Below are 57,436 nucleotides of genomic sequence, written 5' to 3'. Positions count from 1 at the left end.
TCACGTTGCGGCGCACTTCCGTCTCGGTGAGCGTTTTTCGCTCTTTTAAATCAGCGCCAGCGCTAAATGCTTTCTCCCCTGCGCCGGTAAAAATGACGACGCGAACATCGCGGTCGAGATGAAGCTGTTCGACCACTTCACCGAGCTCGACAAGCGTCGCATAATTGAAGCAGTTCATCGCTTCTGGGCGATGAAGCGTTACATACGCGATATGGTCGCGCTTCTCCAACAAAATATTGCTCATCATCCTTCTCCCCTTCGTTACGCATCAATATTTTCGACGATGGTAGCAATGCCTTGGCCGACACCGATGCACATCGTCGCAAGGCCGTATTGGACGCCTCTTCGTCTCATTTCATAAATCAATGTCGTTAAAATGCGGGCACCGCTCGCACCAAGCGGATGGCCGAATGCAATCGCTCCGCCGTTGACATTGACTTTTTCTTTATCAAGCTCAAGCTGTTTGATGCACTCTAACGATTGGGATGCGAACGCTTCGTTTAGCTCGACTAAGCCGATATCATTAATCGTTAAGCCCGCGCGCTGCAACGCTTTTCTCGTCGCATAAATCGGACCGAGCCCCATCACGGCTGGTTCTAAGCCGGCCACCGCGGACGCTTTGTATTTCGCAAGCGGCTTCATGCCAAGCTCCTTCGCTTTTTCCGCGCTCATCAACAATAAAGCGGATGCTCCGTCGTTGACGCCAGAAGCGTTTCCAGCTGTCACCGTTCCGTTCTCAAACAGCGGGCGCAATTTGGCAAGCTTCTCAAGCGTCGTATCCGGACGCGGATGCTCGTCTTTATCAACGATAATTTCTGTTCCTTTCTTGTCGCGGTAAATCACCGGAACAAGCTCGTCAGCAAAGCGGTTCTCTTCGATCGCCCGTTTCGCCTTCATTTGGCTTTCATAAGCAAACTCATCTTGCGCTTCGCGGGAAATGCCGTACCGTTTTGCAACGTTTTCCGCCGTTTGCGGCATGCTGTCCGTTCCGTACATTTCGTGAAGCTTCGGATTAATAAAGCGCCAACCGATGGTTGTGTCAAACATTTCTAAATTGCCGCGCGGAAAATCTTGATCTGGCTTTGCCATGACAAACGGCGCGCGCGTCATGCTTTCCGTTCCGCCTGCGATGATGATATCGGCTTCTCCAACCATAATCGCCCGCGCTGCGTAATTCACCGCATCCAAACCAGAACCGCACAAACGATTCACCGTCGTACCTGCTACTTCAATTGGCAAGCCAGCTAATAGCGCTGACATGCGCGCAACGTTGCGGTTATCCTCACCCGCTTGATTGGCATTGCCAAGAACCACTTCTTCAATTTGGTCGACCGGAAGCGCTGGATTGCGCTCCACAAGGGCGCGAATGACAACTGCGCCCAAATCGTCTGGACGGACGTCTTTTAACGCACCTTTATATCTTCCAATCGGCGTCCGCACCGCATCAACAATGACGACTTCTCTCATCATTTTGGACTCCTTCCTATTGTTTGTTCGTGTAGTCGTACACGCCTTTTCCTGTTTTTCTTCCGAGACGTCCTGCTTTCACATACTGCTCTAACAATGGCGCAGGCCGATATTTTTCGCCAAGCTTCTCATGTAAGTATTTTAAATTGTTCAAGCGCGCATCCAGTCCGACTAAGTCAGCCAATTCAAACGGTCCCATCGGAAAGTTGAGACCAAGCTTGATCGCTTTATCAATTTGTTCTGGTGTGCCAACGCCCTCTTGCAACATATAGAACGCTTCGTTGCCGATTAACGCGCTGATACGGCTTGTTACAAACCCAGGAAACTCGTTGACCGTTACCGTTTCTTTCCCCATTTGTTCCGCTACTTGCTCAATTACTTCCGCCGTTTCATCGCTCGTTTCCAATCCGCGAATAATCTCAACAAGCTTCATTTTATGAACCGGGTTGAAAAAGTGCATCGCAATCACTTTTTCCGGACGTTTCGTAAACGAGGCGATTTCCGTTGGGCTCATAGTCGATGTATTCGTCGCAAAATAGCATGTCTCGGGCGCATGCGCATCGATCGTTTCAAAAATTTGCTTTTTAATCTCTAATTTTTCTGGTACCGCTTCAATGACTAAATCCGCGCCTTTGGCCGCGTCCACTAAATCCGTCGAATAGGAAAGGCGAGCCTGCCCCTCGAGTTTAGCTGATTCCGTCATTTTATTTAATGCAACGGCCTTTTCAAAAATCGAATCAATTTCTTTTTTCGCGCTTTCGAGCTGCTCTTCCTTGATATCAACAAGCGTCGTAGTAAACCCTCCAGCCGCGCTTACATAAGCGATGCCTCTTCCCATCACTCCTGAACCGACGACGACGATGTGGCGAATCATAAAAAACCTCTCCTTTTACATGATAGATAGAAGTGAAAACGAGCACCCATCCGCGGATGGAAGTGCTCGAAATCATGCATTACAAGCCGAAAGGATTAAGCGGACGGCTTCCGTAGTATGATAAAATGCTCTTTGTTTCTGTGTATAGATCAAGCGTTTCAATGCAAAGCTCGCGTCCGAAACCAGATTGTTTGTAACCGCCAAACGGTGTGCCTGGGAACGCCGAGAACGGGCTGTTCACCATGACGATACCCGCTTGGATTTGCTTCGCAACGCGGATCGCGCGAGCGTGATCTTTCGTCCAGATGGCCGAACCTAATCCGTATTCGCTGTCGTTCGCTAGCTTCACCACTTCTTTTTCATCGCTGAATTTCATGACGACAACGACCGGTCCGAAAATTTCTTCCTTCACTACTTTCATGTTATGGTTCACATTTGTGATGATCGTTGGCTCATACCAATAACCGTTTTCAAATCCTTCGATTTTTGCTTCTTTACCGCCTGCTACAACTGTTGCGCCTTCTTCGATCGCGGAACGGACATAGCCATCGATGACTTCTAATTGTTCGCGGCTGATGATGGCACCAACATGCGTGCCTTGGTCAAACGGATTGCCAAGTTTTAATTTTTTCGCTTTTTCTACGAATTTCTCCATGAATTGGTCATACACGCTTTCATGTACGTACAAGCGAGAACGCGCTTCGCATGATTGCCCTGTGTTGTAGAAAATACCGAATAACGATCCATCGACTGCTGCATCAATGTCTGCATCCTCGAACACGATATTTGGCGATTTTCCGCCAAGCTCTAATGTAACGCGTTTTAATGTTTTTGATGCTTTTTCCATAATATCTTTACCGACAGGAGTTGAGCCGGTAAACGCAACCTTGTCAACAAGCGGATGCTCAACTAAATAATTGCCGACTTCGGAGCCTGAACCTGTTACAACGTTGACGACGCCTTCTGGCACGCCTGCCTCGTGGCAAATTTCCGCCAACACAATGCATGTTAATGGTGTTAAAGAAGCTGGTTTCACAACGACCGAGCAGCCAACAGCAATCGCCGGAGCGATTTTCCACGCCGCCATCATTAACGGATAGTTCCAAGGAATGATTTGCGCACATACGCCGACAGGCTCTTTTTCCGTGAAGTTATGGAATGCGCCTGGCATATTGTTCACAACCCCGCGATGGCCAACGATCGCGCTTGCATAAAATTCAAAGTCTTCGATCGCTTGCATTACTTGGCCTTGTGCCGCAGAAAGCGATTTTCCAGTATCTAAAATCTCTAATTCCACTAACTCATTAAAACGAGAGCGCATGATTGAAGCGATTTTATTAAGCACGCGCGCCCGTTTGTTAACCGGAAAATGACGCCACTTGCCATGATCAAATGCTTGACGAGCTGCCTGAACAGCGCGCTCTGCATCTTCTCTTGTTCCTTTTGCGACTTGCGCCACTGGCTCGCCTGTCGCTGGGTTGTATGTTGTAAACGTTTCGCCCGTAGAACCTTCCACACGTTCACCGTTAATAATGAGGTGATACATTTCACGCTTCATTTCAAGCTTTTCCATTTTTTGCTCTTTTACTGTTGACATTCGTCACACACTCCTTTTTCGTGATTACTTCCCTTTAAATACTGCCGGGCGTTTTTCGAAAAATGCGCGAACTCCTTCACGATGGTCTTCCGTTAGTCCGGCAATCCGCTGGCTGTATGCCTCTTTTTCGAGATAGTCTTCAAACGAGCGATGGTCGCTTTCGCGCAAAAGGCGCTTGATAAGACCGATCGCTTTCGTCGGCATACCTGCGAGCCTTGCTGCAAAGCTTTGCACTTCCTCTTCCCACGTATCTTGCGGGATGACAGCTGTGACAAGGCCTAGTTCGTACGCTTTTTGCGCCGTCACTTTTTCGCCCAATACCGCCAGCTCGAGCGCTTTCGCATGGCCAATTAACCGCGGCAGATAGTAAAGGTTGCCGGCATCCGGAACGAGGCCAACATGGATAAACGCTTCGATAAAGCTTGCTTTTTCCAATGCGAGGCGGAAATCGCACGCGAGCGCCAGACTCATTCCCGCTCCCGCTGCAACGCCATTGACAGCGGCAATGACCGGTTTTTCAAAGCGATGAAGCGCTTTCATCATCGGCGCATAGCGCGTTCTTAGCACCTCTCCATGGTCCATTTCTTCCGTGACGCCCGCAAGGTCTTCACCGGAGCAAAACGCTCTGCCTTCCCCTGTGATGATGAGGCTGCGGACATTTTCATCGGAAGCGGCTTGCTTCAGTGCGGCGACGATTTCTTTGTTCATTTGCTCTGTAAACGCATTCAACTTGTCCGGCCGATTCAGGATCAACCAAGCAACGTTGTCGCGAATTTCATAACGAATCGTTTCGTACAACGAGCAACCCTCCTTATTTTCCTTTAAAGTGCGGCTTGCGTTTTTCTACGAACGCTTGCATGCCTTCTTTTTGATCTTCGGACGCGAAAAGGAGGTAAAAGTTTTTCCGCTCAAACTGCATTCCTTCATATAGAGGATAATCGACCGCTTTATGAACCGCCTCTTTAATGAGACGAATGGATAGCGGAGGCTGTTTGGCAATTTTTTGTGCAAACTTCATCGTTTCCTCAAGCAAAAGCTCTGGCACGACAACGCGGTTGACGATGCCGAGCTCATAAGCGGTCGCAGCCGACATTCTCTCACCCGTCCAAAGCCACTCAAGCGCTTTTGTTTTGCCAATTAACTTTGTCAGCCGCTGCGTTCCTCCCGCTCCCGGCATGACGCCGATATTGACTTCCGGAAAGCCGAACTCGGCTGTTTCCGCAGCGAACAATAAGTCGCAACTGAGCGCCAGTTCAAAGCCTCCTCCTAACGCAAACCCGTGCACTGCGGCGATCGTCGGCTTTTTAATGAGCGCCATGCGATCCCACTCGGCAAATTGGTTCAGCAATTCAAGCGTAATCGGGTCATCGTTCGCCATTTCATCAATGTCAGCACCTGCCGCAAACGCCCGTCCTTTTCCCGCAAGCACGATGACTCGCACGTCATCGTTGCGGTCATACGCCTCCATCGCTGTGACAATTTCTGTGACCATCTGGCGGTTTAGCGCATTAAATACGTGCGGACGGTTTAATTCGATAACGGCAACGGCCCCCTCCGTACGCGTATCAATATGCGCAAACTCACTCATTTCCAACTTCCTCGCCAATCATCAATGTTACAAGATCGCCGGCAAATGACATTAAATCTTTTCCAGACGCTTTCGCTTCGCTTGTTTTCATCGCTTCTTTAAGCGCTTCATGGCTGTCGTAGTACATTTCGCACAATAGGTAATATTCGCTTTCTCCGCCCATTGGCGTTCCTACAATCTTTGTCACTTCCATTTTGCGCAATCCAGGAATTTTTGCCGTGATTGGTGCATGCGTTCCAAAGTAATGCTCATCGAACGCTTGCTTATCCTTCGGTTGTTTGTAAAGAGCGATCATTTTTACCATAATCTCTTCCCCTTTTCTTTACTTTTTTACATCCATGTCGAAATCGGCTTTAACGCTTCGAATGGATTTTTGCATTGCTTGCAATAGAAAATGCTGCGGCAAGCGGTCGGACCAAAGATGTTTTCCATTAGCGTGTAAGCGGAAGCGCAATACGGACACTCCACTTGCCATTCGCCATTAGGACCCATTTGCTTTGGAGGCGGGGCGATGCCGAACTCTTTCAATTTTTCGCGCCCTTCATCCGTGATTCGATCAGACGTCCATGGCGGGCTATTAATAAATTCAACAGTGACACGCTCAATTCCTTCTAACGAGGATAGAACTTGCTCAACCCGCTTTTGGATAATGTCAAGCGCCGGGCAGCCGATAAACGTCGGCAGCAATTTAACAACGGCCTCTCCGTTTTCAAACTGCACCTCTTCCACCATTCCTAAGTCGAGAACGCTGACCGAATCAATTTCTGGATCTTTTACCGCATCGAGCGCTTGTTTGATTTGTTCAATCATGGACTGCCCCTCCTTCTTTGCCAAAAATACGTTCATCACCATGCCGCAAGAGGGTCGATACGGTACACTTCAGATAATGTCGCAATTGCATCATCTAGATCTGGTGTATGTTCGCCGTTGCGTCCGTTGCCGCGCTTCATGCCGAGTGCGCTCGGCAACTCGAGATTCGTTTGCTCAAACACCGGTTTCATCGCTTGAATCCAGCGCTCTGTTAACACTTCCTCGCTTTCGATCAAGGCGAATTCGACCATCTTGCTTCCTTTATGTCCAAGCGACAATACGCCGCCGAAATCATCCAACACTTTTTCAACCGCTTTGATCATTCGCTCGCGCGCTTCCCCTTGCGCGTTGACAAGCTGAACAAACCACGTTTTCCAGTGCATGAGATGGTAATACAGCTCCATATTGACTTTAATCGCGACTTGTGCAAGCGGTTCGTATGATGAGTTTTTCAACGAATCGATGCGCACTTTTTTCGCTTGTGCGTAAAAGTAATTTCTCACGACTGTAAATGCCCAGTCGTAGCGAGGCTCATGCAAATAATGGCCCGGCCCGTTCACTTCCTCTAACAAAATCGCATTGCGTCTTTCTGATGCTTGACGTCCGTGCGCTAAATCGTCAGCGCTGCCAACCCCGATTTCTTCAAGAAGTTGATAGTACATGGCCGCATGCCCCATTGTGTCTTGGCTGATCGAAGAAAACGCCACGTCTTCTTCGATGTGCGGCGCAAGCCCCAACCATTCAGACCCGCGAAACGCCAAAATGAAATCATCATCAGCTAATTGGAATAATAATTCAACAAGCGCCTCTTGATATTCAGGGTATTGCTTCAGTTCTTCTGCCTTTGTGATTTTCATCGCTGAATCTCGCCCTTCCATGACAAAATTTCCTTTTCATCCAACATTTCTTGTTCGTATTGCCGCCATTTCTTTTTCAAATATCCATACCCTTTTGTCGTACGGTAATCTTTATTGTCAAGGCGCTTTAACGTTTCTTTTTCCTCTTCCGTCATTTGGCGAATGTCGGAGCGTTTGACAACCCAAATATCCGACACCGGTTCGCGCCGCATGAAATTTTCTTGCGCCATGACTAACGCAATTTCATGATTTGGTGCAAGCAAGCTGAATTGATGCTGCAGCGGCGCCGTATCGTTTTTTCTGCTGAATACTTCAAATACTTGATAAAAGTCTTTTCCGTTGTTGCTCATATTGCTCCCCCCATTATACAGCCGATGAACGGCTTAGCGCTTCGCGAACCCATGCGTTATTTTCATATGATAATTTGCGGAGACGAAGGCGCTCTTGCGATTTCGGACCGTTGTTGCGAACGATTTGTTTAAACTCGTTCCAATCCGGTTGGCGATAGATCCATTTTTCTTGCTTCTCGTCATAGTACATTGTTTCATCCGGAAGCTTGAGGCCAAGCGACAAAATGCGCGGAATGTATTTTGTAAAGAAATCTTGACGAAGCTGTTCGTTCGTTTTTGTACGGATGCGATATTTAATCGTGATGTCCTGCTTCGATGTACCTGTCGTTGAAGCATTGTCAGGACCAAAGAACATTAGAAGCGCATCCCACCAACGATTCAATGCGTCTTGGATCATGTCTTTTTGTTCTTTTGTTCCTTCAGCAAGCGCCAAAATAATCGCTTCTCCGTGCTGAGCATGGAACACTTCTTCAGCGCAAATTCGCTTTAACGCGCGCGCATATGGACCGTAAGATGCATCAAGCATGTTCGTTTGGGTAATAATCGCCGCTCCGTCGACGAGCCAGCCGATTAAGCCAGCGTCGCCCCATGTTGGCGCAGGCATATGGAACACGTTATGAAACTTCAAATCTCCTGAAAATAAATCTTGCATAATTTCTTCACGCGTTTTTCCAAGCGGTGCCATTAAATCTTCAGCAACGCGAAGCAAAAGCTGACCATGGCCCATTTCGTCTTGTACTTTCGCCATAATACCAAGCTTTCTCCGCAGTGACGGCGCCTTTGGAACCCATTCTTTTTCTGGAAGCGCTCCCATGATTTCGCTAATGCCATGCATGGCGATAAGCTTGATGAGCGTCATCCGGTATTCTTCCGGCATCCAGTCATCCGCTTCGATTTTCTCACCCGCTTCGATTCTTTCCATGAATCGTTGATATTTTTCTTCTTCAGATAGACGTTCAAACGATGTGACGACAGCCATCTATATAGCCCTCCTGTTGTATAACGTTCTTTTAACGTAATTATAAAATAACGTTATAAATATTTCAATGATGAAAAATGTAATATTTTCGTATTTTTATATTTTCGCTTTTTCTTTGCGGCGATCAACGATGCGAATCGCTTTTCCTTCAGACCGCGGAAGCGCTTTCGGGCCGTGGACGACGACATCCATCGACACGAGACAGTAGCTTTTTAACAAATGCTGAATTTGCTTTTTCAATAACACTACACGTTCGCCTTCTACATCCCCTCCGATTTCTTGAGCGAACGTTTCATTGATTTCGACATGCAGTTCAATTATGTCAAGCGTTCCTTTTCGGTCAAGGTGGATTTGATAATATGGAGCCAACTCAGGAACCGTTAATAAGTAATGTTCGATTTCGGATGGGAACACGTTGACCCCGCGAATGATAAGCATATCATCGACGCGTCCTTTAACGCGCGACATTCTTGTCGTTGTTCGGCCGCACTTGCAACGCTCTCTTGTAATAGACGCGATATCGCCCGTGCGGTAGCGAATGACTGGAAACGCTTCTTTTGTAAGGCTTGTAAATACCAATTCGCCCTCTTCTCCATCCGCAACCGGCTCAAGCGTCTGCGGATTGATGACTTCTACGTAGAAATGATCATCTGCGATATGAAGACCGTCTTGCGCTTCATGGCATTCCATCGCGACACCAGGTCCGATTACTTCGCTTAACCCGTAAATATCGCACGCTTTAATATCAAATGCTTCTTCAAGCGTTCTTCGCATTTCTTCCGACCAAGGCTCCGCACCGAAAATGCCGTATTTGAGCGAGGTTTGCCGCGGATCTTTTCCGAGTTCGCGCATGCGTTCGGCGATATTTAACACATATGAAGGGGTTCCACAAATGACTTCCGGACGGAAATCTTCAATTAGCATCACTTGACGGTCTGTGTTGCCGCCCGATATCGGCACTGTTACCATTCCTAACCGTTCACTTCCGTAATGCAAGCCAAGCCCGCCGGTAAATAGCCCGTAGCCGTAAGCGTTATGCAGCACTTTGCCCGGCTCTCCTCCCGCAATGGCGATCGCGCGCGCAACAATATCCGCCCAGTTTTCAATATCGTTTTTGGTGTAAGCAACAACCGTTGGCTTCCCGCTCGTGCCGCTTGATGCGTGAACGCGCACCGCTTCACTTAAATTGACCGCAAGCAAACCGAACGGATAATGTTCACGCAAATCTTTTTTAGTCGTAAATGGAAGCTTGCGAATGTCCTCAAGCGAACGAATGTCTTCTGGTTTGACGTTCCGTTCATTCAGTTTGTTTTGATAAAATGGAACTTTCTCATACACCCTTTTGACCGTTTGCTGCAGTCTTTCAAGCTGCAACGTTTCCATTTCTTGTCTTGAAAACACTTCAACATCATGTAAAATCATAATCCCATCCCCTTCTTAAAACGCTTTCATTTTAAATTAAAAATTAAACACTTATTACGTTTATATAACGTTATAAGTGTTTTGTATCATATTTAAGTTTAAAATATCTCTAATATTGTTAATTGTCAATTACTTTTTACTAATAACTTTTTGACTATTTAGACTATTTTGAGAGGGGATTTTGTTTTAGCACCCCACTAAAAAAAAGGAGGATGGTCTCCTCCTTCATTGAATTCATACCATTTCTTTTCTTTTAGGTGACAACGGCTTCGGTTCAATTAGTTCTCCCGTTAAAATATCCTGAACAGGTGCGGCTTCTGTCTTCCAGCTCACAGGAGGCTCCGTCCCCCAAAAGGTAGCGCGCTGCGGATCGTCTAAATGCCATTTCACCGGCTCCCAATCCGGATCATTGGTAAAGTAATCGCCAGTGTAAAGCTCAATTCGATTGCCATCCGGGTCGCGCACATATACAAAAAATGCGTTCGATGTGCCGTGCCGTCCTGGTGAACGTTCAATGTTGCGCGCATACCCCATGGCTGCCAAATGGTCGCATGCATCTAAAATCGTTTTCGCATCGTCCATCCAAAAGCCCGTATGGTGATAGCGCGGCCCCTTTTCACTAATGAGCGCCAAATCGTGGACGCTCGGCTTGCGGTGCATCCACGCTGCCCACATCCGCTCATCATCGCCGTAGCCTTGGACCGTATATTCGCTTGTCATAAATCCTAAATGTTCGCTATACCAGCGATACACTTCGTCAATATTGGTCACAAGGCAGTTCGCATGGTCGATGCGCTTAATTTTCGTATTGCGATGCAAATGGTATTTTTGCAGCATTCTCTCCGCTTTTTCCATCGCGAAGAAAAATTCGACAGGCAGCCCGCCCGGATCTTGAATGCGAAGCGCTCTCCCTTGCCCCCGTTCTTCATCTGGCTGCACCCATCTTTTTTTAACGCCTAATTGAGTAAATAATCGATCCAATTCATCCAAATCTTCATCGGCGCTCACGCGATACGAAATATGGTTTAAGCTTGCTTGTTCTCCTTTCGTCAAAACAAGGCAATGGTGGTTCGCATCTTCGAGGGCGCGAAGGTATAAATGATGTTCGTCGCGCTCGGTTTCAATCAATCCAAGCCCGTTGACGTAAAAATCACGCGCCCGCTCCAAATCGGTAACTGTCACCTCAACATGATGCAACCGGACAATATCGAAAGGTCTTTTCATCTGCCCTTCCCCCCGTTATGATAATGTGACTGAAGCAATGCCGGCACGCTTTTTCGCTCGGTCTAAAAACTCTTTGACTTGCTGTTTGTACGGCGCTTTATCATAATGGTCATAAAACACATTGGACATGCGGATTGGGTCGCCAAAGAAGTAGTATTCATACAGCGCTTGGCGGTTTCCGAACGCGCTGATTGCAATATCCCACGCAAGGCGATACAGCTGAACCCGTTCATAGCCGTCAATATTCGCTCCTTGCATGTAGCGGTGCATTAACGGACCAATTTCCGCATCTTCAAAATCTTGATGCGTCGGAATCGCCATTAAGCCGGACGCGCCTAAGATGCGAATGATTTCGACCATGCGCTGATACACTTTCGGAAACCAATTGCGCGCAGCATCAAGCGGCAAAAAGTCCGGCGTCATATTGCCGTATTGATCAAGTTTCGCGTCTTGTTCAGCGCGGTATAAATGGGAACGCATCGTTTCCAAAATGACCATCACTTCCGCCGCCTTTTCCTTGACATGCTGAAACGCCTCAAGGCCGGCCGCTTCAATAATGCTTAAAATAACGCCAAGCACAAATTCCGTTTTGGCGATATTTTTCGCAATCACTTGATGTGACATATGAACGACAGCGTTCGTTTCGCGGTAGGTTCGGTTGCATAAATCGGCGTTATGGATGATAAACACGCGCTCCCAAGGGATGAAGGCGTTTTCAAAGATGACGATCGCATCGCTTTCATCGAACTGCGCTCCCATCGGGTGATCCCATTGGTTTTTGCCGTAATCAAATGATTCGCGGCATACAAATTTGACCCCTGGCGTGTTGTTGGAAAAAGCGAAGGCCATGCAGTAAGGATCATCGTTGCTTGTTGCTTTGTTTAGCGTAGAAGGGTACAAGATGCATTCATCGGTAATGCCGCCGAGCGTCGCTAGCAGGCGGCAGCCGGACACGTAAATGCCGTCTGCATCTTTTTTGACAATTCTGGCTGATACGTGAGGATCTTTTTGCTCATGTTGGGCTTTGGCACGGTTCACTTGAGGATGGATGAGTGTGTGAGTTAGAGCTAAGTCGTTTTCGCGGACATATTCGTAATACTTCATGATGTTTTCGCCAAAATCGATGCCATCGTGGTTGCCTTGACGGAAAAACGATGCGGCAGATGCGAACGCCATGAGGCTTGTGTTGATATAATCAGGAGAACGTCCCATCATGCCGCCAGAATAGCGGGCCCACTCCGTAAACATTTCGCGCCGCGCGATTAAATCTTCTTTTGTTTTTGGAGCGATGAAGGAAAGCCCGACCAGTTCCCCTGTCGTTGGCGATGTGTACAACATTTTCTCGCGTTTTTCATATTGCAGATCGTACAAATCCGCGACTGAGCGAGCCACATTTTTAAACGCCGGATGCTCCGTCGGATCTTCTACGCGCTGTCCGTCAATGTAAATATTGTTTTTCGCTTCTTTCAACGCTTTTAAATATTGCTCCCCTGTTCTTGCAGGCATCAACATCTCCCCCTTTATTGATCGAATTTTGCGCTTGGCAAAAAAGTTCACGCAAGCAGCGCCGCATATACTTCTTCATCAAGTTTTTTCGCTTTTTCAACATTATACGTTTTTTCATACGCGGGTTCTGTCGTAATTTTGGAGCCCCAAAACATGCTGTCCAAAATCATTTCGACAACCGCTTCGATTTTCGCCAGCTTCAACGGCACGCCCGGCATCACGTCTTCGATGACCGATGCTGTCGCATGGATCGAGTAGACGGAGCCCATTCCGATCACCGTCAACACGACGCGCGGATTAGCTCGAATGTTCGACACGATGCGCGAATTTGTCGAAACAGCGAAGCGAAGCGTTTGTTCGTTGACGCTTTTCACCCATGAGATCGCCGCCACGTTCGGAACATTCCCTCCCGGCTCGACCGTTGTAAGAAGCACAAGCTTTTCTCCTGATAAAAATTTCATCCATTCTTTCGATAAGGACGTAATGAGTTCCTCTTTTGCCATTTTGTTTCCCCCTTGTTTGACGACCAAGGTTTATACTCAGAAATGTTGTCTTTTTTAAGGGGAAGCTGCATGAAAGCGGAACTTCCCCGTTTCTTTGTAAAAACTACTTCCCAAACTGCGGAATATGGTGATCGCCGATCGCGACGTGAATCACTTTCGGCTCGGTATAAAACTCAAACGCGTAATGTCCGCCTTCACGGCCGATGCCGCTCGCTTTCATGCCGCCGAACGGAATACGCAAATCGCGAACGTTTTGTGCGTTGACCCACACCATGCCCGATTCCATCGCTTGAGCGACGCGATGCGCTTTTTTAACATCGTTCGTCCAAATGTAAGCGGCAAGCCCGTATTTGACGTCGTTCGCCATGCGGATGACTTCTTCCTCGGAGTCAAAAGCGATAACCGCCATCACGGGACCGAAAATTTCTTCCTGGCATACGCGCATCTCGTTTTTCGCTCCCAACAGCAGCGTCGGGGCGACGAAATTGCCGCGATTTAACTCATCCGGCACTCGTCCGCTGTACACCTCGCACCCTTCTTCTGCCGCAAGCGAGATATATCCGGTCACTTTTTTCCAATGGTCTTGATGGATAAGCGGGCCGACTTGCGTGCGCGCATCGAGCGGATCGCCGATGCGGATGTTGGCCACCCGCTCTTTCAATGCCTTTTCAAATCGCTGTTGAATGGAACGGTGAACAAATACGCGGGAATTGGCCGTGCAGCGCTCGCCGTTGAACGAGAAGATGCCCCATACGGCCGCATCTAAAGCGCGATCAAAATCGGCGTCGTCAAAGACGATCAGCGGCGACTTTCCGCCTAGTTCCATCGACGTCCGCTTCATCGTATCGGCGGCATTTTTCATGATGATAGATCCGGTCGTTGTTTCACCTGTGAACGAAATGGCAGCCACATCCGGATGAGCGACGAGAGCGGCGCCTGCGGTTTCGCCAAATCCATGTACGACATTAAACACACCTTTTGGCAATCCAGCTTCATCGATGAGTTGTGCGAGTTTATGGGCGGTCAGAGGGGATAGTTCGGCAGGTTTTAGTACGACGGTGTTTCCTGTGGCTAAGGCAGGTGCGACTTTCCACGTCTCAAGCATAAATGGCGCATTCCAAGGGGTAATGAGTCCGACCACCCCTAAAGGCTGGTATACGGTATAGTTGATAAATTCATCATCTTGTTGGTACGCTTCACCGACCAAGCGAGCGCGCACCATCGCGGCGTAAAAGCGGAAATTTTCTGCGGACCGCGCGATCATTTTCCGCGTCTGGCTGATCGGAAGTCCCGTGTCGACTGATTCTAAATAGGCGATTTCTTCGACATTCGCATCAATGAGCGCGGCGATCCGTTCAATGTAGCGCAGCCGCTCCGCGGTTTTCATCGTCCCCCAGGGACCGTTATGAAACGCTTCCTTGGCGGCTTGCACAGCGCGGTCGATATCCGCGCTATTCCCAGATGCGACGCTGTTGATCACCTCGTTCGTGAACGGATTGATGTTTTCAAACATTTCGCCTGAAGCGCTGGCAACAAACTCCCCGCCAATGTATAAAGGAATGTCGTTAATCTTGTTGAACGACATATGCCTCACCTCGATTCGCTTCTTTTGTTCGGCCATCAAGCACATAGTTTTCCAACGCGCCGAGCCCGTCGATTTCCAGACGGACCACATCGCCCGGATAAATGTGCGACAATCCTTTTGGCGTTCCTGTCAATAAAATGTCGTTCGGCTCAAGCGTCATGAACGAGCTGATAAATTCGATCAATTCCGGAATCGAGTACATCAAATCTTTCGTATTGCCCCGCTGGCGCAACTCGCCGTTGACATACGTGCGCAACTCTAAATTGTTCACATCGGCGACATCGTCTTTGTCGACAAAAAACGGTCCCAACGGCCCGAACGTATCGTGGCCTTTCGCGCGAACCGGCGGACGGTAAAAGTTGTTGACAAAATCGCGCACGGTCACGTCATTGGCAATCGTGTAGCCGCTAATATAGTCGAACGCTTCCTCCTTTTTGACGTTTCGCGCATACTTTCCGATGACGACAGCGAGTTCATTTTCGTAATGCATATATGTAGCGCCGTTTGGGTAATAAATCGGGGCTTTATGGCCGATGACAGAACTATTCGGCTTGATAAACAGCACCGGCTCGGACGGCTTCTCCAATCCAAGCTCCTCTGCGTGATCAGCAAAATTTAGCGCAAGGCCGATGATTTTATTCGGCTTTACAGGCGGCAGCCATACTTGAATGTCAGAAAGCGCATACTGCTTTCCGCCTGCTGAAACAATATGTGTTCCCTCTTGATTCAACGTGCCGGTCTGTTCCCTTCCGTCCGCGATAAAACGAGCATGTTTCATTTATCGATTCCCCGCTTTCTCTAAAAGTCCATAGCTTGCAAGCACCTCACGGATTTCTTGCTGCAGTTCTTCAGATGGCAAATCCATCGGCAAGCGCAATTTCGGATAAATTTTTCCCATCATGCCGAGCGCTGCCTTTAACGGCGCCGGATTCGTATCTTTAAAAAGCACATCGTTGAGCGGCATCAATTCATAATGCAGCTTTTGGGCTCGCTTCACATCACCACTAACCCATGCGTTATACACATCCGCCACTTTTTCCGGAGCGACGTTGGCCGTGGCGCTGATATACCCTGCCCCGCCAATTGCGAGCATCGGATAACATAAAAGTTCAATGCCGGAGTACAAAAGGAAATCGCGGCCGCAATAAAGCAATACGCGATTGACGTGTTCAAAATCTTTGTTCGATTCTTTCACGCCGATAATATTTGGGCAATCCTCTTTTAAGCGCGCCAATGTTTTCACTTCCAAGTTGACAGCTGTCCGGCCTGGAATGTTGTAGACGATGATCGGAATGTCGACCGCATCGGCGATCGCTTTAAAATGTTTGTAGAGCGCGTGCTGCGACGGGCGGTTATAATATGGCACGATGACCATCGCGGCATCCGCCCCCATCTCTTGGGCGAGCTTTGTCAAATGAAGCGTTTCTGCATGATTCGTAGAACCGGTGCCTGGCACAACCGGAACGCGCCCTTTTGCCGCTTTTATCGCCGTTTCCATGACGCGCTCCCGCTCCTGCAACGTAAGCGAACTCGGCTCCCCTGTCGTTCCGGTGACGGAAATACCGTGGCTGCCGCTTTCAATATGCCAGTCGATTAGCTGCTCCAACGTTTTATAATCGACCTCATCATTCTCGAGAAACGGTGTCACAATCGGCGCGATCGAACCGCGAAGGCGCTCTTTCGCTTCAGCAACAGACATCAAAACAACCCACTCCTTTTAAAAATTTAAAATTTTCAGACTTGTATTTTTAAAAAATTTTTCCCGTTGCGGGATGATTAGCGCAGCAGCGGCCACCGCAAACTGGAAGCGGCGGTCGGCTGTGTCCACCTCCTTTCATCATTCAAAAAAGGCGATGCGCTCTTGCTTTTCCTGTTCACGCACATGTTGACGATAGGCTTCGAGCGTGTTTAATTTGTGGTTTCTCGCCAATTGATCGATGGCCGCAAAATCGGCGCCCTGTTCGATCAGCGCGATGATTTGTTCATGCTCTTGAATCGATTCGCGCGCCCGCATCGGAATAAATGCCGTTCCCATGCGGCGGATCGAATCGATGCGCGCATGCACCGCTTCAATCGTTTCAAGCAAAAACGGATTGCCGCAATAATCATAAATGAACCGGTGAAACTTTCGATTCAATTGGCCAAAGTGGCGGAAATCAAACGCATCGAGCGCCTCCCGCATTTCTTCATTCATGCGGCGCAGTTCAGCGAGCTGTTCGCGCGGAAATCGCGGCGCGCTTAACGCCGTCGCATAGCCGGATAGCACGGCTAAAACCGATAGCGCTTCTAAGTAGCGCTCATGGTCGATCGGTGTGACGATCGCCCCGATATTTGGCTTGTTTTGAATCAGCCCCTCTTCCTCTAATTTTTTGAGCGCTTCGCGAACCGGAATGATGCTAACCGACAGTTCGGCGGCAAGTTGGCTTGTGACCACCCGCTGCCCCGGTGCATAAACGCCGGTCATAATGCGCTCGCGGATGATTTCATACGCATGTTGTTGTTTGTTGAGTTTTTTAGATTCCTTTTTCATAGTTTTATCATAGTGGAAATTTTATAAATTTTCAATAAAAATGTTATAAAAAAATATAAGATTTTTAATAAAAAAGCTAAGGCGCCACGTTCAGCCGCGCACGCCAAATGTTCTCCGGCCACATGAAGTGCCACGCACTTCGAGGACGGAGGTTATTTGGCGTAAAGCGGCTTGGCGCCGATGCTAGATTCCACCAAAAAGCGATGGCGGGGCGATTAGTCGCCGATGCATTCCAATAAAAAAGCATTCGCCTTTTTGACGAATGCCTTTGAATTAAGAGGGCAAGACAATTTTTTTCAACCGCCGCACGCCTTCGCGGATGTCGCTTTCGCTCATGCCGCCAAAACCTAACAAAATATAAGGCGGGGCGACCCGAGCGGGATCAAACCAATATTTGGACGCGGAGTAAATGTGGATGCCTTCGCTTTTGGCGCCGACCACCAATTCCTCGACATCCTCGATGTGCCTAAAGCGAACAAGCAAATGCAGCCCGGCTTTATCGCCGATAATGTCGGCTTTCTCACCAAATTGCTCGCGGATGACCTCGATTAGCGCCTGCCGCTTTTTCGCATATACGTTGCGCATTTTGCGGATATGCCGCTCCAAATGGCCTTTTTGCATAAACAAGGCAAGCGCCTTTTGCACAACCGTCGCCACCGGCTGGTTGTAGTTGTGAAACGTCTGTTGAAACGTCGGAAGCAAACGCACTGGTAACACCATGTAACAGACGCGAAGCGCCGGCGTGAGCATTTTCGAAAACGTGCCGATATAGATGACCCGATCTTGCGTATCAAGCGCTTTTAAAGCGGGAATCGGTTTCCCTTCGTAGCGGAACTCGCTGTCGTAATCGTCTTCAATAATGAAGGCATTTTTCGCCTCGGCCCACTTTAATAGTTTTTGCCGCTTGCCAATCGGCAGCACCATCCCAAGCGGCAACTGATGCGATGGCGTGACGTAGGCGATGTTGGCATCGCTTTCTTCTAATGCGGCGATGTTTAAACCGTCTTTATCGAGCGAAATCGGAATCAACCGATAACGATGGTTCGCAAACACCGTACGAATGCCGTCATAGGACGGATTCTCCATAGCGACCACATTCGTCTTTGGCGAAAACAATTGACAAAGAAGCCCTGTCATTTGGTGAATACCGGCGCCAATGACGATTTGCTCATAAGAACAATGAATGCCGCGCGCTTGAAACAAATAGCGGGCAATTTGCTGGCGCAGCCCGATTTCTCCTTGCCGCTCGCCGTACCAAAGCAACTCTTCCGGCGGCGCATCCAGCGCTTCGTTCATACAGGCACGCCACGCTCGCAGCGGAAACTGCGACACGTCGATATGCCCGTAGCGAAAATCATAGCGCGGTTTGACGCTAGGAAGCGGCGCCGGTGTCACCGTTGGCTTTAATGCAACTATCGGCACCACATCATCATCTAATTCTTTTACCACAAATCCTTTGCGTGGCTGGCTTTCGATGTACCCTTCCGCTACAAGCTGCGCATAAGCGGCTTCAACGGTGTTGCGGCTAATGCGCAAATGTTTAGAAAGAGCACGCACAGAAGGAAGCGCCGTGCCAGCGCTAAGATGACCTTGCATCATTTCCCGTTTCATATATTCATATAGCTGCTCATACAGCGGCGTCCGTTGTCTGCTGTCTAAATGCGGGGTTAATTCAATCATTCCGCTCCTCCTGACCCTATTAAAATCTTGCAAACTGCCACTATCTATCATGCCAGAAACTTTTTACAATGATTATACCAAACAAAGGAAACAGGAGGAACCAACATGTATGAGTTCAGAAGACCGATGCTCGAATGCAAAGATGAAGCAAAAATTGCCGCGTTTTTATCGACCGCTGCCACCGGCTATTTAGGGCTCTCAGACGGGCAGGATCCTTACGTCGTTCCGCTCAATTTCGTTTGGTGGAACGGCGCCATCTACTTTCACGGCGCGATGGAAGGAAGAAAAATGGAAGTGCTGAAACGAAACGACCGCGCCTGCTTTACGGTGAGCGAACATTTCGGCACGATGGTGCATCCCGTCCCAGCGAACACGGATACGGGCTATATGAGCGTGATGCTGTTTGGCAAAGCGGAAATCGTCACTGATTTAAACGAAGCGACCGCCGCCATGCAGCAGCTTCTTGATAAATACGTGCCCGGCTACTTTTCCGCTCCGCTTGCAAAGCACCACGTCGATTCGTACCGCTCCTCAATGGGAAGCCGCACCGCCGTTGTGAAAATCGTGCCAACAGCGATGACCGCAAAAGAAAAACCGCTAAAAGAAGAGCGGTTATTTTATGAAGGAAGAAAAGTGGCGGATGATGCGGGAATGATGACCTGAATTGAAGCAAGAAAAAACCGCTTGCGGCCAAGATGGCTGGAAGCGGTTTTTTATAGACAGGTCGCATCGCCCGTTAATAGACACCTTTGTACGAGGGCTATCCTGCAAAAAGACTCCTTAACCTCCTCTGTTGTTAACACTGGCGTTTTATCACGCTTGGCATTGATCGAGAGCCTGCTCCAAATCGCTCCAAATGTCTTCCCACGCTTCTAAGCCAACCGACAAGCGAATGAGCGAGTCGCTGATGCCCATTTGTTTTCGCGCCTCTTCCGGAACGACCGCATGCGTCATCGTGGCCGGATGCTGGATCAGCGTTTCCGTATCGCCTAAGCTGACGGCGATATGAATGAGCTGCAGGCAATTTAAGAAACGCTGCGCATCTTCTTTTGTTCCTTTGATTTCAAAAGAAATCAAACCGCCGCCGCGCTTCATTTGCTTTCGGTAAATCGAAAAATCGCGATGGTCCGGGTCGCCTGGGTAGTAGACGTTTTCAACAAGCGGGTGTTTCTTGAGCTTCTCTACAATTTTTTCCGCGTTGTCGCAATGGCGATCCATGCGCACCGCGAGCGTCTTTATTCCGCGCAATAAAAGCCAGGCGTCAAACGGCGATAACACGCCGCCGATGTCTTTTTGCGTCGTTTTCGCAATTTCCGCCATTCGCTCTTTTGTTCCAACTGCGATGCCGGCAATGACATCACCGTGTCCGCCGATGTACTTTGTCGCGCTATGGATGACAATATCGCAGCCGATCGATAGCGGCCGCTGCAAATACGGTGAACAGAACGTGTTGTCGACAACGACCGCGATCCCATGTTCTTTTGCCACTTTGACGACCATTTCTAAATCGATCAATTTCATCGTCGGATTGATCGGCGTTTCCACATAAATGCACACCGTTTCCGGACGGATCAGCGCGCGGATTTGCTCTTCCGATTCCATCGCGCAAAAATCGTGGTCGATCCGATATTTTTCTTTCATCAACTGCAACAGGCCAAACGTACAGCCGTATACCCCTTGCGAACAAATGATGTGATCATTCGCTTTGGTGAGCGAAAGCAGCACAGCCGATACCGCCGCCATGCCGGAGCTGAACGCCAATGCCGCTTCCCCTTCTTCCAAACAAGCGATTTTTTCCTCTAGCGCCCGCACCGTCGGATTGGCAAGCCGCGAATAAATATACCCTTCCTCTTGGCCGGCAAAACGCGCCTCTCCTTGCTCCGCTGTATCGAAGGTAAATGTGGACGTTTGAAAAATCGGAACGGCTAAGCTGCCGAGATGTTCTTTCGTGTCATATCCGTGATGAATGGCTGTTGTTTCAAACCGTTTCCCCGTATGATTCATGAATAATCCCCCTATGTTAGAATCCTCTTTCAATTTTAGTATACGCTATGTGTTGATTTTTTGTAAGCGCTTTCTATCCGCTAGATCTTTCGTCCTATCAACCTCGACCAATCCATTTTTTTATTGACGAAACAACGTATAAAAGTTGTCCCATCTTTGTAAGCGTTATCACAAATTTTTCCATAAAAAATGCGCAAAACACCTTGACAAAGTTGGTTTTCCGTTAGATAATTCTGAGAAAAATGATCATGAAAACGGTACGGGACTAGTAAATCGATGGAACGTGCAAGAGAGTGGAATCCGCTGGCTGGAAGGTTCCTCACGGAAAGTCGGTTGAACCTGCCCTATTCGGCCGCTTATGCAAACATAAGCCGTCATCCCCACGTTACGGGGCAAAAGTGGGCGCTTGCTGCGCCAAAAAAGGTGGTACCGCGGAACGCTTTTTCCGTCCTTTTTAGAGGATGGGAGAAGCGTTTTTTATTTTGAAGAGGAGGTGGAATTATGAAAAAGCAGCGAGTGGTTGTAAAAATCGGAAGCAGTTCCTTGACAGACGAAAACGGACAGCTCTCACAAGAAAAATTACATGACCACGTCGAAGCGCTCGCCTATTTAAAACAGCTCGGTCATGAAGTGATTCTCATTTCTTCCGGGGCGGTGGCAGCCGGATTCGGAGCGCTTGGTTACCGCTTGCGGCCTAAAACGATTGCCGGCAAACAAGCGGCCGCCGCCGTCGGGCAAGGGTTACTTATGCAAAGTTATACATCTGCCTTTCGCTCCTTCGGCATTGTGACCGCGCAATTGTTGCTCACACGCGGCGATTTTTACGACCGCGAACGATTTCGCAATTTGTTTTCGGCCATGTCCGAGCTTCTTGCACGCGGCGCGCTGCCGATCATTAATGAAAACGACTCCGTTTCTGTCGAGGAATTGACGTTTGGCGACAACGATTTATTGTCAGCGCTAGTCAGCGGCTTTTTGCACGCCGATGCTTTAATTATTTTAACGGATATTAACGGTCTGTACGACGGAAATCCAAAAACAAATAAAGCGGTCAAAAAATATCACTTTCTCGCTGAAGTGACGGAGGAGATCATCGCTCAAGCGGGCGAAAGCGGCTCGGCGGTGGGAACCGGCGGCATGAAATCGAAGCTCTTGGCGGCGCAAAGAGCCTTGTCATTTGGCGTCAGCGTTTTTGTCGGAACCGGCAAAGGGAAAGAAAAGCTCCTCGATATTCTAGAAGGAAAAGGAGACGGAACATATATCGGCGCGCCGCAAGGGCATATGCAGCGACGAAAACAATGGATTGCCTACCATTCGCAGCCCGCCGGAACGATCGAAATCGACGAAGGAGCGGAAATGGCTCTGCTGCGCCGGGGAAAAAGCTTGCTGCCGGCAGGAGTAACCCGCGTGTTCGGATCGTTCCAGCCGCTTGATGTCGTCGAAGTCGTCAATCGAAAAGGCGATGTGATCGGCCGAGGACAAGTGTACTACTCCGCGGCGGACTTGCAAAAAGTGAAAGGGTTAGCGAGCGATGATGCGAAGCGCTATTCGCTTCATCAGCGCCCAGAGGTTATTCACCGCGACAACTGGGTCTGCTTAAAACAAGGTTCCGTCTCCTCACATTAAGCGCGTGAATGATATACTAAAAGTTTAAAAGAAAGGGGAATGTGAATAAATGAACGAACTGTTCGAAAAAGGGAAGCTGCTCAAACAAGCAGCGAAGCGATTGGCTGTATTGTCAACAGAAGAAAAAAATGAGGCGCTCTCTTTGATCGCTCAAGCTCTTGAGGGGCATAAACAAAAGATTCTTGCAGAAAACGAGAAGGATATGGCCGTCGGCCGGGAACAAGGCCTCTCCCCTTCCTTGCTTGACCGCTTGCGCTTGACTGAAGAGCGGATGATGCAAATCGTTGCCGGCGTCCGACAAGTCATCGATTTGCCAGATCCGATCGGCGAAACAATCGAAGAATGGACGCGGCCCAACGGATTGCGTCTAAAACACATTCGCGTGCCGCTCGGCGTTGTCGGCATGGTATATGAAGCGAGACCGAACGTGACGGTCGATGCCGCGATTCTTTGTTTAAAGACCGGAAACGCGGTCCTATTGCGCGGCAGCTCATCGGCCATTCACTCAAATCGGGCGCTTGTAGCCGTCATGCAAGAAGCGCTCGAGCAATCGAGCATCCCGAAAGAGGCGGTGCAACTATTGGAAGACACGAGCCGCGAGACAGCCCAGCACATGTTCCGTTTAAAGGAATATTTAGACGTGCTCATTCCGCGGGGGGGAGCCGGACTGATTCAATCGGTTGTTGAGAATGCCACCGTTCCTGTGTTGGAAACGGGCGTTGGCAACTGCCATATTTTCATTGACGAATCGGCGGAACAACAAATGGCGAGCGACATTGTCCTGAACGCCAAACTGCAGCGTCCGTCTGTATGCAACGCGGTCGAGACCGTATTGATTCACGAAAACTGGCCTTATATCGATGAACTCATGCACACGCTCTCAAACAAGGGAATTGAACTGCGCGGCGACGAGCGCCTTGCTGCGTTATACGCGTTTATTAATGAAGCAACGGAAGCCGACTGGAGTACGGAATTTTTAGCGCCGGTTTTGGCGGTAAAGCTTGTTAGCCATGTCGATGAAGCGATCGCCCATATCGACCGCTACGGCACGAAACATTCGGAAGCGATTATTTCCGAAAGCAAGCCAAATGTCGAGCGCTTTTTTGCCCATGTCGATGCCGCTGTGCTGTATCATAACGCTTCGACCCGCTTCACTGACGGCGAGCAGTTCGGCTACGGCGCGGAAATCGGCATTAGCACGCAAAAACTGCATGCCCGCGGTCCGATGGGCTTGCGCGCCATTACAACAACGAAAACGCTTGTATATGGAGAGGGGCATGTGCGAACATGAAACACGCCGCTTCCGTTTGAGGCGGAGCGGCGCATCTACACGATTATTTCCATCTTTACGTTTTCTGCTTCAATCGTCCATTCCATCAATGGCATGTCAAATAAGACGTGCAGCGCAAAGCCATTTTCTGTCGCATACACTTCCTCATAAAGCCATCATGCCCCTTCCAATGGCTCATGCATCATCACGATTTCATTTCCTTCATAGTCCCCTTGATTGTCTAAGATTGCCTGTATTGGGCGATTGTGATGATACCCTTGACGAGCAGCTGCCCGAGCACATATACAATCCAAATCCATACAACTGCCCCATTGCGTCCAACGACGGTGAACCAGTACGGATCAAGAGGAAGAAACATCGACGCGAGTATGAGCGAGAATATAAGATTTAGGCCGTTCAACAACAGCGTCACCACCATATTGACTTGTGTCGCAGCGATACCCGCCAGCACGATCACCAAGACAAATCCAACGGCTAAAAAAGACGCTTCTTTTCCCACAACGTGTTGATGATATTCATACCAATGAAAAAGAAACGGAATGGGAATAAGAAAGCTGCTCAACAAAGCTATCGTTATTTTATTCAGTCGTTTTCCCATCATCTACCCTCGAATAAACCCACCTTCCGAATGGATAATTTGTCCGGTAATCCATTCAGCTTCGTCGCTTGCTAAAAAGCGGATAAGCCGCGCCGCATCGTATGGTGTGCCGATCCGTCCGAACGGAAACTTCGGGAGAAGCTGCTTTTTGAGTTCCTCATCCATCCAACCGGAATCGGTTGGCCCTGGATTGACCGCGTTTACAGTAATCCCTTTTTCCGCTACTTCGGCCGCGAATGTTTTGACAAATGCATCGATCGCCCCTTTTGTGGCGGCATAAGCGGTCTCCCCCGGCATCGGCCCGAGAGACTGGCCCGATGTCATCGCGATAATCCGTCCGCCCCTTCCTTTTTGAAACTGTTTCGCAAATTCGACACTCAACATAATGGGCGCTCTTACATTCAAAAAATAATGGCGGTCGAGCCGTTCGCTTGTCAGCGCTGAGTAAGGCATCGCTTCGGAATAACAGGCGTTGTTGACTAAAATGTCCGGCTCGCCAAACGCATCGCGTGCCGCGGCCAATAACGCTTGCGGCCCCTCCTCCTTCGACAAATCCAATTCAAGACAATGGCATGAGACACCGAGCGCTTCTATTTTTCTTTGAATCTGAAACGGTTCGTCTTGTTCGATTCCCCATGGCATCGACCGGTCATACGCGCTCCAATACGTAAAAAAAATGTCAGCCCCTCCTTCGGCCAACGCCTCACAAATCGCCGCGCCGATTCCTTTCATGCGGCTTACTCCGGTTACAATCGCCCGTTTTCCTCGCAAGGGTTTATGTACCAACCTTCTCACCTCTTTTTCATTTTTCGCATATCAATCGCCATAGCGACGACCATGCCGATCAGAATTATGTTCCCAATCATTGTGCCAATGATTTCTCTCCACTCCATCGCTACCCCCTCCTCCATTTTTTGAAGCCATCATACGATTCTATCATTTTAATGATTTTACCATTTATCATTTTAGGCGAGAAGACTCCCACCTCAAGGAACGAATGTGAGTAGGTGGGAGAGGAATCGCCCTCGGACAAGGCTCTAAAATGATATAAAGATAGATTCAGTTATGGTATAATATGTATATGACCACATCAAGGCAGGGGAATGTCATGAGGATTCACAAATCCTACAAATTCCGCCTCTATCCCAACCTAAAACAAGAAGAGCTCATTAAAAAGACGTTTGGTTGCTGTCGTTTTGTGTATAACTATTTTCTAGAAAAATGGGATCGCACCTATAAGGAAACTGGCAAAGGATGGTCGTACCACACTTGTTCCTCCCAACTCACTCAACTAAAAAAAGAATTCGTCTGGTTAAAAGAGGTGGACAGCACGGCCCTTCAATCTTCCCTGAAACACCTCGCGGATGCTTATTCTCGCTTTTTTAAGAAGCAAAACGATCCACCGCGCTTCAAGAGTAAGAAAAACAAGGTTCAATCCTATACCACGAAACAGACAAACGGGAATATTGCGATCGAAGGAAACTACATCAAACTCCCCAAACTAGGGTTCGTTCGTTTTGCCAAATCAAGGGAAGTGGAAGGTCGGATTTTAAGTGCAACCGTTCGCCGGAATCCAAGTGGAACATACTTCGTCTCTCTTTTAGTAGAAACGGACGTACATCCTCTTCCCAAAACGGGTTCAGCGGTTGGAATCGACTTAGGATTGAAAGAGTTGGCGATTCTTTCAACGGGCGAACGATTTGAAAACCCAAAATGGCTGCGCAACATGGAACAAAAACTCATTCGGGCCCAGCGTACCTTGTCCAGACGGGTCAAAGGTTCCTCGAATTGGTATAAGCAACGAATCAAAGTGGCTCGCATTCACGAAAAAATCACCAACACAAGAATCGATTACTTGCAAAAAATTTCAACGCAGATCGTCAAAAACCACGACATCATCGCGTTGGAAGATTTGCAAGTAAGCAATATGATGAAAAATCATAAGTTAGCCAAAGCGATTCATGAAGTGTCTTGGTCACAGTTTCGCACCATGTTGGAGTACAAAGCGAAATGGTACGGGAAACAAGTGGTGACCATATCGAGAACATTTGCCTCTTCCCAACTCTGTTCGTGCTGTGGCTACCAACACCAAGAGGTGAAGCATCTGCACCTTCGTGAATGGGAATGTCCATCTTGTGGAACCCATCACGATCGGGATCAGAACGCGAGTATCAATATTCTAAAAGAAGGACTGCGCTTGTTGTCGTGTTAGACAACGGAACCGTTGGGACGACGGGGATCGCCTACTAAGAGAACCGAAGGAGGCTTCGGTGTTCGTAGGAATCTCCCACTTTGAAACGAAGTGAAAGTGGGAGTAGTTCAAAACTTTTAGAAACAAGAAAATTTGGGAAACAGTACATGAAAGTTGTTTCTACACTGTTTTCTCAAGACAAAAAAATGATTGCATGCAAACTACGGCTACCTACCACTATGAACTTCTTTTAAGGAAAACAGACCATCTTCTAGCACTCTTCGCCTAATAAAAGATCCACCCCTGCGTAATTGGTGCACATATTGTCGGATGAACATATTGAATTCCTGTTATTCTATAAATGCGGGAGGTGGTATAGTGAATGTTCTAAAAAACTTGAACGAAGCAATTAACTACATCGAGGAAAATCTTGCAAACGATATTGACTTCAAAACAGTCGCAAAGCTCGCTTGTTGTTCCGAGTATTATTTTAAAAGAATGTTTTCCTTCCTTGCGGGTATTACAGTAACAGAATACATTCGTCGCCGCCGCCTTACTCTTGCGGCATTTGAGCTTCAAAATCCAAGTGTAAAGGTCATCGACATTGCCGTCAAATACGGTTATAACTCGGCGGATTCTTTTGCGCGGGCGTTTCAAAACTTGCATGGCATAACGCCGTCTGAAGCTAAAATGAATGGCCGCTTGCTGAAAGCATATCCGCGGATGAGTTTTCAGCTATCGATTAAAGGGGGAAATGAAATGAATTATCGAATTGAAGAAAAAGAGGCATTCTGCATTGTTGGAATTAAAAAACGAGTCCCGATTATTTTCAATGGGGTCAATCCAGAGATTGCGGCCATGTGGAAAAGTTTAGATGGTGAAACGATCAACCAACTGAAAATACTGTCTAATGTCGAGCCAATCGGGCTTTTAAGTGCCTCCACGAACTTTTCTGAAGGGAGAATGGAAGAAAGAGGAGAGTTGGATCACTATATTGGCGTAGCCACAACGAAGGAATGTCCAAAACACTTCGTACAACTTGAAGTTCCTGCCTCCACATGGGCCGTCTTCGAAGCGGTCGGACCGTTTCCGAACACATTGCAAGAAGTATGGGGACGCATTTATGCGGAATGGTTTCCATCCGCCAATTACGAACCGATCGAGGGGCCGGAAATTTTATGGAACGAGCATAAAGACGTGACTTCACCGACTTTTCGAAGCGAAATATGGATACCGGTGTCTAAAAAGAAATAACATGTTAAGAATACAAGGAGCTGTTTCGGCAGCTCCTTATTTCCTGACTAAATCAAATAATCGATTTGTTGGCTCAGATGATAGTCTAAAATAACGAAAGATGGTTTTGGGAAATTTTTATGCAACTATGATATCTTTTTGCAAATCTCTCTTATTTTTCTTTAAACCATCATACCTTATGAGCACAAGAAGCGACCACCCTTTTCGAACGATCGCCTTAATCAGCTACACTACCTCTATTTTTTCAAATAATCCATATCCTTAGATAAATCACTTTTATACAACTTATTATCTTCTAGGTCGTTTCTATTAATTGGATATTTAGTCTTCGTATCAAGGTAATACTTTAATTGCAAAAATGTACTTAATGGAAACTCATGTTCAATCCAATTCTCTTTGTACCCTACAATGCCATATTCCTTAAATATTGACTCTGCCTCTCTCATCACTTCTTTTAAAAATTCATCATACGAGCACTCAGCATCTAATTCTTCTCGCTCTCCCGTATATAAACTAGTATCTTCATAATACGTTATCTTGATCGAAATTTTTTCTTTATCGACCCTACGAAGATGCCACTGTACTCCATCCGGTTCTGCCTCCCACATAAAATAACGGCCATGCTTCAAATAAACAGCTTGCGTATATAAAGGATTCAGGTTTAACAATGCTTCTAGAAGGTCTCCTAATGCGTCCGTAAGATAACCTGCCGTTAAAGAGCGTTTCTGGTCATCGATTTCTATATAACCACGTGCCCAACCTGCACCGGTCAGTTGGTATTCAAACTTCAATCGATTCACGCTCCAAGTAAAGCTAGTATTTTAGTGAACTTATCCTATAAGAAATGATAAAAAGTTGGACTAAGAAATTTTGAATCAAAAATACCATACCGTCCTTTCGCGGTTGCTCTTTGCCTTCATTCTTGAACGGTATAAGAAGAAAACAAAGCACCACACTACACCAAAACCCGTTTCGCCTTTTCTAAAAACGCGGGATCGCGTTCCCATTTTGCTTCATCAAGGCGCAAGTCAAGCGGAATGTCGCAGTGGATGGCGGCGAGTTTGCGCGATAAATACAGCATGTCCAAATGCTCGCGAATTTTTTGCTGCTGCGCTTTCGTTAAGAGATGAAGATTTTCTACCAGACCTTCGATCGAGCCGTATTGCTGAATCAACTTAAACGCCGTTTTTTCGCCGATGCCGCGCACACCCGGGTAGTTGTCGCTCGGATCGCCCATGAGCGCTTTCACATCGACGAGCTGATGCGGCCAGATGCCTTTCTCTTCATAAAAGCGTGCAAGCGTATAGGCGTCGTAATTGCCGATGCCTTTGGCAAGCAAATAGACCGTCACGTTGTCCGCTAAAAGCTGAAACAAATCACGATCGCCCGTCAAAATGGAAATACGCGCACTCTCTCGATATTGCTTCGCGATCGTACCGATACAGTCATCCGCTTCTGCCCCGAGCACACCGATATTCGGAATGCCAAGCGCAGCAACCGCTTCTTTCGCCAAATCGAACTGCGGCACTAGCTCGAGCGGCGGCTCTCCTCTGTTCGCTTTATAGTCGGGAAACCATTCCGTACGGAACGTCGTGCTCCCCATATCCCAACAACATATCACATGCGTCGGCTCGATGACGCTAAGCGCCGCAGATAAATGGCGCATCAGCCCGTGAACCGCGTTCGTCGGCACGCCGCGGCTGTTGATCATCCATTGGCCGCTAGGGGCGGTCGCATAAAAGGACCGAAACAACAGCGCCATGCCGTCGACTAATAATAAATGTGTCTCCTCTGTTTTCATACTTTATATTCCTCTCTGCTATTGTATTTATGTAATGAACCTAGAGGGATTATAATACGAGTCCAATAAAAAAACCATCCCCTTATAAAGGATGGTGCAGGTTCGAACGACCAACAATGCGCTGCGCTTTTGTCAGCTCGGCATCGACCGTGAGCCATTCTTTTTTCTCCCAACTCACCACGTAATCTTCCCACATCACTTGGCAGCGGTCATCAGAAACAGCCAATACGACGCCCCTTGCCCCGTCAAGCGCAAAGATGACGCAATCCCCTACGCAAAGCATGGCGTTCATCCTAGCCTAAAGACGATGCCGTGGCCGCCCCGCGGATATTCCCACCGGATGTTTTCATATGGACAGCCGATGCGGCAGCTGCCGCATTCATGGCAGCCTTCATAGCCGACGTGCATGCGGATTTCTTCCCATTTGTAGACGGAGGCCGGACAAAAAATCGTGCAAATTTTATCGGGGCATTTTGTCAAACAAATATCAGGGTCGAGCACGTGAAGATGTGATTTCGTATCCGCGTTAAAACGGACTAAATATTGCTTTTCTTCAATCGTTTGCGCCTTGTTCATTATTTCATCACCCTCCACGCTTTCATGACGTCGCGCGCCAATTTGAATTTTTCGCCCACAGAACCGATGTCGCGCCAAATCTTTTTCTGTTTTTCCCATTTCGATGTGCCGTCCACCGTAAACATTTGGCTCGCCGCGCGATTGAGCATCGGAATGTACTTCTCGAAATATTGCGGGAACTTATCAAAATGGTGGGTCGCATCTTTGTATTTTTTCAAATCCTGACCGATAAAGCTTTCCATCAGCTTCATCCGATATTGATCGAGCATGCCTTCGGAAAAATCGTTGTACTCTTTCGCCATCACGATCGTTTCTGCGGCGAGCCGTCCGGATGTCATCGCCATATTCGAACCTTCGCGGTGAATGGCATTAACTAATTGCGCCGCATCGCCAACGACGAGCACGCCGTTTCCGGCCACTTTCGGAATCGAATGATAGCCGCCTTCCGGGATCAAATGCGCCAAATATTCGATTGGTTCGCTTCCTTGCAAATACGGACGGATCATCGGATGGTTTTTGACGTATTCAAGCAGTTCGTACGGACGGATTTTATGTTTAATCAATCCGGACAAAAGCGTGCCGACGCCGATGCTGAGGCTGTCTTTGTTCGTGTATAAAAAGCCGGTCCCTAAAATCCCTTTCGTCGCATCGCCAAACAGCTCGATCGTACAGCCTTGGCCCGGTTCCAGATTAAAGCGGTCTTCGATCACGCCTTTGTCGAGCTTCAAAATTTCCATCGTTGCCAATGCGACTTCATCCGGACGCCATTCGCGATGGAAGCCGAGCTGCTTCGCCAACAGCGAGTTGACCCCGTCGGCAAGTACGACGACATCGGCATACACATCGCCGTCCGGGCGGTCGGTGCGCACGCCGACAACGCGGCCGTTTTCGACGATGCACTCAAGCGCGACCGTTTCGCACACAAGAAGCGCCCCTTGCTCGACCGCCTTTTCGGCAAACCATTGGTCGAATTTCGCACGCAGCACGGTAAAGTTGTTGTAAGGTTCGCGCGCCCATTCTAAGCCTTTGTAGCTGAACGTGAGCGCTGATTCTTTATCCATCATCATGAACCGCTGTTCGACAATCGGCCGCTCAATCGGTGCTTCTTTATAAAATTCCGGGATGATGTCTTCCATCATTTGGCGGTACAAAACGCCGCCCATCACGTTTTTCGACCCCGGGTATTCGCCGCGCTCTAAAAGCAGCACATTGACGCCCGCTTTGGCCAGCTCATACGCGCAAGCCGTTCCCGCCGGGCCCGCCCCGACAACAATACAATCAAATTTTTCAGACATGACGCATTTCCTCCTTCGACGTAGACGATGCTTTGATGTTCGGAAGTTCTCGCTTAATTTGTTCAATCAACAGCGGCACAATTTCGAACGCATCGCCGACGATGCCATAATGGCACGACTGAAAAATCGGGGCGTTCGGGTCTTTGTTAATGGCGATGATCAATTCTGAGTTTTGCATGCCGACGATATGCTGAATCGCTCCGGAGATGCCGATCGCAAAATAAATTTTTGGCGTGACCGTCACGCCGGTTTGTCCGACTTGATGATGATGGTCGATCCATCCGGCTTCTACGACATCGCGGCTCGCTCCAACCGCGGCACCGAGCGCATCAGCTAGCTGGTGAATGAGTTGAAATCCTTCTTTGCTTCCCATGCCTTTTCCGCCGGCAACGATGATATCGGCTTCGTCGATGCGCACTTTTTTCGTTGTTTCTCTTACAATCTCTAACACTTTTGTTCTTACATCTTCTTCGCGCAATGTGATCTGTTCTTCAATGATTTTTCCTGTTCGAGTTGGATCTGGCGGCAGCGCTTTCATCACTTTCGGCCGAACGGTCGCCATTTGCGGCCGGTATTTTTTGCATAAAATCGTCGCCATAATATTCCCGCCAAATGCCGGACGGCTTGCCAACAGCAATCCTGTGTCTTCTTCGATATCGAGCACCGTCGTGTCGGCTGTCAATCCCGTCGGCAAATCAGTGGCGATGGCGCTCGCTAAATCTTTTCCGGTCGGCGTGGCGCCGTACAGCAGCACTTCCGGCTTATGCTTTCGACAGCAATCAAGCAGCGCATGCATGTAAGGCTCGGTGCGGTAATGGGCAAAAATCGGAGCGTCATAGACGTACACAACATCCGCCCCGTAGGCAAACGCGGTGGAGGCAAGCTGTTTGATACCGCTTCCAATTAGCACCCCGGCCAATTCTGTCTTTCTTTTATCAGCAAGTTTTCTTCCTGCCCCTAACAGTTCAAGTGAAACCGGAGCAATGTGCCCGTCTTTCACTTCTAAGTACACCCATATTCCCCGGTAGTCGGCGAAATTCATTCGGCTCCCCTCCTATTGGAACAGCTCTTTTTTTGTAAAAATAATAGAAAGCAGTTGCTTCACTTGCTCGGGCGCGCCCCCTTCGAGCAGCTGACCTCCTTGCGGTTTTGGCGGGGCCCATACTTTTGACACGATCGTCGGAGATCCTTTCAATCCGAGCTGTTTGCGATCGACACCCTCCAAATCGTCTACAGCCCAAATGGTAGGTTGATAGCGTGCGGCTTTAATCATATTTGGCAAAGGGGCGAAAGAGATGTCGTTAATGTCCTTTTCAACAGCAAACAAACAAGGCAGCGTCGATTGCAAGACTTCATAGCCGTCTTCTAACTTTCGGTGAACGATGGCATAACCTTTTTCTTTATTAATTTCCACCACTTTTTTCACGCCGGTGAGGGGAGGAATGTTCAAACGGCGGGCGATGCCGGGACCGACTTGGCCTGTGTCGCCGTCGATTGTCATTTTGCCGCAAATGACGAGATCAATCGGGCGGTGCTTCGCAATTTTTTCAAGCGCTTTCGTTAATGCATAACTTGTTGCTAGCGTGTCTGCCCCGGCGAAGGCGCGGTCGGAAATCATATACCCTTCGTCGGCGCCCAGCTCAATGCATTTTTTAATCGCTTTCACCGCAGGTGGCGGGCCCATTGTCAGCACCGACACGATGCCGCCATACCTTTTTTTCAAGCGAACCGCTTCCTCAACGGCGTGGGCATCATACGGGTTTAAAATTGCCGGTGCGCTCGCTCGGTCCATCGTATTTGTTTTCGGGTTCATTTTAATGATTTTTGTGTCTGGAACTTGTTTGATGCAAGCTACAATATGTAGCATGCCTTCACCTCCAATGCCGAAACGGCTTTGTTCGTTCGTTCACATGCTGGTATTGCATGAGATTTCCTTTACTTTAATGTTATTTAACAAGCTAGGCAGATATTCTAATAGAGATCATAAATTCGCTACAGTCGGAGAAAACAAAAAAGACGGTGTGAAGCGATTGTCCGAAACAAGACAACGCTTTACACCAGCCACCAAGCACATCGTTATGATTTTTTGAGACATTTACGAACAAGTTCTTCTATGAAGAGGGCCACTCCATCTTCATCGTTTCTAGCGGTAATGTAATCACTCTCACGCTTCACTTCGTCGGAAGCATTTCCCATTGCCACGCGCTGGCCCGCTACCGCGAACATGGAAAGATCGTTATGACTGTCACCGATGACAACGGTATCCATGAGATCGATTCCATAATGAGCCGCAAGTGTCTTGATCGCTTGCCCTTTTGTCGCCAATTTATTATTTACTTCGATATTGTTTGGGTGTGAAGATGTCACTGTCACTTCAGGAAGCACTGCAAATTTCTGCTTGGCTTCTTTTAATAACTCGCGGTTTAACGAAAAAATAAGAACTTTATAAATAACGAGCGCTTCGTTGTTCCATACTTCACGAATATCTTGTACATATGTCACACGCGCTTGCTGAAATTGTTTGCGAACTATGCGGACGAGCTCCGAATCGTCTACGGTGCGATTGGCCAATTCTTCTAAATGTTCGCGGTTATGAAGTCCAACGTAAACCGCCTCGCTTGTATAAATTTCGCAGTACAAGTCTGACTGCATGCGCACCCACTCTAGCGCTGGGATGAGTGTTGTTTTGTCCACTGGAATATCGCTGACGACCGTTCCATCGGCAAGCGTAATGGTCGCTCCATTTAATCCGATCACTGGACAGACAAGATCCGCTTCCGAAAGCGGCGCCCGTGCATCTTTATACGCTCTTCCCGTGGCGATCGTTACGATATGACCAGCCGCTTGTGCTTCCAAAATCGCTTCCTTATTTCGCTCGCTAATGCGTCCATTCGAATCAAGCAGCGTGCCATCCATATCCAATGCGATTAACATGCATGTATTCCCCCGTTTCTTTTTCGGATTCCGCGGCGCCTTACCGCTCGAAAAACTCTTTCCTATTATAATACAAAAACTAAAAAAACACGGAGCGATATGCTAAAAAAATAACCCGCCAAATAGCGGATTAGCAGGTTGTTATGTTCGATATTGTACGTCTTTCTGTCATGTTGATAACGTTTTGATCCGTTCGATAGCTTTTGAAACATTCCACATACTGCCTATCACTTGCCCGATCAAACAGCTTCCAACTCATTCGCACATACCCATTTAGTAATGTTTTCCCACATCATTAACTAACGAACAGCAACTTCCATTTATGGTAACGGTAAATGATATGTCCGCATCGTTGGCGCCGTTTTTATCCGTCAGTAGTTGTCGAATCGAATGGCAGCGGCCTCCTCATCCCATCTCGCACAAACGTTTCTTTTTGGTTCGATAAATTTATAAACTTTTGTGCCGATATGAAGAACTGTTCCTTCCCAGACGCGATCAATGTGAATCGTTTCACCTTGAGGAACGGCAAGCACCGTCTTCACGGCGGAGGAAGAACCGGCTTCTTTGACGCGGATGCCTTTTTGCGCATATACTTCGCCGCCCCTTAGCACACCATGAACCGTTAATATTCCTCCTGCATAAATGTTGCAGTTGTAACACCCTTTTCCTGACACAATGACGTCTCCGCTACTATGGATGGTGCTATGAAGCGCGTACGATAGCTGAATCACATTCGGCTGCATCTGTTCTGGCGGCTGCATCAGCTCATCCATCCCACAAAGCAAATCAACTAAGCTGTTCGGAAATCGAACATCTGCTGTATCCAGCAACAAACTAGAATGCAGCTTTTTGCCCATTTGCAGCCACGATTCGTCCAATCGCTCTTTCTTCTCTTCGCAAATTGCCTCATACTGTTTTACAGCGTCTATAAGCGGACGAAATTTCGTTTCTAGCAATCTTCTTTTGATGAGTGTAATGTCATGTTCTTGCAGTTTTGATTGCCATGTCAATTGCCGGATGGCGGCCATCATTTTTGTTAGTCCCTCGCGAATGTTGCCCAACAGTGCAGTCAATTCGGCTATAATAACTTTTGGTTCTCCAGACACAACCTCTCCGTTAATCAGGTTGCGGTAAATGTAAACCGACTGTTGCGCTTGAATTTTTGCCCGGTTAACATTTTCGGAAACGACAACGCTCCCTATAGCTTCCACTTCCATCCCATCTTGGATGTTACCGATAATTTCAACGTCTCCTTTAAAACGAATATTACCGGTAGACAGGTCGACGTCGCCCCGGTGAACGAGCTTCGGAATCATCGATACGACCACGCTTCGTCCCCGTTTGACGACTTGCGGGCGTCCGGGTTGCGTAGCGATTAGGCACGATTCATCATCGGACATTGTCACTCCGTTCCCAAGCTGAACGTGCACCGGGAACGTATCGCGCGCAGGGATCGGGTCACCTGTGATTCTCTTTCCAGGAATGCCCGGTTCGGGAGGATGAATGACGGCAACAATATCGCCCGCTTGCGCGCTTGAAATGACTTCTGTTTCCCGATAGTCGACCGTTCCGTCCTGTCGCATTTTCGGCTTTTTTGATTGGTCCGCTCCAATTTTGAGCTCGATCCAACCGTTTTTTCCTTCTTGTGGAGGTGTACCTTCCGCGATGATAACGCTTACCTTTTCCTTTGCTTGAAGCGCCTCTTTAATATTTTCTTCCTTGACCCCATATACGATGTGCAGCTGCTGAAGCTTGTCCTTCACATCTTCATATGCAATCGTCTGGTCGACCTGCACATCTACTTCTGCCTGCAATCGTATATGCTTGGCCGGAGGGTAATCAGGCAACGCATAGCGTCTACGAACAGCTGGCTCAATTGTTAAAATGGCCTGCATTTTTTGTGCGTCTAACGCAACGTCCCATACCGCATTCGTTCGTTCCTCGTCCTCGGCGCACACTTCCCACTCGTCTCCTTCTTCAATCGTCACCGTGCCTTCTACTTCCTCTCCGTTGCGAAAAAGTTTCAAGCCGAGCCCTTTTGTAATCATCGGTTTTTCTAAAGCTGTGCATTCATAAAACAGCTTGCCGTCCTTTAGCCATACTTTCGCCTCCTGCTTCGGCGGCTTTTCAATAGATGCTTTCGTCAGCTTCACTACCGCTTCTTGGGACATGAGGCCAAACAACCGCTTTTTTTCGTGCTGAACGATTTCTATTGTTACTTCTTCTCGCGTCGCCTGCAATTGCGCAAGTCCAAGACGGATCGCTTCGTCAACGGTGCTCCCTTTTGCAATCACGCTTTTCATTATTGATTCCCTCCTTGATTGGACGCACGTTCACCTATCTTCATTATATACAAACCATTTCGCTAGGGCAGGTCCAAAGGTGGGATTATTTTATCGGTTTTAGCATATCCACCGAAAAATCTCCCACCTCTGAGTGTAGGTGGGAGGGGTTCATTAGAATATAAAAATGATAGATAAAAAGGGGGCATCCTTTAGCACCCCCTCTTTTTTGATTGACATACTAAAATACTAGATTTTCATAATGCCGCCCGTGCTTGCCGACGTGACAAGCTTTGAATAGCGGGCGAGATAGCCTGTTTTCACTTTCGGCTCGAATCCTTTCCAATTCGCTTTTCGCCGCTCCCATTCTTCATCAGAAAGCTGAACGTCAATCGTCCGTTTGACAACGTCGATCACGACATAGTCGCCGTCTTCGATGAATGCGATCGGACCGCCTTCTGCCGCCTCCGGCGAAACGTGCCCAATCGATAGTCCCCTTGAAGCACCAGAGAAACGACCATCCGTCACAAGCGCCACTTTCGGCCCAAGCCCCATTCCGACAATTTGCGATGTCGGTGCGAGCATTTCCGGCATGCCTGGTCCTCCTTTTGGACCTTCATAGCGAATGACGACAACATGCCCTGGCTGCACCTTGCCGCTGGCGATGCCTTCAAGCGCTTCCTCTTGCGAATTAAACACGATCGCCGGACCTTCGTGGCGGGTGATACCGCCTTGAATGCCCCCGGTTTTAATGATCGCACCATCCGGAGCCAGATTGCCAAATAGAACCGCTAATCCTCCCGTTTCCGAATGCGGATTGTCAATCGGACGAATAACGTCGTAGTTTTTCACTTCGCAACCCGCGATGTTTTCGCCAAGCGTTTTGCCTGACACGGTGAGCGCATCGAGATGAAGCGTCCCTTCCTTTTTCGCTAGCTCATGAAGCACCGCTGAAACGCCCCCTGCTTCGTGCAAGTCTTCGATGTGAATATCGGACGCTGGGGCCAATTTGGCCAAATGCGGAACACGGGATGCAACTTCATTAATGCGTTCGAGCGGATAGTCGATACCTGCTTCGTTCGCAATCGCGAGCGTATGTAATACAGTGTTTGTCGAACCGCCAAGCGCCATATCGAGCGCAAACGCGTTATCGAGCGCTTTTTCCGTTACAATATCGCGCGGTTTGATGTCATGTTCAATTAAATACATGAGCTGTTTAGCGGACTGTTTCACAAATTCTTTGCGCGCCGGATCGACCGCTAAAATCGTCCCGTTCCCCGGAAGTGCCAAACCAAGCGCCTCAGCCAAGCAGTTCATCGAGTTGGCCGTAAACATTCCTGAACACGACCCGCACGTCGGACAGCCGTATTGCTCCAATTCTTGCAGCCCTTTTTCATCAATTTTTCCGGCTTGATACGCTCCGACTCCTTCGAAGACCGACGAAAGCGAAATTTTTCGCCCATCGCTCGTTACTCCTGCTTTCATCGGACCACCGCTGACAAAAATCGTCGGAATGTTCAAGCGCATCGCTGCCATCATCATTCCTGGCGTAATTTTATCGCAGTTCGGAATGCACACCATCCCGTCAAACCAGTGCGCTGACACGACCGTTTCAACCGAATCGGCAATAATCTCACGGCTCGGCAATGAATAGCGCATGCCGATGTGCCCCATCGCAATACCATCGTCGACGCCGATCGTATTCATTTCAAACGGCACGCCGCCCGCTTCGCGAATCGCTTCTTTCACAATCTTTCCGAATTCCTGCAAATGCACGTGCCCCGGAATAATATCGATATAGGAGTTCACGACCGCGATAAACGGCTTGCCGAAATCTTCTTCCTTCACTCCGGCTGCCCGCAATAAACTTCGATGCGGGGCGCGGTCGAATCCCTTTTTAATCATATCGCTTCGCAACGATTTCAACTTGAATCCCCCCATAGTCCTTTTATATTTTTAGTATTGTACCACTTTTTAGAATAGATTGACAATTATAAAACAAAATTGAAAGCGCTTGCCAAAAGAAAAAAATCACAAGGGGAAGCGCGATGTCGAGACAATGCAAATCGCGTCTGTTTTTGTAGAGGTTAATCTATTACAATAAGAATCAAGGAGGCGACATGAATGGAGCAGGAAACGATGATGAAAGAAATTGTCCAAGCTCTTGAACTGTTTTCTGAAAAACTGCATGCGCGAATGGACAACATGCAGAATCAAATGAACCAGATGCAGAATCAAATGAACGACATGCACCATCAACTAAAAAAAGAAATGAAAGAAATGGACAAGTGGCTCAACACGAAAATCGACCGACTCGAGGACAAAATGGACGAGCGGTTTAACCGATTGGAAACGAAAATCGACAGCTTGCGCATCGAACTTTTGAAAACGCAGGAAACGGTTGATTTTCACTCCGTCAAAATCGCCCAACACGAACGAAAAATCCGCAACCTCATCCAACAGCAATAACCCTTCCGCATTGTGTCCCAAAGATGGCTGAACATAAAGAGCGGCTTTCGCTCTTTTTTTATCGATGTTTTTTTCCTTTCGCCGTTTTCGTGCGCGGCACTTTCGAACTTGGCTGCTTGCGAATCCACTTCAAATATTTTTTCATCTTTTCATGTTGGCGAAGCGCCTCAACCGTCGTCAGCCCCAACAGCACGAGCTCCTTGTTCGTAAAAAGGGCATGAATTTGCTGATGGCACGGCATGCACAAATAGGCGGTCGGCAAAAACGTTCCCCCTTCTTCCCTCGGAGTTAAGTGGTGGAGCGTTGTTTGCACGCCCTCACGCCCGCATAGCTCGCAAACCGTAGGATGCTTCTTTCCCATGTGCTCGGCTCCTTTCTTTTTTCGTGTTAGCTTAGTATCGCTAGAGTGTACGTTCCCATACAAAGGAAAAAACGAAACTTTCTTGCACGTCTACAACATAACTTCAGCCCGCTTCGTTCATAATGAAAATAGCAAAAATAGAGCGGATGGGAGGCGCATGCATGATGAAATTGATCGAACTGACATGGGAGCTCGTCATCGGATTTGTGTTATTGTTTCTCGTCGTCAAAGTCGCTGGAAAAAAATTAATTCAACAAATCACACCATTTACGTTCATTTCAGCGATTGTATTGGGCGAGCTGCTTGGAAATGCGCTTTATGATGATCACGTTCACATCTTATATATCATCTATTCCATCAGCTTGTGGGGTGCGCTGCTTATTTTAGTCGAGTACATCAATCAAAAATGGCTCGCGTTCCGCCTGATAGCCGAAGGAAAGCCAACAGCTCTTATTCGCAACGGAGTTATAGACTATGAAGCATTAAAAAAGGCGCGCATGACACTGAACCAGCTACAAAGCCTGCTGCGCCGAAGCGAAACGTTCTCCATTAGAGAAGTGGCCTTTTGTTATTTGGAAGCGGACGGGGCGCTCAGCATCTTAAAAAAACCGCCCTACCAAAAAACAAAGAGAGAAGATTTTCAATTTCCCTCCTACGCCGTCCATATCCCAACAACTATCATCCGCGATGGCAAGGTGCTTTTAGATGAGTTGCGCGAGCTAGGGAAAGACAAAGCTTGGCTGGATCATGAACTTCGCGCTCGCGGAATAACAGATTACAAAGATGTGTTAATTGCCGAATGGCTCGAAGACGATGGATTATTTGTCCAGACTTATCATTAATGCGACCGCTGGTTGAATCCATCATAAAGTGAACAAGTCTCACCAACTACACCGAACAACAGAAAGTGACGCGCTCCCGATAATCTTGTTACAATGGATACGATGGCGCATAACACTCATGAAACCTTTTACGTAAACAGGTAGGTGCCTACTATGATTGATGCCCATATCCATCTCGATCAATACGATCAAATCGACGACCGAATCAAAGCATGGGAGAAAGCTGGCATCTCAGGAGTCGTTGCGGTCTCGACAGATTTGCCGTCAAGCTACCGGACATTGGAGCTAAAGCAGCGATTTCCGTCGTTCGTGCATGCCGCGATTGGCTTTCATCCGGAACAACCGCTCCCCTCTTCATGCGATTGGGAAGAATGGATTCGTCTAGTACAGCAAGAACGCCAGCAATTGTCAGCAATCGGTGAAGTGGGACTTCCTCATTATGCAGCGGAAGCGGTAGCGCATTATCAAGATTATTGCGAGCGGTTGGAGCAAATCGCGCAAATCGCTGTTTCCCTTTCGTTGCCATTAGCGCTTCATGCTGTGTATGAAGGCGCTGAAACTGCTCTTTCCATTTTGCAAAAACATGCTGTAAAAAATGCCCATTTTCATTGGTTGAAAGCAGAAGCCGCTATTATCAAGAAAATCGTCCAGTGCGGCTACTATATTTCCGTCACTCCAGAAGTTTGCTATCGCGAACGGGACCGAAAGCTGCTATCGTTTGTACCTATCGAACAACTGCTTTTAGAAACAGATGGACCATGGCCATTTGCCGGCCCGTTCAGCGGCATGAAAACATCGCCGTTATTGTTAAAGCATTCGCTTCAAGCGGTAGCGGCACTATACGAGCGGGATGTCGAAAGCGTTCAAACAGCCATCATTGCCAACACAAAACGCATTTACCGCTAAATATCATCACAAAAGAAAGCAGGGGATGTCCCCTGCACGTGTATAAAGTTTTCTATAATACAAGAACAGACTTCATTTGTTAAATAAGAAACCCGAAACATGACATAATCTTTATTATGTAAATTACCCGTAATCTATGACCATTAAGCTGGGTAATAAATAACCATGCTTAAACGGGTCAATGTGTCTCCCGAGTTGTGATAGCTGTGCGGCCTGTCGGCTTTGAACTTAATGGAGTCGCCGCTTTGGAGCGTATGTTCAATGTTATTGACCCGAACCGTCAACTCCCCTTCAAAAACAGTTATATATTCCTCAGCCCCCTCAACGTGCGGATCTGAACTCAAGTATCCCCCTTTTTCAATTTCAACTGAATACACTTCAAAACGCCGGTCGTTTTCGAAAGGGAAATGCGGGTACACTCGATATTTCCCGTTGTCTTCAAATAATGGCTGAATCTCGTTTCTTAACACTACTTTTGTATCTGGCTGCGGATGATTAATTAGTGAGGTAAAGGAAATTTTTAAACCGTTGGCGATTTTCCAAATCGTTGTAATCGTCGGGCTCGATTCTCCCCTCTCAATTTGGCCTATCATCGTTTTACTGACTCCGGTGAGCTCCGCCACTTTTTCGAGGCTTAATTTCTTGCTTTCTCTAATCGTCTTTAAATTTTTAGCGATAATTAAATTTATTTCCTCCATAATAATCAATCCTTTCATCTGTACAATATAACGTACATAATGTACAATAAATAGTAAGTCTTTATAATGTCTATTTCGGACATTATAGCATACATATCGAAGGAGGTTCTACTATGCCTTTATTTTCTTTTTTGCTATATGTGATCGTAAGCAGCTTTACCCCGGGCCCCAATAACTTGATGGCTATGTTATTTGCCAACAAATATGGGCTTAAAAACACGATTCGCTTTTGCCTGGGCGTAGGTGCCGGATTCTTTATTGTCATATTGCTGTCTAGTTATTTTAACCTCTGGCTAAAAAATTTGATTCCAAAAGTTCAAGGTGTCATGACGGTCCTCGGCGTCATTTATATGGTGTATTTGGCTGTTAAAATCATGATGAGTAAAAATCATGATGCCGACGATGAGAACGGTCGCCATAACCGCTTTTTAATGGGGATGCTCTTGCAGTTTATCAATCCAAAAGGAATTTTATATAGCATTTCCGTCGCGTCAACTTTCATCATTCCCTATCATACTTCAAATGTCAGCTTGATCTTGTATTCATTATTTCTAGCTGCTGTTGGTTTTATGTCTACGTTCTGCTGGAGCGCATTCGGCTCGATTTTTCAAACTTTTATAGCAAAATATCGAAGCCCGTTTAATTTCGTCATGGGGTTATTGTTAATATATAGTGCCGTATCGATACTCGTGGAATAGAGCATATAGAACAATGAAAAAAGAGTGCCTTTTATATTGGCACTCTTTTCGATTGGTCCTATGAAACAATGAAACAACTACCTTTTCACTTCGAGGAAAGATCGTTTGTTTACCGCTTTCCTAAGGCCGCCGCTTCTGCTTTGATGGCCGCGACAAGCGGATGTTCGAGTTCTAATTCGGCATACCGGGACAGCGCCCCTTCAATGCCCCATTGGCGAATCGTTTCTTGCAGCTCCATCGCTTCGGCATCTTCTTCATAATCAAATTGTAAGAGGGCGGCGATTCCTTTAACGAGCCCGAATGGAATTTCTTGAAACAAGTCATAATATTGTTTGGCCGGGCTGATTAGGCGATCGTTCGCTCCGAGTTTGCGGATTGGCGAGCGCCCTACCCGCGTCACTTCGTCTGTGATCGCCGGATTGGCAAACCGCTGCACAATCTTTTCGATATATTTCTGATGCTCTTCCGCGTTCCAGCCATATTTTTTCACTAAGACGCGTCCAGATTCGTGCAAGGCTTTCATGACACCGGCGCGAATATCTGCATCTTTCATCGCTTCATCAATGCTAAAGCGATGCTGGCAATAGCCGACGTAGGCGGCGATGGCGTGTCCGGTATTAACGGTGAACAATTTTCTTTCAATATATGGCGGCAGCTCATTCACAAAATGAGCGCCAGTAATTTGCGGAAGCGGTCCAACGATCTGTTTTGTCTCAATGACCCACTCGAAAAACGGTTCCACCGTTACAGCCAGCGGATCGGCATTTTTTTGATTCGGCACGATACGGTCGACCGCGCAGTTCGGGAATCCAGCATAATCATCTGTCAATGCTTGTTCCTCTGCCGACAAATGCTCCCATACATGCTTTTTCAAAAAAGCGCTGCCGCCAATCATGTTTTCGCAGGCAATGATATTAATCGGCGTGCGAGAGACGCTCCAGCGGCGGCGCAATCCTTCGGCAATCGCGGGCGCCAGATATGGCAACACGTTCGGTCCGACGGCTGTTGTCACGATATGAGCGTTAGCGATGCACTCGATCACTCGTTCTGCATCCATTTGGCTATGCAGCGCCATCACATTGCGGACGATTTGCTCTTCGATCGTATCACCGGCAATCACGACTCGATATTCTCGCTTTTCTTGCAGCTTTTGCACCACTTCGGTGTTGACATCGACAAATACAACTTCATATCCCGACTGTGAAAGCAAGCTGCCAATAAACCCCCGGCCGATATTTCCGGCGCCAAAATGAACGGCTAACACTTTAATTCACCCCGTTTAAAAGCTCAAGAATCTCTTCTTCTGTCGTCGCTTTAATCATTTTTTCAATGTTTTCTTCCTCGGAACAAACAATGGCGATTTTCGAGAGAATTTCTAAATGTTCGTTGTCTTTTCCGGCAATTCCGATCAATAGCTTCACCATATTTCCATCGCCAAAATCGACGCCATTTGGAACTTGCACGATCGAAAGGCCCGCTTGCTTCACAAGTTGTCTTGCGTCTTCCGTGCCGTGCGGAATCGCTACAAAATTCCCCATGTACGTCGAGGTGAGGGCTTCTCGTTCGAACATTTTTTCGATATAAAGCTCCTCCACATATCCTTGTTCCAACAAAATCGTTCCCGCTAAACGAATCGCTTCTGTTTTATCTGTAACTTTCGCTTGAAGAACAATATTTTCTTTCTTTAAAATCGACAATGTTATTCACTCCTTGCGTTGCTGAAGATGTTCGTAAAAAAATTTCTCTAAATGCCCGCTTAAAAACGAGCGAAGTTCGTCTTCGCTCCCGTATGAAAATAAATCCATGCTTTCTTCGTCTTTCACCACTAGGGAACTGACATGGCTTAGCACCGCGAGCATTTCTTCAGATGCCTCTTTTGGCGCAACGAGCAGCAAAATCCGCTTCACATCCATCGGCTGTCCGTGCATTCCCATAACAGTCTCTGGCATTATTAAGTCGTATATCGTCAATGATGGGCGCAAAACGGCCTCGTGGCGCGCATGGTACAGCGAAAGCGCCGTTCCCGGAATGCCTAATCCGCCCATTCGTTCTCGCTCCAATAACGCATCCAGTACTTGTTCGCTGTCTTGAATGATGTTTTTCGCCTGCAATTGCCCGCACGCCTGCGCCAACACCTCTGGAATTCGCTTCTCCTTCGCCTGCTCGATGGCAAATGCGCTTAACAGCTGAACGATCGTTTCGCTAATCGCTTGAATTGCGTTCATTTTTTGCACGGTGTTTCCAGAAGCGTTCAATTGTTTTTTCCGAGCAGCTGCTTTTTGATTTCTTAGGAATTGGCGAATGGCAGCCGCCTCTTCCTCCTCGAGCATCGGACTGACCACAAAATACGGTACATCCAACGTATGGATCGGCACCGTTGATATGATAATATCGTATTTGTTTGCGTCCACATGATGCAGTTCGAAAAACGACTTTTGTTCGATCGAAGAAATATTGGGAATTTCCTTTTTCAAGCGCGTCGCTAAAATTTTGGCCGTTCCTAACCCGCTTGAACAAATCACGAGCGCATGCAGCCCGTTTTTTTCCCGCAACAAGGCGGACGCAAAATGCAATACGACATAGCCGATTTCTTCTTGCGGAACCGCCACATCGGAAAAAATTTGCGCCATTCCTCTTTCTACGACGGAAAACAACTCTAAATAGTCGCGCCGGATCGTATGCAAGAGCGGATTCGTAATTCCCATATGATGCCGGATGCGGTATAATGCTGGCTTTAAATGGACAATTAAATCTTCATACAGCGAATAATCATCCGTTAAATCTGCATGAAGCTCCCGGCTGACAAAACGAATGAGCTCCTGCACTTTCCGGCCGATTTCCAAACTTCCTTCCTCTAGCATATACCCGCGGCGGTCGCGCAGTTTCGCCCCCATCAGATGCATCGTAATGTACCCGATTTCCTCTTTTGGAATCGTCATCTGAAACGCCGATTCAAGGGACGCAGCAATTTTTTCTGCGGTGCGATATTCCTTTGTCGAGCGAATCGTTTCAAAATATTGCGGTTCAAAATGGATCGCCTCGCCTTGGGCAATGCGCTCAATCGCCAAAGCGAGATGAATGACAAGCGCAATATAGGAATTATCGGCAATCGCAAAAGGAAGATCGCCTTTCATCATTTCAAGCTGCTTTTCAATTGTGAACAATTTCTCTTTATCAACGAGTCCGAGCAGCTTTTCTGTAACTGTCCCCGCCATGTCACGCGGCTCGTGAAGCATGGATTGTTTCATAATTGAAAGAAACTCCGATTCGTTGAAATGATGGAACAACAAGTTGCCCATCATTTTCCGTTTCGCTGACTCCAAGCCGACGACTTCCACCCCGTATCCCCGCTTGCGAAGCAAAGAAAGCCCGTGTTGTTTGAACGTTTCCTCCATTTTATCTAAATCGTTGCTGATTGTGGCGACGGTGACATTAAGATCGTGCGCAAGAGATAAGAGCTTCACAGGTTCGCCCGCTTCCAACAGCGCAATCGCGATGAGCGTTTGCCGCTCTTCAGGCGTATATTCGGCATGAACAGCCTTTAAGAGAAGAGCTTGCAAGTCTTTTTTCTTTTCGTCTTCCCCGATTACCTGAATGCCGACTCCTGCTTTTTTTAAAAGTTGAAGCCCGAATTCATTTAAAATTGTCTCGACCCCTTTTAAATCGCGATGGATCGTGCGGTCGCTCACATCAAGTTGTTCAGCCAGTTCTCCTACCGTAATTCCTTTCTCGTTTGCCAATAAAACCTCAACAATTTTCCTTTCCCTTGCTGATATATACATAAAGTCACCTCCCATCTTGAGCAACAATGATCGGCGACATTCAAACGACACGTTCTTTCGAAAAAAATTGTAGAACTTGCTTTCACCGATCACAACATATAGAAAACGCTTTTTCGTCCCCTTCATTGTTGACATTTTTTAAATGCGATGACAAAAAGGCAAGTATCAATTACTTACCTTTTTGTCCGTAATGGTTAATTTGCTTCTTTTAATGTTTCGATCAATTCATCGTATTTCGGGCTGTTTAAGAAGTTCTCCACCGACACATGGTAAGCGTTCGGGTTCTTTTCTTTAGCGCGGCTTGTTAAATTTTGATGCGTAATCACCACATCCGCATCAAGCGGAATTTGGTTGATTGACGTGTTCGTCACTTCAATATCAAGCCCTGCTTTTTGCACTTTGTTTCTCATAATGGAAGCGCCCATCGCGCTTGATCCCATTCCCGCATCACAAGCAAACACGATTTTTTTCGCGTTCGCAATCGCCGCTGGTTTCGTTTGTAATGCAGAAACGACATCGCTTTTCTTTCCTTTTAATTGTTGCACTTTTTCCGCTGCTTCATGTAAATCTTCTGACTCTGTCTTCGCCGCTTTCAAGAAGAACGAAGCGACGAGGAAAGAAACGAGCGCAGCGACAAGCACGCCTGCGAGCACTCCGATGTAATTTCCGCGAGGTGTCATCATCAGAAGAGCCACGATGCTTCCCGGAGACGGAACCGCAACAAGCCCGGCATGGAACAAGCTGAAGGTGAACACTCCGCTCACGCCGCCCGCAATCGCCGCCAAAATTAAAATCGGTCTCATTAAAATGTAAGGGAAATAGATTTCATGAATCCCGCCAAGGAAATGAATAATGACCGCACCCGGAGCCGATTGCTTCGCTGCTCCTTTTCCAAACAGCCAGTATGCAAGCAAAATACCAAGACCTGGTCCCGGATTTGTCTCAAGCAGGAATAAAATCGATTTTCCATCTTTTGCAGCCTGTTCCGCGCCAAGCGGGCTTAAAATTCCATGGTTAATCGCATTGTTCAAAAATAGTACTTTACCTGGTTCGATGAAAATATTGGCAAGCGGCAACAATTTCATATGGATAATGGCTTCAACCCCGGCTGCCAATGTTTTGTTTAAACCTAAAACGACCGGACCGATCGCTTTGAACGCCAATAACGTTAACGCTCCGCCGATAATGCCGGCTGAAAAGTTGTTGACTAACATTTCAAACCCTTGTTTCACTTTTCCTTGAATGAGCTGGTCAAATTTCTTAATCAAGTATCCGCCAAGCGGCCCCATGATCATCGCCCCAAGGAACATCGGAATATCCGCTCCAACGACCACTCCCATCGTCGCTGTGGCGCCGACAACGCCCCCGCGAACATCATATACCGCTTTTCCGCCTGTATAACCGATTAATAATGGCAATAAATACGTAATCATCGGCCCGACGAGCTTCGCTAATGACTCATTTGGCAACCATCCTGTCGGAATAAAGAGCGCCGTAATAATTCCCCAAGCGATAAACGCCCCGATATTCGGCATGATCATGCCGCTTAAATAGCTGCCGAACCGTTGCACTTTCACACGAAAGCTTGTTTGAGCTTCCATTGTTTTCTCCTCCTTGTCTAAGCAGTTATGTTTATAGCTTCATGTTAAAGCGCTTACACCATAGATTCAACGCAAAGTAAATATCATTTTGTCTAACGTATTCTTGTCATTTTTTAAAATGGAAACTTCTGCTTCTATAATTTCTAAAACTTGCAAAATGAGGTCGTACGACAAACGCTTTCGACTGCACCTCAACATCAATTGATATCACCAACTGTATTAGTGATTTTACAAAACGGACAGTCTATCCCCGAGGAAAATAATCGGTACGTTTCCTGCTTTCACGTTATTTTTGCTACTGCTGGCTACAATATGTATCAAACAATAACGATCGGTCCCACCCACAGTCTGTTTGGAGCAGGAGGCTTCTTGGTATGTATGTTAAAAAATGGGGGCTCGACATTTGAAAACCCTCTTTCTGTACGGTTTTCCGAACAGAAAGAGGGTTATTGCTAGCAGGAAAAATAACGAACCACAAGTGTTGATGATCCATTATTTTACTAAAAATATGGAATGATATAGCTAGACATAAGCTTTTCTGCCTCTTCCCCCGAACAAGAACGCCAGGGGCAAATGCATTTGCCCGCAAAGCGTTCGTTGTTCGAGGAGGGCATGCGATATGCATGCCCAGTCGGCAAGCTAGGCTGCGCCGACTACGGCAGAAAAGCTAGAAGTCAAGCAATGACAATTGGTTTTTATTGGATCATCAACACACCTGCTAATGAACTTATTTATTTGTTGCTAGCGCTTCCCTGTTTTCCGTCATCGGCGGACGTTCTAACCATCTGTGCTTAACCATTAGATCCCTTGTATCTTTCATGTATTGCACAAGTTCTTCGGCAAGCCTTGAGTAATTCACTATTAAGTCAGGACGGTTGCATGTGGCGATGGCGGTTCCATACATAGCAACGATGATCGAGTCTAAAAACGCTTTGTGAGACAACATCAGACGATCCGAAAATGGGGCAACAGTGGAATTCGTGATTTCTGCTTCCTCTGATTTTGGTTGTGGCAGCTGATTTTCGGATAAAATCGACTCAAACACTTCAATATGCTTTCCATAAATTTCGACGCCGCGCCATAAAAATTCCCGCACTTCTCTCGAATTCGCCGTTTGGGCAAATGCCATCGTTAGCGATTTGCTGAATTGTACTTTTCGCACGTCAAAAAAAACATGGGTCGTTTCTATACTGCTAAGCGGTCTTTTCCCGCGGAACAATTCTTGGAAAAAGCCTTCTTTTTCTACAAATTCAACATCTTTTTCAGGATAAACGAATGGAGGTTTTGACACAAACCCTTTTTCGAGTAATAAATCTAATGAGCGATTAAATAGTTCGACTGCTTCGTTTTGACACTGCAAAAAATAGTCCCTTACATCTTTGCGCATACTTATCGCTAAAGCATCGGCATATAATCCCAATCCGCTATTCGACATTGCGTACGTATACATGAGGCAAGCTTCATCGGAAAACAAGCGCGGGGCCTCCGAGTTGACATCCTCATCCGTAAATCCATGTGGAATTGGAAATTGTTCCTGCGTAAAATACTCCTTAATTTTCGGTATATGGCTTTCCGCTAAGCTTAGCGCAAATTCTAAAATCGGGCGGATGGACGCATCTTCAACAATATTGATCATGTATTTATATACGCATCTTGCCATCGTATCGTTCTGATATTGTGACCAAAGAGCGGAAATTTCTGGGGCGGTTAGCTTTACATCATGCGATGCTTGCATGTCTATCATGTTGTCTAAACCCTCCATTGATGAATGTTTTTTGCGTTTATGTTGTATTATGCGCAAAATCATCCGACTCATAAGCATAGACTCAATACTTCTTCATTTTGCCAATCCGCCCTGCAAACGCAACGGTTTTCATCCATTCACCCATTCAACTCTCAGCCGAAATCAAACAGAACCGATTTTGGCTCTTTCAGAAGTGCTATTAACGCTCGGCCTTGGATGCGTTTGGATAGCACCTGTGAACATATACATATGCATCTTACTTCGCACGAATCTCTCCAATCTGCTCTCAGTTAAGAGGCGGGGGACTTCTCGGTAGATATGTTAAATATTTTAGGAACTAAACGATCGTTCCAAATTTTCTCTCATAATGGCTTAATGTAAGCAACGGAAAAATATGGTGATAAATATGGTAATGAATGTAAAATCCTCCTGCCATTCCTTGACCAGTCGGATAGGAGGTCGTCCAGTCGTTCTTGTCGAGCGATTGAAGCAAAAAGCGGATTCCAGCCTCTATTTCCGGAATCGGCTGATCAAAAGCAGCGACCAGAGCATCAAGCGCCCATGCGGTGTGAACTGTAGTACTTGCCTTAAGCGGCACATACGTTTTGGCGCCATCGCTTTTGCATGACTCTCCCCACCCGCCGTCGCTATTTTGAATGCTTAAGAGCCATTGAATGGCCTTTTGCATCGATCGATGCGTTGCCGGCACTCCGACAGCAGAAAGCCCCGTTACCGCCGCCCATGTCCCGTACACGTAACAAATTCCCCAGCGGCCGTACCACGATCCGTTTTTTTCTTGATGATTGATGAGCCACTCCACCGCCCTCGCAACAGCCGGATGATCTTTCGTCAAGCCGGCAAACGTTCCAAGAAACTCGAGTGTCCTCCCTGTCAAATCAGCGCTCGAAGGATCGGCCAATAAAAATTCCGCCCCCTCAATCGGCAAGTAGCGCAAAAGACGGCTGTCGACGTTTTTCTCAAATGCGGCAAAGCCTCCGTCATCATTTTGCATCGATAATAACCACCCTGTTCCCCGATCCCACGCATGACGAAAAGAGGGAATTTCCGCCGCTTGCCGACAAATCGAGCGCAAAGCGGCCGTCGTATCATCGACGTCCGGGTTGATCGTGTTGATATCGGAAAAACCCCAGCCTCCCGGCAAACTGTAAGGGTTATGCACGCCCCAATCACCATATCGATAATGCTGTCTCGAAAGAAGGTAGCGATTCGCTTTTTCAACGGCCCCGTCTGAAGGCGGTACGCCCGCTTCCTGCAGCGCATAACTCGCCAAAGCCGTGTTCCATACAGTCGCCGTCGTATATTGTACATGCGTATGTCCATCGATAAGACAGCGGAACGCTTTAAGCCCTTCAATGGCCTGCCGTATGAGCGGATCATCTTTCGCATACCCGAGCGACAGCAACGCAAAAATCATCAAGAAAGTCGAGCTAAAATAACTATAAAATGTTCCATCTTTTTCAAGATGCCCTAACATATATTGAACGGCACGCTGCTTCGCGGCAGCATGAAGACGCTCCGACCATCCGAAAATCGATTGTTTAATATAGGAAAGGAACGAACGATTGGCTCCGAGCCCCCACCTGTCGCCATCTGTCGGACGTGAAGCGAACAAGTCGGAAAGGTCTGGGCTTTTTTTCGTTTTTCGGCTGTATTTGTTTTCGTACAAAAGAAGAAGCGGCGTCAAATTGGCTCTCCCATACACAGATATGTCAAAAAAATGGAGCGGAAATGAAGGCGGAAGCAGCAAAAACTCGACAGGAAGCGGAAAAAACGATGGCCAGCGATATTGACCGGTAAGAGCGAGCATAAATTTCGTAAACATATGGACGTTTCTAAGTCCGCCCATTTCTAAAATCCGTTGCTTCGCTTTGTGCATATGCGAATCAGTCTTCTTACGGTATCCTGAATAAAGCAGCGCATAGTAAGCCTCCGCTGTCGCGCTGACATTTCCCTCCCCTTCATCGGCAAAAAGCTTCCATGCCCCATTGCTTTCTTGTTTGCTTTCGATTCGTTCTACCAATGATTGAATGAGCTCTTCATCATTTATTTCAAGCGTCCGTAATAAGATGATCATATAAGCATCCGTTGAAATACCGGTTTCAAACGGATCACGCCACGTGCCATCGCTAGCTTGCCTCTGTTTCAGCAAAGCAATCAGCCGGTTGCGCTCACTCTGCATGACATTGTCATCCCTTTCGCGTGTTATCAGTGCTTTCTTCTAATACCTATTCCCTTGCCGGCTAAATGATGCGACGAAGGAGCGATTCACATGTACTGGCTGAAAAAGAAAACTCCTTCCCTGCCGCCGTTTCTCCTCGCCATACAAAAGGAGTTGACAAAAAAGGGAAACAACACCGTAAAAGAGGCCGACATACCGGCCGATGAACGGCAGCTCGTCCGCCGCATCCGCGTCCGTACGCAAAACAATAACGTGAACAATGTCACAAGAACAGCAGCATATCTTCATTTTTACAAACGGCACCCTGAAATTCATTGGGCGTTTTTAGGCCACATGGTGTCGCGAAACGGCGGTTGGAATATGACCGACTTAAAAGGAGAATGGCTCGCCTCTTTGCTGTCCGAAGAGGAACAGCGCTCTTTCTTCGCCTTTTTGGAGCGCGGAAACTGGCTCATTTTTCAGGATATATATCCGCAATTTTTGCTGTATGAGGAAAGCAAAAAGCGGGCCAAACCGTTATTTCATCTTTTGTCCTTGTTTGGCGTCTCGACCTTTATGGAAACAATTTGGAACGATTTTTGGCGCCGCAATGACCGTTATACTCTTGCCATCGCTCTCGTCATCAACGAACAAAGTTATTTGGAAAAACGTGTCATTCAGCATCCCGTTTTTCAAAAAACGGTCTTTGAAGCATTCGAATTCAAGCTGCAAGACCTTTTAAGCCTGAACCATATTTTATTTCCATACGAAGATGAACAAGGCAACACCGTCCTGATCGGCGAAACGGTGCATCACTTTCAATCGCTCCATGAGCGGATTTTACTTGGCAAACGGCTATATGCGCTGCTATTTCAAAATAACGAAACGTTAGAAAAAGCCGTTCGTTGGGCGTCGCTTCACCCACATACCGGAACGCGCAAAGATTATTGGCCCCATCTATTCAATGATGTCCGTGAAACACTACCCGGCCAGCCGTATCGCCAACGCATCAAAAATTGCCGCATCGAACCAGGGGCTCCCCGCATTTACAGCCCTCCTCTTATATACGCCTGGAAAAACGTCCAACATGAAGAAGCAGAAAGCGGTGATTGGTATACAGATCCGAAAGTAGTTGAGTATCTTGTCGAAACATCTGAACAAAGCGATGGAGAGATTGCCCATGCCTATTGTAAAACACTTGAAAAACTCGAACTGGCGACCGTCGCCAAAAACACCTTCTTCTAATGAAGGCAAGCAGAGACGCGCCTATGTGGCCTCTTGCTTGCTCGCTTCATGGATCGGAACATATTTAGATTTATATTGTACTGGGAGAGGACTGTATTTCTTTCCGCAGCGGCCGTTTCCATCCATTTTTTCGATCGATATCGTTTTTACAATCATCGGTCTTCCGATCTTTTCTTTGTTGTTTATTTTCGTGATGGAACGGCTGCACGGCTGGGGAAGGGGTCTATTCACCATATTTCTTGCCCTTCTGATGTCGTTTGGTGAACAGCAAGCCGAATCCATTGGTTTATTTGTCCATACTCTGCATTGGAAGCACGAATATTCGCTGGCAGGATATATGCTGTTTCTCGCCATCGTCTGGCGGTTTTATCGCTGGATGCGCTCTGTTTAGTGATAGAAAGCCCCCTATAGGCAATCATCAATCGGGGATGTAACGGTTTAGCCTTTATTAATCTATTGTGAGTGTTTAGGCGCATCTCACGTCGATTGATCGGGCGAAAGAGGGACCAATTAACTTACCAAAAGCGCTCGGCGGGCCGTGCTAGGCAATCTTTCGTGCTTAGCAGCATATATTACTCTAGAATCTCATTGCAACCTGTTACTCTGCCGCCAAAGGAGGAAATGACATGTTTCCGTTTCTATCGTTTTTCCCATTTCAAGAAGGAATACAAAAATGGCTGCGGCACACCCAAGCTTCCGACATTGAACAGCACGTGCAGCGCTCTATTGCCGAATCGATCGCGAACTCGATGCATATGTACGAACAAAACACCGAGATGCTCAAGCGGTTGTTCACCCCGTCCCGTTCCTCCTCTCCCCACCGTTCTCATCCCAAATTGGATATCGACGTGTTTGAAACGCACGATGATATTTATGTGAAAATCCCGCTCTCGTCTTCTTCGATGCTTGATACAATGAAAATTTTTTATACATCCAATCAATTAATCATTGAAGGCATCCCTTCTCCGGACGACCGCCACACGATCACCTTGCCGTCCCTTGTGAAAAAGCGGGGCGCTTCCACCTCATATAAAGAAGGGGTGCTGCAAATTAAAATTCCGAAGCGAGTGGATTTTCAATTTACAGAAATCGACGTCCCCAATCTAGACTGAGGACGTCGATTGTTAAATCACGCTCGTTTTTCCAGAATTCGTGTCGCTAAAATCAGAATCGTTCACCACAGCAACCGGGATGTTCAAAAACGACACATCCCCGTTATCTTCACCAAAGCCTTGGTTTTGCTTATTGGACAGCAGCAAATCAATTTGCTGCATCGGTCCGAAGCTGACGCTCGATCCCCGATCCATAACATTAATCTTAAAAGCAAGCAAATTCGTGACGGACGGACCGAAAAATACCACCCAACCACCTCTTTCTATTGAATCGGAACCGCTTGGAACGATGCCGGAGAGTCGATTAAGTCTTTATCATCGACAAAACTTCTCGTTCCGACAAACGCGCTTTCATCCCCAAAATTTTGTCCATACCCTTGCGTCTTTTTATCGGAGTTGTGCCAATCCGCAAGCAAGTTTTGTCCAATATTTACGGCAGAAGCATTTTCAAAGGAATTAATCTTTAACAAAAAAATATTAATATTTATAGAAGCGCCCGCCAAAGCTGTTCCCCCCTTTTTATCAATATATGAAAGCTCCCGTTTTTTATGAGGCCGACGAAGGAGGAATGTGACTTGGATTTCGAGAAGCTAAAGCAATGGATGGAGATCGCGCAAAAATATCAATCGGGTGCTTTTTGGAATAGCATTTTCGACCAACATTCGGCTAAAGAATGGATGAAAGAAATGGAAGTAGCCGAATGGAGCGAAACGTCAGAAAAAAAAGCGGCTCATCCGTTTCCTCCGACCGATATTTATTTGACCGATTCACATGTCGTTCTGCTCGTGGAGCTTGCTGGATTCCAAAAAGAGGAAATACAACTATCCATATCGGGAACGCAGCTTGTCATCAGAGGCGACTGCAAACTGCCGCTGACTCCGGCCGCGGCGATTCAAACGGAACGCACGTATGGAAAATTTGAACGGACGATCGAACTTCCCGAGCCGGCGGAAGGAAAGCACGTCAAAGCGCGGCTGGAAAATGGCTTGCTGATTTTAATGTACCGGCGGCCATATCGGCAAGAAGAGACGATTACCATTGAATAATGTTGCCGTCCTTTTTGGCCGATGCATCGAGCCCATCGTCATCCGATACATATAGCCCTTCGGAAAGCATCGATACACCGTCAGCGTTTTGCTCGCCAAACCCTTGGTTTCGCTTTGTCGCCACCCGTCGGCCCACTTGCATCGCTTGAGCCGTGGAAATGGAGGAGCTTCTATCCATGGCATTGACTTTAACGAACGAAAGGCGAATATTCGCACCGCGAAACATCGTTTTTCCTCCTTTGTTTGTCAAAATAAAAAAGTGTGGAGATGCCGCATGCCTATAAAAAAATTATGGAACGAAAGAGGTTCATATGACGACTTTTCAAATGAGATGGAAAAACAGCGAAAAAGATTGAACGCGCTCGAGGTTCATATGAAGCGCCTCCTCAAACTCGAGGAGCAACTTCGCTCCATGTCACATCACTCCGTGACGAATGGGGAGAAAGCTGTCTCTAGAGAACTGGACAAACACATGTCCGCAAAAGTGGAGAGCGTGTTTACATATATACAGCAGCTTGAAAGACGATTGGACGAATTGGAGAGCCGATATGCAGTAATAGCGAAAGCCGTTGAAGCATGCCAGCTTCGTTTAAACGCGCTTGGGCAACATATAGAGAAGCAAACAACGGACATGCCTTGCCCGCAGCCCCCTGTTATTTTTCAAGATATTCATATTGATAAAATGCTGCTCGATAAATATGAATTGAACAACTACTTCGCCCAGCTCGGGATTCACCAGCTGAGCGGACATCTTAACATCGGCGCGACATACGGAAAAGGCGTCATCCCGCAAGAGGTAACCGATGAGTGGCAGAAAGCGTTTGCTGAGCTCGATGAAGCGAAGAAAGAGTTGAAAAAAGAAAAAGGCGAGGAAGAATAAGCGGCCGATCTATCGTTTCTTTTTGAGCATATCCAATAAATAAAACATTTGCGCGATCAAAAAAGCAAGCAGGATGATGATGATGCTTGCAAGCGCAAAGAGAGTCGCGTCATCTCCTCCGACAAAAACAAAATTGCCAAGCAATAAAAGCAGCACGAAACTGATTCCTAGCACTAAGAAAAAAATACTGATATACCTTGACACCAACTTCTCTCCTTTTTCTGTTTGAAATTCTAAAACAAAAACGAAAGAAGCGTTCATGCCCTCTTTCGTTCCCGCTCATCAACGCTCCATGTTCGGACAGCGCTCGCGAAGCAAATCGATGAACGCATCGCGGTCTTTCGGCGAAATGAGAACGGTGTGGTACAATCCATACACGATTTCCAGCCGTTTGAGTGACAACGCTGGACTTGACAATGGGTTTGACGTTTTCCGAACAGAACGGATCGCATTAAGCGGGATGATTTTGCGAAACGGCCCGTATTTAATAATTAAGCGATCGTTGTCTAACACGTAATACGTTGTCAGCCACATCCACAGCACAAAAAGCGGAAGCGCAATCGTGCCGATGAAAACAGCGGCTTGTTCTCCGAGCTTGCTTTGCTGCGTGGCGAGCACTGCGATGCCGCTTCCCATTGCCAAAAAAAAGCGCCCCCCACACGACAATCGTGAGCCATATATCCTTTTTCGAAGGAATTTTCACCCTTGTTCCCCCTCCAGCCAAACGAGCACGGACTCCATCACTCGTTCGTACCCAATATCCCTTTGAACTACTCCCACTTTCACTTTGTTTCAAAGTGGGAGATTCCTACGAACACCGAAGCCTCCTTCGGTTCTCTTAGTAGGCGATCCCCGTCGTCCCAACGGTTCCGTTGTCTAACACGACAACAAGCGCAATCCTTCTTTTAGAATATTGATACTTGCATTCTGATCCCGATCGTGATGGGTTCCACAAGATGGACATTCCCATTCACGAAGGTTCAGATGTTTCACCTCTTGGTGTTGGTAGCCACAGCACGAACAGAGTTGGGAAGAGGCAAAGGTCTTCG

Annotated in this window: 61 protein-coding genes and 1 pseudogene (1 of these 62 cut by a window edge); 14 read left to right on the top strand and 48 right to left on the bottom strand. The window is 47.4% G+C overall.

Annotated elements, in window-relative coordinates; translation table 11 throughout:
- From N667_RS0107930 to N667_RS0107835, 20 genes are all read right to left on the bottom strand, one after another.
- On the bottom strand, positions 1-244 hold the beginning of the coding sequence (locus N667_RS0107930; RefSeq protein WP_027409083.1) for an enoyl-CoA hydratase-related protein. Its footprint begins 533 nt before the window's first position; the window shows 244 of its 777 coding nt (coding positions 1-244); the start codon lies at positions 242-244; the stop codon falls past the left edge of the window.
- A gap of 17 nt (positions 245-261) precedes the next feature.
- The gene (locus N667_RS0107925) at positions 262-1,470 is read right to left on the bottom strand and encodes a thiolase family protein (protein ID WP_027409082.1); all 1,209 of its coding nucleotides are present in this window, start codon (positions 1,468-1,470) and stop codon (positions 262-264) included.
- Between the two features lie 13 nt (positions 1,471-1,483).
- The gene (locus tag N667_RS0107920; protein WP_027409081.1) at positions 1,484-2,341 is read right to left on the bottom strand and encodes a 3-hydroxyacyl-CoA dehydrogenase; all 858 of its coding nucleotides are present in this window, start codon (positions 2,339-2,341) and stop codon (positions 1,484-1,486) included.
- A 79-nt stretch (positions 2,342-2,420) separates the two neighbouring features.
- Positions 2,421-3,938, bottom strand: a complete 1,518-nt coding sequence (locus tag N667_RS0107915) for an aldehyde dehydrogenase family protein (RefSeq protein ID WP_027409080.1) — start codon at positions 3,936-3,938, stop codon at positions 2,421-2,423.
- Between the two features lie 24 nt (positions 3,939-3,962).
- Complete coding sequence (locus N667_RS0107910) at positions 3,963-4,736, bottom strand: enoyl-CoA hydratase-related protein (protein WP_027409079.1); 774 nt, start codon at positions 4,734-4,736, stop codon at positions 3,963-3,965.
- Positions 4,737-4,749: 13 nt separating this feature from the next.
- Entirely contained in the window at positions 4,750-5,526 is a 777-nt protein-coding gene (locus N667_RS0107905; RefSeq protein WP_027409078.1) for an enoyl-CoA hydratase/isomerase family protein, read from the bottom strand.
- Positions 5,519-5,830 carry an EthD family reductase gene (locus N667_RS0107900; protein ID WP_027409077.1) on the bottom strand — a complete coding sequence of 104 codons (312 nt, stop codon included), beginning with the start codon at positions 5,828-5,830 and terminating at the stop codon, positions 5,519-5,521. The genes N667_RS0107905 and N667_RS0107900 overlap by 8 nt, the downstream gene beginning before the upstream one ends.
- 26 nt (positions 5,831-5,856) lie before the next feature.
- Positions 5,857-6,336 (bottom strand): 1,2-phenylacetyl-CoA epoxidase subunit PaaD, encoded by a 480-nt coding sequence (gene paaD, locus N667_RS0107895; protein ID WP_027409076.1) that lies wholly within the window; start codon positions 6,334-6,336, stop codon positions 5,857-5,859.
- 35 nt (positions 6,337-6,371) lie between these two features.
- Positions 6,372-7,214: a 1,2-phenylacetyl-CoA epoxidase subunit PaaC gene (paaC, locus tag N667_RS0107890; protein ID WP_027409075.1), complete on the bottom strand. Its 843-nt coding sequence runs from the start codon at positions 7,212-7,214 to the stop codon at positions 6,372-6,374.
- Entirely contained in the window at positions 7,190-7,543 is a 354-nt protein-coding gene (gene paaB / locus N667_RS0107885; RefSeq protein ID WP_027409074.1) for a 1,2-phenylacetyl-CoA epoxidase subunit PaaB, read from the bottom strand. The genes paaC and paaB overlap by 25 nt, the downstream gene beginning before the upstream one ends.
- A 13-nt stretch (positions 7,544-7,556) precedes the next feature.
- Entirely contained in the window at positions 7,557-8,522 is a 966-nt protein-coding gene (paaA, locus tag N667_RS0107880; protein ID WP_027409073.1) for a 1,2-phenylacetyl-CoA epoxidase subunit PaaA, read from the bottom strand.
- Positions 8,523-8,618: 96 nt separating this feature from the next.
- Positions 8,619-9,944, bottom strand: coding sequence for a phenylacetate--CoA ligase PaaK (paaK, locus tag N667_RS0107875; RefSeq protein ID WP_027409072.1), 1,326 nt, complete (start codon positions 9,942-9,944; stop codon positions 8,619-8,621).
- A gap of 234 nt (positions 9,945-10,178) precedes the next feature.
- Positions 10,179-11,168 (bottom strand): 3,4-dihydroxyphenylacetate 2,3-dioxygenase, encoded by a 990-nt coding sequence (gene hpaD, locus N667_RS0107870; RefSeq protein ID WP_027409071.1) that lies wholly within the window; start codon positions 11,166-11,168, stop codon positions 10,179-10,181.
- A gap of 15 nt (positions 11,169-11,183) precedes the next feature.
- Positions 11,184-12,674: a 4-hydroxyphenylacetate 3-monooxygenase, oxygenase component gene (gene hpaB / locus N667_RS0107865; RefSeq protein WP_027409070.1), complete on the bottom strand. Its 1,491-nt coding sequence runs from the start codon at positions 12,672-12,674 to the stop codon at positions 11,184-11,186.
- A gap of 47 nt (positions 12,675-12,721) precedes the next feature.
- The gene (locus tag N667_RS0107860; protein WP_027409069.1) at positions 12,722-13,177 is read right to left on the bottom strand and encodes a pyridoxamine 5'-phosphate oxidase family protein; all 456 of its coding nucleotides are present in this window, start codon (positions 13,175-13,177) and stop codon (positions 12,722-12,724) included.
- Positions 13,178-13,280: 103 nt separating this feature from the next.
- Complete coding sequence (gene hpaE, locus N667_RS0107855; RefSeq protein WP_035098405.1) at positions 13,281-14,762, bottom strand: 5-carboxymethyl-2-hydroxymuconate semialdehyde dehydrogenase; 1,482 nt, start codon at positions 14,760-14,762, stop codon at positions 13,281-13,283.
- Entirely contained in the window at positions 14,743-15,540 is a 798-nt protein-coding gene (locus N667_RS0107850; RefSeq protein ID WP_027409067.1) for a fumarylacetoacetate hydrolase family protein, read from the bottom strand. Before N667_RS0107850 ends, hpaE begins: the two co-directional genes overlap by 20 nt.
- A complete protein-coding gene (hpaI, locus tag N667_RS0107845; RefSeq protein ID WP_027409066.1) occupies positions 15,541-16,461 on the bottom strand; it encodes a 2,4-dihydroxyhept-2-ene-1,7-dioic acid aldolase in 921 nt (306 codons plus the stop codon).
- 138 nt (positions 16,462-16,599) lie between these two features.
- A complete protein-coding gene (locus N667_RS18410) occupies positions 16,600-17,292 on the bottom strand; it encodes a GntR family transcriptional regulator (RefSeq protein WP_035098403.1) in 693 nt (230 codons plus the stop codon).
- A gap of 273 nt (positions 17,293-17,565) precedes the next feature.
- Positions 17,566-18,972: a PLP-dependent aminotransferase family protein gene (locus N667_RS0107835; RefSeq protein WP_027409065.1), complete on the bottom strand. Its 1,407-nt coding sequence runs from the start codon at positions 18,970-18,972 to the stop codon at positions 17,566-17,568.
- 105 nt (positions 18,973-19,077) lie between these two features.
- Between N667_RS0107835 and N667_RS0107830 the strand changes: the two genes are divergently transcribed.
- Positions 19,078-19,635, top strand: coding sequence for a pyridoxamine 5'-phosphate oxidase family protein (locus N667_RS0107830; RefSeq protein ID WP_027409064.1), 558 nt, complete (start codon positions 19,078-19,080; stop codon positions 19,633-19,635).
- A 150-nt stretch (positions 19,636-19,785) separates the two neighbouring features.
- Here N667_RS0107830 and megL read toward each other — a convergent pair whose 3' ends face one another.
- On the bottom strand, positions 19,786-20,976 hold the full coding sequence (gene megL / locus N667_RS0107825) for a methionine gamma-lyase (RefSeq protein ID WP_027409063.1): 1,191 nt from the start codon (positions 20,974-20,976) through the stop codon (positions 19,786-19,788).
- Between the two features lie 501 nt (positions 20,977-21,477).
- On the opposite strand from megL, the gene proB reads away from it, so the two are divergent.
- Together proB and N667_RS0107810 are read left to right on the top strand one after the other, a co-directional pair.
- Complete coding sequence (gene proB, locus N667_RS0107815; RefSeq protein WP_027409062.1) at positions 21,478-22,602, top strand: glutamate 5-kinase; 1,125 nt, start codon at positions 21,478-21,480, stop codon at positions 22,600-22,602.
- A 49-nt stretch (positions 22,603-22,651) separates the two neighbouring features.
- Positions 22,652-23,893: a glutamate-5-semialdehyde dehydrogenase gene (locus tag N667_RS0107810; RefSeq protein ID WP_027409061.1), complete on the top strand. Its 1,242-nt coding sequence runs from the start codon at positions 22,652-22,654 to the stop codon at positions 23,891-23,893.
- A 35-nt stretch (positions 23,894-23,928) separates the two neighbouring features.
- Here the strand turns inward: N667_RS0107810 and N667_RS20140 are convergent.
- From N667_RS20140 to N667_RS0107795, 3 genes and pseudogenes are all read right to left on the bottom strand, one after another.
- Positions 23,929-24,036, bottom strand: a pseudogene (locus tag N667_RS20140) (DUF4085 family protein); the annotation flags it as partial.
- A gap of 77 nt (positions 24,037-24,113) precedes the next feature.
- Positions 24,114-24,491, bottom strand: a complete 378-nt coding sequence (locus tag N667_RS19750) for a hypothetical protein (RefSeq protein WP_156936096.1) — start codon at positions 24,489-24,491, stop codon at positions 24,114-24,116.
- A gap of 3 nt (positions 24,492-24,494) precedes the next feature.
- Complete coding sequence (locus N667_RS0107795; protein WP_027409060.1) at positions 24,495-25,277, bottom strand: SDR family oxidoreductase; 783 nt, start codon at positions 25,275-25,277, stop codon at positions 24,495-24,497.
- 322 nt (positions 25,278-25,599) lie between these two features.
- Between N667_RS0107795 and tnpB the strand changes: the two genes are divergently transcribed.
- Together tnpB and N667_RS0107780 are read left to right on the top strand one after the other, a co-directional pair.
- A complete protein-coding gene (tnpB, locus tag N667_RS0107785) occupies positions 25,600-26,703 on the top strand; it encodes an IS200/IS605 family element RNA-guided endonuclease TnpB (protein ID WP_027409059.1) in 1,104 nt (367 codons plus the stop codon).
- A 309-nt stretch (positions 26,704-27,012) separates the two neighbouring features.
- Positions 27,013-27,936: a GyrI-like domain-containing protein gene (locus N667_RS0107780; protein ID WP_409978177.1), complete on the top strand. Its 924-nt coding sequence runs from the start codon at positions 27,013-27,015 to the stop codon at positions 27,934-27,936.
- 236 nt (positions 27,937-28,172) lie between these two features.
- Here N667_RS0107780 and N667_RS18400 read toward each other — a convergent pair whose 3' ends face one another.
- From N667_RS18400 to ilvD, 10 genes are all read right to left on the bottom strand, one after another.
- Entirely contained in the window at positions 28,173-28,727 is a 555-nt protein-coding gene (locus N667_RS18400; protein WP_051529986.1) for a hypothetical protein, read from the bottom strand.
- Positions 28,728-28,891: 164 nt separating this feature from the next.
- Entirely contained in the window at positions 28,892-29,737 is an 846-nt protein-coding gene (locus N667_RS0107770) for a 5'-3' exonuclease (protein ID WP_027409057.1), read from the bottom strand.
- Positions 29,738-29,819: 82 nt separating this feature from the next.
- Positions 29,820-30,020 (bottom strand): hypothetical protein, encoded by a 201-nt coding sequence (locus N667_RS0107765; protein ID WP_027409056.1) that lies wholly within the window; start codon positions 30,018-30,020, stop codon positions 29,820-29,822.
- A 5-nt stretch (positions 30,021-30,025) separates the two neighbouring features.
- Positions 30,026-30,313: a ferredoxin family protein gene (locus tag N667_RS0107760; protein ID WP_035098400.1), complete on the bottom strand. Its 288-nt coding sequence runs from the start codon at positions 30,311-30,313 to the stop codon at positions 30,026-30,028.
- Positions 30,313-31,608 carry an FAD-dependent oxidoreductase gene (locus N667_RS0107755; protein WP_027409054.1) on the bottom strand — a complete coding sequence of 432 codons (1,296 nt, stop codon included), beginning with the start codon at positions 31,606-31,608 and terminating at the stop codon, positions 30,313-30,315. The genes N667_RS0107760 and N667_RS0107755 overlap by 1 nt, the downstream gene beginning before the upstream one ends.
- The gene (locus N667_RS0107750) at positions 31,601-32,650 is read right to left on the bottom strand and encodes an electron transfer flavoprotein subunit alpha/FixB family protein (RefSeq protein WP_027409053.1); all 1,050 of its coding nucleotides are present in this window, start codon (positions 32,648-32,650) and stop codon (positions 31,601-31,603) included. Before N667_RS0107750 ends, N667_RS0107755 begins: the two co-directional genes overlap by 8 nt.
- A 12-nt stretch (positions 32,651-32,662) precedes the next feature.
- The gene (locus N667_RS0107745; RefSeq protein ID WP_027409052.1) at positions 32,663-33,475 is read right to left on the bottom strand and encodes an electron transfer flavoprotein subunit beta/FixA family protein; all 813 of its coding nucleotides are present in this window, start codon (positions 33,473-33,475) and stop codon (positions 32,663-32,665) included.
- A gap of 209 nt (positions 33,476-33,684) precedes the next feature.
- The gene (locus N667_RS0107740) at positions 33,685-34,542 is read right to left on the bottom strand and encodes a Cof-type HAD-IIB family hydrolase (RefSeq protein ID WP_027409051.1); all 858 of its coding nucleotides are present in this window, start codon (positions 34,540-34,542) and stop codon (positions 33,685-33,687) included.
- A gap of 371 nt (positions 34,543-34,913) precedes the next feature.
- Positions 34,914-36,845 carry a FapA family protein gene (locus N667_RS0107735; protein WP_027409050.1) on the bottom strand — a complete coding sequence of 644 codons (1,932 nt, stop codon included), beginning with the start codon at positions 36,843-36,845 and terminating at the stop codon, positions 34,914-34,916.
- Positions 36,846-37,073: 228 nt separating this feature from the next.
- Positions 37,074-38,750: a dihydroxy-acid dehydratase gene (gene ilvD / locus N667_RS0107725; protein WP_027409049.1), complete on the bottom strand. Its 1,677-nt coding sequence runs from the start codon at positions 38,748-38,750 to the stop codon at positions 37,074-37,076.
- A gap of 198 nt (positions 38,751-38,948) precedes the next feature.
- Here ilvD and N667_RS0107720 point away from each other — a divergent pair, with 198 nt between their 5' ends.
- A complete protein-coding gene (locus N667_RS0107720; RefSeq protein ID WP_027409048.1) occupies positions 38,949-39,293 on the top strand; it encodes a hypothetical protein in 345 nt (114 codons plus the stop codon).
- 58 nt (positions 39,294-39,351) lie between these two features.
- On the opposite strand, the gene N667_RS0107715 is transcribed toward N667_RS0107720, so the two are convergent.
- Positions 39,352-39,654, bottom strand: coding sequence for an HNH endonuclease (locus N667_RS0107715; protein ID WP_027409047.1), 303 nt, complete (start codon positions 39,652-39,654; stop codon positions 39,352-39,354).
- 164 nt (positions 39,655-39,818) lie between these two features.
- Here N667_RS0107715 and N667_RS0107710 point away from each other — a divergent pair, with 164 nt between their 5' ends.
- Together N667_RS0107710 and N667_RS0107705 are read left to right on the top strand one after the other, a co-directional pair.
- Positions 39,819-40,496, top strand: a complete 678-nt coding sequence (locus N667_RS0107710) for a YetF domain-containing protein (protein WP_027409046.1) — start codon at positions 39,819-39,821, stop codon at positions 40,494-40,496.
- A 153-nt stretch (positions 40,497-40,649) separates the two neighbouring features.
- Entirely contained in the window at positions 40,650-41,402 is a 753-nt protein-coding gene (locus N667_RS0107705) for a TatD family hydrolase (protein WP_027409045.1), read from the top strand.
- Positions 41,403-41,545: 143 nt separating this feature from the next.
- Here N667_RS0107705 and N667_RS0107700 read toward each other — a convergent pair whose 3' ends face one another.
- The gene (locus tag N667_RS0107700) at positions 41,546-42,100 is read right to left on the bottom strand and encodes a helix-turn-helix domain-containing protein (RefSeq protein ID WP_027409044.1); all 555 of its coding nucleotides are present in this window, start codon (positions 42,098-42,100) and stop codon (positions 41,546-41,548) included.
- Between the two features lie 113 nt (positions 42,101-42,213).
- Here N667_RS0107700 and N667_RS0107695 point away from each other — a divergent pair, with 113 nt between their 5' ends.
- Entirely contained in the window at positions 42,214-42,798 is a 585-nt protein-coding gene (locus N667_RS0107695) for a LysE family translocator (RefSeq protein ID WP_027409043.1), read from the top strand.
- 109 nt (positions 42,799-42,907) lie between these two features.
- Here N667_RS0107695 and N667_RS0107690 read toward each other — a convergent pair whose 3' ends face one another.
- The 6 genes from N667_RS0107690 to shc form a co-directional block, all read right to left on the bottom strand.
- Positions 42,908-44,062, bottom strand: coding sequence for a mannitol-1-phosphate 5-dehydrogenase (locus N667_RS0107690; RefSeq protein ID WP_027409042.1), 1,155 nt, complete (start codon positions 44,060-44,062; stop codon positions 42,908-42,910).
- A gap of 1 nt (position 44,063) precedes the next feature.
- On the bottom strand, positions 44,064-44,495 hold the full coding sequence (locus tag N667_RS0107685) for a PTS sugar transporter subunit IIA (RefSeq protein ID WP_409978176.1): 432 nt from the start codon (positions 44,493-44,495) through the stop codon (positions 44,064-44,066).
- Positions 44,496-44,501: 6 nt separating this feature from the next.
- Positions 44,502-46,580, bottom strand: a complete 2,079-nt coding sequence (locus N667_RS0107680; protein WP_027409040.1) for a BglG family transcription antiterminator — start codon at positions 46,578-46,580, stop codon at positions 44,502-44,504.
- Between the two features lie 194 nt (positions 46,581-46,774).
- A complete protein-coding gene (locus N667_RS0107675; RefSeq protein WP_027409039.1) occupies positions 46,775-48,181 on the bottom strand; it encodes a PTS mannitol transporter subunit IICB in 1,407 nt (468 codons plus the stop codon).
- A gap of 727 nt (positions 48,182-48,908) precedes the next feature.
- On the bottom strand, positions 48,909-49,925 hold the full coding sequence (locus N667_RS0107665) for a DUF3231 family protein (protein WP_051529985.1): 1,017 nt from the start codon (positions 49,923-49,925) through the stop codon (positions 48,909-48,911).
- Positions 49,926-50,262: 337 nt separating this feature from the next.
- Positions 50,263-52,125 (bottom strand): squalene--hopene cyclase, encoded by a 1,863-nt coding sequence (shc, locus tag N667_RS0107660; protein ID WP_027409037.1) that lies wholly within the window; start codon positions 52,123-52,125, stop codon positions 50,263-50,265.
- 90 nt (positions 52,126-52,215) lie between these two features.
- On the opposite strand from shc, the gene N667_RS0107655 reads away from it, so the two are divergent.
- The 3 genes from N667_RS0107655 (at position 52,216) to N667_RS0107645 (ending at position 54,461) form a co-directional block, all read left to right on the top strand.
- Positions 52,216-53,349, top strand: coding sequence for a DUF2515 family protein (locus tag N667_RS0107655; RefSeq protein WP_027409036.1), 1,134 nt, complete (start codon positions 52,216-52,218; stop codon positions 53,347-53,349).
- Entirely contained in the window at positions 53,285-53,740 is a 456-nt protein-coding gene (locus N667_RS18395) for a CBO0543 family protein (protein ID WP_027409035.1), read from the top strand. Before N667_RS0107655 ends, N667_RS18395 begins: the two co-directional genes overlap by 65 nt.
- 235 nt (positions 53,741-53,975) lie before the next feature.
- On the top strand, positions 53,976-54,461 hold the full coding sequence (locus N667_RS0107645) for an Hsp20/alpha crystallin family protein (protein ID WP_027409034.1): 486 nt from the start codon (positions 53,976-53,978) through the stop codon (positions 54,459-54,461).
- A gap of 12 nt (positions 54,462-54,473) precedes the next feature.
- Here the strand turns inward: N667_RS0107645 and N667_RS0107640 are convergent, their stop codons facing one another.
- Entirely contained in the window at positions 54,474-54,656 is a 183-nt protein-coding gene (locus N667_RS0107640) for a hypothetical protein (RefSeq protein ID WP_051529992.1), read from the bottom strand.
- 68 nt (positions 54,657-54,724) lie between these two features.
- Complete coding sequence (locus N667_RS0107635; RefSeq protein ID WP_027409032.1) at positions 54,725-54,964, bottom strand: hypothetical protein; 240 nt, start codon at positions 54,962-54,964, stop codon at positions 54,725-54,727.
- A gap of 72 nt (positions 54,965-55,036) precedes the next feature.
- Between N667_RS0107635 and N667_RS0107630 the strand changes: the two genes are divergently transcribed.
- Positions 55,037-55,507, top strand: coding sequence for an Hsp20/alpha crystallin family protein (locus N667_RS0107630; RefSeq protein ID WP_027409031.1), 471 nt, complete (start codon positions 55,037-55,039; stop codon positions 55,505-55,507).
- On the opposite strand, the gene N667_RS0107625 is transcribed toward N667_RS0107630, so the two are convergent.
- The gene (locus N667_RS0107625) at positions 55,494-55,733 is read right to left on the bottom strand and encodes a hypothetical protein (RefSeq protein ID WP_027409030.1); all 240 of its coding nucleotides are present in this window, start codon (positions 55,731-55,733) and stop codon (positions 55,494-55,496) included. The genes N667_RS0107630 and N667_RS0107625 overlap by 14 nt on opposite strands.
- Positions 55,734-55,781: 48 nt before the next feature.
- On the opposite strand from N667_RS0107625, the gene N667_RS19075 reads away from it, so the two are divergent.
- Positions 55,782-56,387, top strand: coding sequence for a hypothetical protein (locus N667_RS19075; RefSeq protein WP_051529984.1), 606 nt, complete (start codon positions 55,782-55,784; stop codon positions 56,385-56,387).
- Positions 56,388-56,396: 9 nt separating this feature from the next.
- Here N667_RS19075 and N667_RS0107615 read toward each other — a convergent pair whose 3' ends face one another.
- The 3 genes from N667_RS0107615 to N667_RS19385 form a co-directional block, all read right to left on the bottom strand.
- Positions 56,397-56,591 (bottom strand): hypothetical protein, encoded by a 195-nt coding sequence (locus N667_RS0107615; protein ID WP_027409029.1) that lies wholly within the window; start codon positions 56,589-56,591, stop codon positions 56,397-56,399.
- A 78-nt stretch (positions 56,592-56,669) separates the two neighbouring features.
- On the bottom strand, positions 56,670-57,023 hold the full coding sequence (locus N667_RS18385) for a PH domain-containing protein (RefSeq protein ID WP_232223917.1): 354 nt from the start codon (positions 57,021-57,023) through the stop codon (positions 56,670-56,672).
- A 240-nt stretch (positions 57,024-57,263) separates the two neighbouring features.
- Positions 57,264-57,436, bottom strand: a 173-nt coding sequence (locus tag N667_RS19385) for a zinc ribbon domain-containing protein (RefSeq protein WP_084279001.1), incomplete at its 5' end; no start/stop codon positions are given.

The sequence above is a fragment of the Anoxybacillus tepidamans PS2 genome, from assembly GCF_000620165.1.
In the GTDB taxonomy this organism is placed as follows: domain Bacteria; phylum Bacillota; class Bacilli; order Bacillales; family Anoxybacillaceae; genus Anoxybacteroides; species Anoxybacteroides tepidamans_A.
Note: the sequence above shows the minus strand (reverse complement) of the source record. Positions and strands in the feature narration are given on the sequence as shown.

Bases quoted from the DNA above. Each gene is read 5' to 3' on its own strand.
- N667_RS0107710 (WP_027409046.1), top strand. From the start codon at position 39,819: ATGAAATTGATCGAACTGACATGGGAGCTCGTCATCGGATTTGTGTTA.
- shc (WP_027409037.1), bottom strand. From the start codon at position 52,125: ATGCAGAGTGAGCGCAACCGGCTGATTGCTTTGCTGAAACAGAGGCAA.
- hpaB (WP_027409070.1), bottom strand. From the start codon at position 12,674: ATGCCTGCAAGAACAGGGGAGCAATATTTAAAAGCGTTGAAAGAAGCG.
- N667_RS0107755 (WP_027409054.1), bottom strand. From the start codon at position 31,608: ATGTCTGAAAAATTTGATTGTATTGTTGTCGGGGCGGGCCCGGCGGGA.
- N667_RS0107920 (WP_027409081.1), bottom strand. From the start codon at position 2,341: ATGATTCGCCACATCGTCGTCGTCGGTTCAGGAGTGATGGGAAGAGGC.
- N667_RS0107640 (WP_051529992.1), bottom strand. From the start codon at position 54,656: ATGGATCGGGGATCGAGCGTCAGCTTCGGACCGATGCAGCAAATTGAT.
- N667_RS0107830 (WP_027409064.1), top strand. From the start codon at position 19,078: ATGTATGAGTTCAGAAGACCGATGCTCGAATGCAAAGATGAAGCAAAA.
- paaK (WP_027409072.1), bottom strand. From the start codon at position 9,944: ATGATTTTACATGATGTTGAAGTGTTTTCAAGACAAGAAATGGAAACG.
- N667_RS0107735 (WP_027409050.1), bottom strand. From the start codon at position 36,845: ATGAAAAGCGTGATTGCAAAAGGGAGCACCGTTGACGAAGCGATCCGT.
- hpaE (WP_035098405.1), bottom strand. From the start codon at position 14,762: ATGTCGTTCAACAAGATTAACGACATTCCTTTATACATTGGCGGGGAG.
- N667_RS0107645 (WP_027409034.1), top strand. From the start codon at position 53,976: ATGTTTCCGTTTCTATCGTTTTTCCCATTTCAAGAAGGAATACAAAAA.
- N667_RS0107810 (WP_027409061.1), top strand. From the start codon at position 22,652: ATGAACGAACTGTTCGAAAAAGGGAAGCTGCTCAAACAAGCAGCGAAG.
- N667_RS0107765 (WP_027409056.1), bottom strand. From the start codon at position 30,020: ATGCTTTGCGTAGGGGATTGCGTCATCTTTGCGCTTGACGGGGCAAGG.
- N667_RS0107675 (WP_027409039.1), bottom strand. From the start codon at position 48,181: ATGGAAGCTCAAACAAGCTTTCGTGTGAAAGTGCAACGGTTCGGCAGC.
- N667_RS18385 (WP_232223917.1), bottom strand. From the start codon at position 57,023: ATGGGAAGCGGCATCGCAGTGCTCGCCACGCAGCAAAGCAAGCTCGGA.
- N667_RS0107740 (WP_027409051.1), bottom strand. From the start codon at position 34,542: ATGTTAATCGCATTGGATATGGATGGCACGCTGCTTGATTCGAATGGA.
- N667_RS18410 (WP_035098403.1), bottom strand. From the start codon at position 17,292: ATGAAAAAGGAATCTAAAAAACTCAACAAACAACAACATGCGTATGAA.
- N667_RS19075 (WP_051529984.1), top strand. From the start codon at position 55,782: ATGCCTATAAAAAAATTATGGAACGAAAGAGGTTCATATGACGACTTT.
- N667_RS0107915 (WP_027409080.1), bottom strand. From the start codon at position 3,938: ATGTCAACAGTAAAAGAGCAAAAAATGGAAAAGCTTGAAATGAAGCGT.
- N667_RS0107925 (WP_027409082.1), bottom strand. From the start codon at position 1,470: ATGATGAGAGAAGTCGTCATTGTTGATGCGGTGCGGACGCCGATTGGA.
- N667_RS0107780 (WP_409978177.1), top strand. From the start codon at position 27,013: ATGAACATATTGAATTCCTGTTATTCTATAAATGCGGGAGGTGGTATA.
- paaB (WP_027409074.1), bottom strand. From the start codon at position 7,543: ATGAGCAACAACGGAAAAGACTTTTATCAAGTATTTGAAGTATTCAGC.
- paaD (WP_027409076.1), bottom strand. From the start codon at position 6,336: ATGATTGAACAAATCAAACAAGCGCTCGATGCGGTAAAAGATCCAGAA.
- N667_RS0107705 (WP_027409045.1), top strand. From the start codon at position 40,650: ATGATTGATGCCCATATCCATCTCGATCAATACGATCAAATCGACGAC.
- hpaI (WP_027409066.1), bottom strand. From the start codon at position 16,461: ATGTCTGTTGCTGAAGCGAAAGAGCGCCTTCGCGGTTCGATCGCGCCG.
- N667_RS0107655 (WP_027409036.1), top strand. From the start codon at position 52,216: ATGTACTGGCTGAAAAAGAAAACTCCTTCCCTGCCGCCGTTTCTCCTC.
- megL (WP_027409063.1), bottom strand. From the start codon at position 20,976: ATGAATCATACGGGGAAACGGTTTGAAACAACAGCCATTCATCACGGA.
- N667_RS0107860 (WP_027409069.1), bottom strand. From the start codon at position 13,177: ATGGCAAAAGAGGAACTCATTACGTCCTTATCGAAAGAATGGATGAAA.
- N667_RS0107850 (WP_027409067.1), bottom strand. From the start codon at position 15,540: ATGAAACATGCTCGTTTTATCGCGGACGGAAGGGAACAGACCGGCACG.
- hpaD (WP_027409071.1), bottom strand. From the start codon at position 11,168: ATGAAAAGACCTTTCGATATTGTCCGGTTGCATCATGTTGAGGTGACA.
- N667_RS0107695 (WP_027409043.1), top strand. From the start codon at position 42,214: ATGCCTTTATTTTCTTTTTTGCTATATGTGATCGTAAGCAGCTTTACC.
- tnpB (WP_027409059.1), top strand. From the start codon at position 25,600: ATGAGGATTCACAAATCCTACAAATTCCGCCTCTATCCCAACCTAAAA.
- N667_RS18395 (WP_027409035.1), top strand. From the start codon at position 53,285: ATGCCTATTGTAAAACACTTGAAAAACTCGAACTGGCGACCGTCGCCA.
- N667_RS0107665 (WP_051529985.1), bottom strand. From the start codon at position 49,925: ATGATAGACATGCAAGCATCGCATGATGTAAAGCTAACCGCCCCAGAA.
- N667_RS0107750 (WP_027409053.1), bottom strand. From the start codon at position 32,650: ATGAATTTCGCCGACTACCGGGGAATATGGGTGTACTTAGAAGTGAAA.
- N667_RS0107900 (WP_027409077.1), bottom strand. From the start codon at position 5,830: ATGGTAAAAATGATCGCTCTTTACAAACAACCGAAGGATAAGCAAGCG.
- paaA (WP_027409073.1), bottom strand. From the start codon at position 8,522: ATGGCTGTCGTCACATCGTTTGAACGTCTATCTGAAGAAGAAAAATAT.
- N667_RS0107715 (WP_027409047.1), bottom strand. From the start codon at position 39,654: ATGGGAAAGAAGCATCCTACGGTTTGCGAGCTATGCGGGCGTGAGGGC.
- N667_RS0107770 (WP_027409057.1), bottom strand. From the start codon at position 29,737: ATGAAAACAGAGGAGACACATTTATTATTAGTCGACGGCATGGCGCTG.
- N667_RS0107700 (WP_027409044.1), bottom strand. From the start codon at position 42,100: ATGGAGGAAATAAATTTAATTATCGCTAAAAATTTAAAGACGATTAGA.
- N667_RS0107760 (WP_035098400.1), bottom strand. From the start codon at position 30,313: ATGAACAAGGCGCAAACGATTGAAGAAAAGCAATATTTAGTCCGTTTT.
- N667_RS0107835 (WP_027409065.1), bottom strand. From the start codon at position 18,972: ATGATTGAATTAACCCCGCATTTAGACAGCAGACAACGGACGCCGCTG.
- N667_RS0107680 (WP_027409040.1), bottom strand. From the start codon at position 46,580: ATGTATATATCAGCAAGGGAAAGGAAAATTGTTGAGGTTTTATTGGCA.
- N667_RS0107720 (WP_027409048.1), top strand. From the start codon at position 38,949: ATGGAGCAGGAAACGATGATGAAAGAAATTGTCCAAGCTCTTGAACTG.
- N667_RS0107745 (WP_027409052.1), bottom strand. From the start codon at position 33,475: ATGCTACATATTGTAGCTTGCATCAAACAAGTTCCAGACACAAAAATC.
- proB (WP_027409062.1), top strand. From the start codon at position 21,478: ATGAAAAAGCAGCGAGTGGTTGTAAAAATCGGAAGCAGTTCCTTGACA.
- N667_RS0107625 (WP_027409030.1), bottom strand. From the start codon at position 55,733: ATGTTTCGCGGTGCGAATATTCGCCTTTCGTTCGTTAAAGTCAATGCC.
- N667_RS19750 (WP_156936096.1), bottom strand. From the start codon at position 24,491: ATGGGAAAACGACTGAATAAAATAACGATAGCTTTGTTGAGCAGCTTT.
- paaC (WP_027409075.1), bottom strand. From the start codon at position 7,214: ATGGAAGGGCGAGATTCAGCGATGAAAATCACAAAGGCAGAAGAACTG.
- N667_RS0107905 (WP_027409078.1), bottom strand. From the start codon at position 5,526: ATGAGTGAGTTTGCGCATATTGATACGCGTACGGAGGGGGCCGTTGCC.